Origin of the sequence: Pseudarthrobacter cellobiosi, assembly GCF_023913755.1 — a bacterium.
Classification (GTDB): Bacteria; Actinomycetota; Actinomycetes; order Actinomycetales; family Micrococcaceae; genus Arthrobacter; species Arthrobacter cellobiosi.
The window spans coordinates 1-57,671 of the sequence record NZ_JAMXBJ010000049.1; the positions used below are offsets into that span (position 1 = coordinate 1).

Here is a 57,671-nt window from a genome sequence, read left to right on the forward strand (position 1 = left end):
AAACCCCGCCGGCCGTTGGCTCCTGCCCAAAAACGATCCGCCACCATCTCGAAGGAAAACCCGTCCCAACGCTTGACAAAAAACATAGGGACACCCCCCTGTTCGTACCGTGCCCGTCGGGACAAGACCGTGGGATGCGAGGCGCCCGTTGCGGCCGCGATGGGCGTGTTTGCGGTCCCGTCGGCCGCCAGCAGCAGGATTCGCGCCCGCTGGACCAGCCTGGCACGCATCGACGTTGACCGGCGACCACCGGGTCAGGATCTCGAAATCACCATCACGCAGAATAAGTGCCGGGGCAGGAGGATGAGCGGAACGGGGCCTCTGATGCCTCCGCCGGCCAGCACCGGCTCCGGCCGTACATTACCGGGCGTTGCGGGAGTGGCCTCGCGTGTTACCGGCCATCAGGCCAGCCTGACAACGAAACGTGTGGAACCGCAGCGTTTATGATGCACCGGCCGGCATTGACGGAGCACCATCGCTGTTGCCCGTCGGGCGCAGGACCCCCATAAGCTGGTCGATCACCCCTGCGTCCTCGATGGTGGAGGGGATGACGTACTCTTCGCCGTCGGCGATCTGACGCATTGTCTTGCGCAGGATCTTCCCCGACCTCGTCTTGGGCAGCGCGTCCACAACGGTGACGTTCTTGAAGTCCGCCACGGGACCGATGTCCCGGCGGACCAGGGCGATCAGCTCCTGGGCGAGCACGGTGTCTGCCATCTGGACGCCTGATTTCAACACAACGTAGCCGCTGGCGTGTTGGCCTTTCAGTGGATCCGAGACGCCGATGACGGCGCATTCGGCCACAGCGGGGTGCTGGCCGATCACCTGTTCCATCGATCCGGTGGACAGCCGGTGTCCGGCGACGTTGATGATGTCGTCGGTCCGGCCCATGACGAAAAGATACCCGTCGTCGTCGCGGTAGCCGGAGTCGCCGGTGGCGTAGACGCCGTCGAAGGCCTGGAGATAGGAGGAGACGTAGCGGTCATCGTTCCGCCACAGTGTGGTGAGCGTGCCGGGCGGCAGTGGAAGTCCCAGGACGATGTTGCCTTCTTCTCCGCCTGCAACCTCCTCGCCGGCGCCGTCCACAATCCGGAGATCAAAGCCGGGCATGGGCACCGAGGGGGAACCGGCCTTGATGGGCAAAGGCTCCAGCCCCCGGGGGTTGGCGCAGATTGCCCAGCCCGTTTCCGTCTGCCACCAGTGGTCCACCACGGGGACACCCAGGGTTCCGGCCGCCCAATGGTAGGTGTCGGTGTCGAGCCGCTCCCCCGCGGCGAAGAGGGTCTTCAGGCTGGACGTATCGTAGCCCGCCAGCAGTTTCGCCTCGGGATCTGCCCTCCGGATGGCACGCAGCGCCGTGGGCGCCGTGAACAGGACATTGACCTTGTGGTCCTGGATGACCCGCCAGAACGCACCCGCATCCGGGGTGCCCACGGGCTTGCCCTCGTAGAGAACCGTGGTGGCGCCTGCAATGAGAGGCCCGTAGACGATGTAGGAGTGCCCCACTACCCACCCGACATCCGAGGCGGTCCACATGACGTCCCCCGGGCCGACGTCGTAGATGTTTTCCATGGACCAGGCGAGTGCAACGGCGTGACCGCCGTTGTCCCGGACAACTCCCTTGGGGGCTCCCGTGGTGCCGGAGGTGTAGAGAATGTAGAGGGGATCCGTGGCGCTGACGTCCACCGGCCCGGCGGGAATGGCCGTGGCCATCTCGGTGTCCCAGTCCAGCCAGCCACGGAAGTCGGCGGCGCTGGCCGCAAAACCCTCCCGGTCCTTGACCAGGACAGGGGTGTCCGGAACACCGGCAAGCTCCAGGGCTTCCGCGACCGCAGGCAGGTATTCCACGCGGCGGGACGGCTCGATGCCCCCGGACGCCGTGACCACTGCAACGGGAGCTGCGTCCCTGATGCGGGCGGCCAGCTCCTTGGGCGCAAAGCCGCCGAAGACCACGGAGTGGACTGCCCCCAGCCGTGCTGCCGCCAGCATGGCCACAACCGCCTCCGGGATCATGGGCATGTAGATCACCACGCGGTCCCCTTTGCCCACGCCCTGTTGGCGCAGCACACCTGCAAACCGGGCTACCAGCTCCGTGAGTTCCGCATACGTGTACCGACGCTGGGAGCCCAGCATGGCGGAGTCGTAGATCAGGGCTTCCTGCTCGCCGCGACCCGCCAACACATGGCGGTCCAGGGCGTTGAAGGAGGTGTTCAGGACGGCGTCCGGGAACCAGCCGTAGAGCGGCGCCCTGCCGGAGTCCAACGCCTTCTCCGGAGCCGTGGACCAGGTGACCCGGTTCGCCGCCTCCAGCCAGAATTCAGCCGGCTGCTTCAGGCTGCGTCCATAGGCATCCCGGTAAGTGGTGGTAACCATAAGTGCTTCCTTCTCCACGACGTTGTGATGTGGCCCCATGCTAGCTGTTCGCCCTGCCCCAGACAAGGGGGTTGTATACAAAAACAGCCGTATTTGCCAAATTACACCTCAAAAAATGGGTAATTCCCGAATCTGTGTATACACTGATCATGCCAAACCACCGAAGGGGGCAGCATGCGAGCCAGCGAAAAAGCCTACGTCTCCCTTCGCGAAGACATTATTGAATGGCGGCTGCTCCCCGGCACGGTCCTTGCCGAGGTGGAGCAGTCCGAACGGCTGGGCATCTCGCGCACGCCCCTTCGGGAGGCGCTGAGCCGGCTCACGGCGGAAGGGCTGACGACGGCGGCGGGCGGCCGCGGCGTCGTCGTCACCGATATCTCGCTGGAGGACATCGACGAACTCTTCGAGCTCCGCGAAACGCTCGAAGGTCGGGCGGCTGCCCTGGCGGCAGAACGGGGCGATCCCGCCACTTTCCTGCAGCTCCAGGACGAACTGCTGGGAGCGCCTGCCCTGATCAACGGCACGGACCCGGCCCGCCACGACTACTACCATTTGGTGGGACGCCTCGACGCGGCAATCGACGCAGCCATCACCAATTCCTACCTGGCCCAGGCCATGCGCAGCCTCCGCGTGCACCTCGTGCGGGTCCGCAGGCTCGCCGCCGATGACGCCGCCCGCCTGACGGCCGCCGCCGCCGAACACGCGGCCATTGCCGAAGCGATCGCCGCAGGCAACCCGCGCCTGGCGGAAGCCGCCACCACTGTCCACCTGCACCGCAGTCTTTCCCACGTCAAAGCTACCCACCCACAGCACTAAGAAGGAGCACCATGGTTAAGGAACACCACGTCCGCGTCTACAAGAGCGACGAGAACCTCGCCCGTGAAGACCAGCTCGCACACAAGATCGCCACCGTCGCCGCCGACCCCGTCGAGGTCACGCCCGAGGTCACCGAGATGGTCATCAACCGCATCATCGACAATGCCTCCGTGGCCATCGCTTCCCTGAACCGCGGCCCGATCGTGGCTGCCCGCGCCCCTACGTCCACGCCGACATCACCATCAAGGAGAAAGCCCTAGCCCTGACCACGCCTGCATCCGCGCGCCCCGGCCGGTACCACCCACCAGACAAGATCCTTGCGTTCCTCGAGAGCCTGTAACTATGCCGAGCCGCGGCCCCGCTGACTGGGCAGAATGGGCGGTGGCCTCGGCATAGTTGCGGGCTCGGCAAGGTCAATCTATGCGGATGTCGGCAAAGATCGACGAACTCGGTTACATGGAACTGGACAAACGCGGCGCTGAACTTCTCTTCCAGGTGCTCACCGAACGCGAAGAAAAAGCATCCGTGGCCATCGCCACCAACGAATCTTTCTCCGGCTGGACCAAAACCTTCACCGACCCACGTCTGTGCGCCGCGATTGTGGACCGGCTGACCTTCAAAGGGACCATCATCGAAACCGGCACCGACTCCTACCGGCTCGCGCACACGGTGGCCCAGCAAGCGGCTAGCTAAATCGCTAAGAACGCGACGATACGTCGGTGTCTCCAATCGGACTGCGGCCTGAGCCGTCCGGAAGTCGGGACTATTCCACTACGAGATTCTGATGTCCGTCCATTAGCTCTCGGACGATGTCGAGGTGGCCCGCGTGGACGGAAGTCTCAGCGAGCACGCGAAACAGGACCTCACGCCCATTGGACATCGGCGGTGCGTGGAAGACGCTGGTTGGAGGCCACCAGCGGGGAGGGGCATCTAAATCGATCTTCGCAAGGACCTCATCATTTCCAGTGATTTCACGCTTGTAGATGTTGATGGCCTCGGCTCCGGTCATCGGTTCGGACTTCCAACCGTTGTGAAGTTCGGCGATTGCCCTGTCATCACCACCGAGAACGGCCGATATCCAGAACATCTCGTCGTCGAAGGCCAGGTGGTTGAGCAGCTGCGTCATTGTCCAGCCGGATGGGACTAAAGGTCGACGCATCGCATCGTTCTCGAGGCCGTCGACTGTTCGAAGAACATGTCTTCGCTCACTCGCCAGCTGGGCAAGCAATTGGTTGTCGCTCATGTCGCGGGCTCATATCCGACAAGCCAGTGAAGTCCATGACGATCTATGACTTGGCCGTCGGAGGCGCCCCATGGCTTTGACGAGAGTGGATCGAGCACCGACCCGTCAATGGAGAGTTTCTCGAACCACTCATGGAGGACTGCCGGTTCGGCGGTTCCCAACAGCGAGAGCATGATGCCTTCGAGCCGGACCGTTGCCTGGCCTTCCGCTGCGTCCGATCCTGCCAGAGCAACGACGCCGTTGAGCACTCCATGAGCTACGGCTTCTGGTGGGCCGTCGCTCCTGCCGAAGGCCTCGTACGTGTGTAGGGACAGCTCACCGCCGAAGATATCCGCATAAAAGTTCAAGGCTTCCCGCGCCGTTCCCGGAAAGAAGACATAGATCTGGGGCCCGGCCATGCGCCCATTGGTCACTGTGGTCATGGCGGTGCTGTCCTTGACCCGGTCAATGGTGGCGCCCCAGCCCTCCCGGGTACCTCCCAGCATGAGCTTCCGCACCTCTTCGATGTCGAGTTGCTCGGAGAACTGAACTGTGAGGACGAGCTCCGTTTCCTTGCCCAAGTCGTTCAGCTGCACCGTGACTACAGGGGCAGTCATTTCGTTCTCGCCGTCGAGTTCGGGCCAGCCTCCGACTGCTCCCCAGCGGAAGACGAGTCGTTCGTCGGGAACGATCTCCAGGTAAATTCCCCCAGTGGGGTAGCTGAGGTCTTCATTGACGATCATTTGTTGCTTCCATGTTCCCCCAACGCGAAGGTCGACCTCGATGGGTGTGGCGGGTGTGGGCATGTCGGGGTTGTAGAACCAGGCAAGGTGTTCAGGGTCAGTCCAAGCTGTGAACACGGCATGCCGCGATGCAGCCAAAGTTCGGGTAAGGGTGAAGCTTCGATCTTGTGTCGGCAAGTCGGTCATCATCTATCCTCCAGTTCAGTGAGAGCATCGGGGCGATCGGGGTTTATGGCGAGCTGTGCGTCAAGGCGATCCAGCCGTGTGCTCAGGAAATCGCGGTATGGGCGCATCCATTCCTCAACCTTTTGTAGCGGCGCAGGTTGAAGCCGGCAGTTCCTCCACTGGGCCGATTTGGACTTAGTGATCAGCCCGGCCTGCTCGAGCACTTTCAGGTGGCGCGATACGGAGGGCACGCTAATCGAGTGCGGAACGGCTAGTTCGGTCACCGTCGCCTCGCCCTGCTGCAGTTGCGCCAGCAGAGCACGGCGGGTGGGATCCGCCAGCGCAAGGAAAATCGTACTCAGTTCATCCATTTGCGCCCCAGCCTAATTACGCATCAGCGCAAATACAAGACTGGGTGGTCGCTGATGCTGTCAATTTCGTTGGATTTGTGATCCCAATGCGAAGGACAGCCAATCTTTTCCCACGGCTAGTGGACCCAAATGGGCCTGCAATCCCAAGGTCAAGTGGACCCAAATCAGATTGACATTCTCACCATGTCTTTCCGGACATCACCCTCCCCCAAGAGCAGATCGTCTACAGCTTCTCAGGCATCCGTCCACTGCCCCGCCAGGACTCCGAGCACACCGGGTCTATTTCCCGCGGCTCCTACCGCATCGAACGCGACACGCGTAAGATCGCCGGAAAGCAAGTGCCAGTCCTGAGCCTGGTAGGTGACAAATGGACGACCTTCCGTGCTCTCTCAGAGCTCATGACTAATGACGTTCTGGCACTTCTCCAACGCCCCCGGACGGCATCTACTGCCCGGCTGCCGATTGGAGGCGGAAAAGATTACCCACGCACGGAAGTTGCACTTCAGTCCTGGATCACCTCACGGGTCTCCGGAAAATTCGATACCTTCCGCGTACGGGATTTGCTGGAGCGCTATGGCACCCGCGCTGACGAAGTCATGGCCTTCCTCGCAGCCGGGGAGGACCACCCGTTGCACTGCACGGCAGAACTAAGCAGCCGAGAGCTGGAGTTCATGGTCCAAAACGAGCAGGTCGGCCACCTGGTGGATGTGCTTATCCGCCGGACATCCCTGGCCTTCCGAGGGCTGGTCACCGTCGAGATGCTCGACGAAATCACCCAACACCTGTCTGTCCTTCTTGGATGGGACGACACCCGGGCGCTATGGGAAATCCAGCACACCCGGAATACCCTGCTGCGTTTCACCCCGTGACCGTAGCTGCGCAGGCCAACAGCAGCACCGGCCCCCGGCCCAAATAGCAGGCTTGGTCACTGCGCTACCGGGCAGCCGACCAACCCTGCTGATCACTAACGCCCTCGGAAAGCTTCAACGGCTAGGAACAACTATGCAGCAGTAAGTCATTGCCATCGACCGAGGCACCTCCAGCAGTCGCGCTATCGTCTTTGACCACACCGGCAGCATTGTTTCTAAGAGCCAAAAAGAGCACAAACAAATCCTTCCCCAGCCAGGATGGATCGAACACGACCCAGAGGAGATTTGGGATAACGTTCAGCATGTCATCGCGACAGCCCTCGAGAACGCGCGTCTGACCCCTAATGACATTGTTGCCATAGGCGTTACCAACCAGCGGGAAAGCGCTGTGGTCTGGGACAAAAGAACAGGAACACCGGTCTACAACGTCATCGTATGGCAGGACACCCGTACGCAAGACACCGTAGACGAACTCGCCGCTTTCGGGGGCACCGATCGATACAAGGACCGCGTCGGCCTGCCTCTCGCCACCTACTTCTCGGGGACCAAAATCAAGTGGATTTTGATCATGTCGAAGGCGCCCGGGACAAGGCTGAAGCGGGCGAACGTCTGTTCGGAACCATAGATAGCTGGCTGGTCTGGAACCTCACCGGTGGTGCCGCAAACAGCGGAGTCCACGTCACCGATGTTACCAACGCCTCCAGAACTCTATTCATGGACCTGGGCAGCCTCCAATGGGACATCAGGATCCTGGAGGAATTTGACGTCCCATCGAGCATGATGCCGGAAATTAGATCCACTTCAGAGATTTACGGAACGGTAGATTCAACTCAGCTCCTAGTGCTCGACGGCGGGCTGACGCTGGACGGGCAGGAGGTCCCGCCCGGGCCGCTGGGCTACCTGGGCGCGGGGCGTTCGGCGCTGGAGTTCCAGGCCCTGTCCGGCACACGGTTCCTCCTGATCGGCGGGGAGCCGTTCCAGGAGGAACTGCTGATGTGGTGAAACTTCATGGGCCGCACGCACGACGAAGTGGAGCAGGCCCGTGCGGACTGGGAAGCCCAAGCCGCACTGCCTGACGCTGCTGCCCGCGGAGCCCGCTACGGGCTGGTTGAAGGGCACGGCCCGGATGCGGGCGCCGAAGCCGGACGCATCCCCGCCCCCATCATGCCGGCCGTCAGGCTGGCACCCCGGAAGCGGTCAGTGGGCCCCTGACCCTTCCGAGACCAGCTTCAGGACGCCAAACACAGGGTCCTGGTCCAGGACACGGACATCGGTGACGCCGACGGCGGCCAGGTGGCTCCGGAAAGAGTCCTGCAGCGGAATCACGTTCATGCCCAGCCCGCTGCCGAGAATTACCGGGCCGTCGATTCCAAGCTTCCGCAGGGCCTGCGCGGCCAGGCCGGCAAGATCCTTGCCGGCCTGGTCCAGCAGCTCCTGACTGACCGTATGGCCCGCCGCTGCCGCGTCCACCACCAGGCGTGCCTGCTGGGCCCAGAACCGGCGGCCGGTGTCCGGGGAATGAAAGAGGGCAATCAGCCTGTTGGGGTGGTCCACTCCGCAGGCGGTAAGCAGCGCAGCGGTCAGCTGGTCCGCCGGGAGTCCCTGGTTCATCCGGCGCAGGCTGTGCCGGACCGCCTCCCGGCCCAGCCAGTAGCCGCTGCCTTCGTCCCCAAGCAGGTAGCCCCAGCCGCCGGCCCGGGCCTCGTCGCCGGCAGCGTTCCTTCCCCAGGCTGCGGAGCCGGTTCCTGCGATCACGGCCACGCCGGTGCTGGCGCCGCCCGCGGCCAGCAGCAGCCGTGAATCGTGGACCACCGTGACTTTGGCTCCCGGAACATGGGGTTCGATCAGCGCGGCAAGGGCTGCAGCGTCGTCGTCGGTATCTATGCCACCGGCCCCGGCGTACACCCGGGCCACCTGGCCGCCGCCGATCCGGGAGAAGAGATCTGCGAGGTTCAGTGCCGCCTGTTCGCGGCTGACGTTCTGGACGTTGGAGCTGCCGGCGGACTCGTCGGCCACGGCAACCCCGTCCTCAAACCTGACGCCGCGGGTCTTTGTACCGCCGATGTCCAGGCCGATGATGACCCCCGCGAGGGGACCCGGGGCGGCCGCGGACGTGGCGCCGCCCAGCGGGTGGTTTCCGGAAGTTGTGGTTTGGGGGTGTTCGCTGTCAGTCACGTCCCCCAGCCTACTGAAACGCTGGCGGCGAATCGCTGCCGGGCCGCGGGACGCCGTCGTGTCTCAACGCCGTGGCGCCCTATCCGCTCCCTGAACGGGCGGCCACCAGCCCCTCCAGTAACCGGGGACCCTCTTGCAGGACCATCTCCCGGAAGAAGCGGACAGGATCGGGCTCGGCGTCGGGGCCGGGTTTCCGCAGGCGCCAGCCCAGCCCGATTTCGCGGAACGCCAGGCCGGATTCCAAGGCAAGTTCAACCCAGCCCAGGTTGCCTGTTTCCGGGCTGATGTGGCGCCCCGGGGCATTGCCTCCGGGCGGCAGGATGCTGACGCCAAGGCCCGCGGCGACCAATCCGCGGGCGGTGTGGGTGTCCTGGCTTTCGAAGGCGATCCGCGGCCGGAAGCCTGCCTCGCGGAACAGCGCATCTGTCAGTGACCGCATGCCGTACCCCGGCTCCAGCGCCACGAAGGGGTCCCGGCGGATGTCCTGCATCCTGACGCTGTCCCGTCCGGCCAGCGGGTGGCCGTGGTGAACCACCAGTCGGAGCGGCTCACGGTAGAGCGGCGCCGAGGAGATGGTGCTGCTTGCCGCCGGAACAGGGGCGGTCAACGCCAGGTCCGCCTGGCCCGAGGCGAGCTCCGAGAGACAGGTGTCCCGCGCCCCTTGTCTGAGGATGAAGCCGGCCTCCGGGTGGCGGCTTCGGAAGGCACTGATGAGCAGGGGCAGGGTGGCCTCTCCGAACGTGTGCTGAAAGGAGAGTGACACTTTTCCCCGCACCACATCCGACTCGTGCCGGACCAGATCCAGTCCGGCCTGGAATTCGGTCAGGGCCGACTCGATGTACGGCAGCAGAGTCCGGGCGGCCGCTGTGAGGCGGATGCCCCGTCCGTCCCGGATCAGCAGTTCGGTTCCGACGACGGCGCTGGCCCGGGACAGTGCCCTGCTCACCGTGGACTGGGGTACTCCAAGGAGCTCGGCCGTTTCCGTGACGTGCTGGGTCCGGCCCAGTTCAGCCAGGATGGGGAACAGCGGCAGGAGCTTCACCAGTTGCTTGTGGTCGGCGTGCATTGGCTCAACTCTTCCAAACGTTGCATTCTTGATATGAATTGTAGCTAAAACATGCATTGGAAGCATATATTCCAGAGGCCTACCCTTGAGCTATGCCACAGGATGCCGCAGCCCCAGGAACCTTCAGTCCTCCGCAGGGTGACTGGGCGGGACATCCCAAAGGCTCCGCCGCCTACAACAAGATCCTGGCCGGCCTGGCCTTCGCGGGCGTGGCAACGTTCGCCCAGCTGTACTCCACCCAGGCGGTCTTGCCGCTCCTGGCTGCAGACCTGAAGGTGACCGCGGCAGAGGCCGCGTTGACCATTTCGCTGGCCACCGTGGGCCTGGCCATCACCGTCATTCCGTGGTCCTTCCTCGCGGACAGGATCGGCAGGGTCAAGGCCATGGCATGGGGAATCTCCGCCGCCACTATCCTGGGCTTGCTGGTACCGCTCGCCCCCACTTTCGGCGCCCTGCTTGCCTTGCGGCTGCTTGAGGGAATGGCACTGGGCGGGATCCCGGCCATCGCCATCGCCTACCTGAACGAGGAAGTGAACAGGGCCCATGCGGCCATGGCCGCAGGCAGCTACGTTGCCGGCACAACGCTGGGCGGGCTGGCCGGCCGGCTGGTGGCAGGCCCGGCAGGTGAGTTGTGGGGCTGGCGCACAGCCGCACTGGCGGTTTCCCTACTGGCAACAGGCGCCGCTGTGCTCTTCCTGGTCCTGGTCCCGAAGGCGAAAGGGTTCACCGCCGCCAAGGCCGCCGGGCTGCGCGGTGCCACGGCGACGCTCGGCGGGCATGTGCGCAATCCCCGGCTGCTGGCGCTCTACATCAAGGCCTTCCTGATGATGGGCGGGTTTGTGGCCGTCTACAACTACCTCGGCTTCCGGCTGTCCGCTGAGCCTTTCACGCTGCCTGCCACCCTGATTAGCCTGATCTTCCTGGCGTACCTTTCCGGAACGTTCTCTTCCCGCTGGGCCGGCGGGTTGACGGCCAGGTTTGGCCGCAGGAATGTGCTGCTAGCTGGCATCGTCCTGATGGTGGCCGGGCTGGCCCTGACGCTTACGCAGCTGCTCGCCCTGATCCTTGCCGGCCTGGTCATCTTCACCGGCGGCTTCTTCGCGGCCCACAGCATCGGTGCAGGCTGGACCGGAAGCATCGCCACCACCGGCCGCGCCCAGGCATCGTCGCTCTACAATCTGGCCTATTACCTGGGTTCGAGCGTCATCGGCTGGGCCGGCGGACTGGTGTTCCAATCCCTGGGCTGGACGGCGCTTGCCGTGGCAATCATGTCCCTGGCGTGCATCACGGCGGTGACAGTCGCCGTCGTACATCCCCGGGGGAACGACGAAACCGCACGGGCCGCCACACAAGGGCGGGCGGAAGCCGCGGGGCCGTAAAACTATCCGCCATTAAATGGCAAGTGTGTCTGGCGATTGTTCGGCAGGGATGGTTGCGTTCCGGGGTGATCAACAGGAATCCGGCGTCTAGGATGAACTGACGGACATTCAAGGAGATTCCATGAGCAGCAACCCAAAAAGCATCCGGTCGGCCAGCCACTTTGAGCCGCTGGATGCCATCGATGAACGGCTTCTGGCCGCCTTGGTGGACGATGCACGGATCTCCAACAAGCAGTTGGCAGAACTCGTGGGCATTGCCCCGTCCACCGCGCTCATGCGGACCCGCGCATTATCCGAACGTGGCATTGTTCAGGGATTTGAGGCGAAGCTCAGCCTCTCGGCCATCGGCAGGTCCGTCCAGGCGCTCGTAGCCGTCCGGTTGCGGGCCCACGACAGGGACCAGATCGACCGCTTTACAGCCCGCGTTCCGCACTTGCCCGCGGTCCTCTCCACCTTCCACACGTCAGGCTCCGTGGACTACCTGCTGCACATCGCCGTTGCCAGCACCGAGGACCTGCGTGACTGGGTCCTGGACAATCTCGCCACCGATCCCGTTGTGGGCCACACCGAGACCACCCTCGTCTTTGATCACATCCAAGGGAACCACGGCCCGCTGCCGGACTAGGCTGTCCGCTGCAGCGCTGTCCGAAGCGTGACGGCGGACAGCGCCAGTGCGGCGGCGCTGCACAACACTACGAAGCCCGTGACCGCCGTCGGCAGCCCGAACACCCCTGTGGCCCAGCCCAGTCCAATGACCGGCACAGCGCTGCCCAGGTACGTGATGACATAAACGGTGCTGATGACCTGGGCGTGCTGTGACGATTCCACCTTGGCGGCCACATCATTAAAGACCGTGCGGAAGGTGACCCCCTGGCCCAGCCCCGCGCAGACGCTGGCGGCGGCCAGCAGCAGCGGACTGCTCCAGGCGGCCGCTGCAGCCAGGAGCAGCACCGAGGCTCCCAGGACCGCCAGCCCCGCGGGCACCACAAAGCGTCCCCGCACGGACAGTACCTGGCTCAGCGCGGAGGCGGCGAGCGTCATCCCGGCCAGGGCGCCGATCAACGGCCGTGAATCGGTCTGAATGATCGGGGCGAAATAGGCCGGTGCCAGCGACAGGCAAAATCCAAAGACGGAGAAGCTGAGGAATCCGACGGCGGCCGCAAGCCAGAAAGCGCCCCGTGCCTCGGTGGACACCGAAGGCCGGCGGGGAGCCAGGACCAAGACGGGCCGACGGCCGACCGGAGGCTTGATGGCCGGCCGGGCCTGAAGCAGGTACAGCGGCACCAGCATTGCCGCCAGGACGAGCGAGTGAACATAGTACGGGGCGGTGGTGGGTCCGGGCAGCAGCGACAGCAGGCCGCCGATGACCGGACCGGCAGCCACGCCTCCCGCCGTCGCCAGCAGGGTGAAACGGGTGGCCCACTCCGGCCGGGTTGGAAGCAGTTCCCGCAGTGCGGCGGCGCTGGCACCCGTGGCCAGGGCAACGGCCACACCCTGAAGGGCCCGTCCGGCAGAGAGCGCCACCAGGTTTTCTGCCTGCGAGAAGACCCAACTGCCCGCCAGTCCGGCGAGTACAGCCAGGATGAGCGCCGCCCGCCGGCCGATGTGGTCCGACCAGTGGCCGGCCAGCATCAGCGTTGCCACCAGGGCCAGGACATAGCTGGCAAAGGCCGCCGTGACACCGAGTGGCGAGAGGCCCAGGTTTGCCTGGAGCAGCGGATACAGGGGCGTGGCCAGGTTCGCACCGACCAGCAGGGTGAAGATGACGGTACCGGCCATCACCAGCCGTGCGGTGGTGGATGCATCCCAGCCCTGACGCCCGGCGGTGGCCGGACGCATGCGGAGTTCATTGAAGACTGTCATTGGTGCTGCCTTGGCGTCGACCGGGGAGGGAGGGCCTTGTGGGAGGCCGCCCCGGGTGGGAATTGATACCTACAGAATGCTTCAGGGCTGACTGATCGGGCGTTAGTTCGTGGAACAATTGAGCAAAATACGCAATTCTTGGTGTCTCCAATAACTGAAAGTGACAGTTTGCCTACCCTTGATCCCACTGACCTGAAGATCCTGCTGGAACTCATCCGCGATCCCCGCGTCCAGATCGGCGAACTGGCCGAGATGCTGGGGATTGCGCGCAACACAGCGCAGACGCGTGTGCGGCGCCTGCTGCGTGCCGGGGTACTCCACGACGGCGGCCGCGAGATCGACCTCGAGGCGGTGGGGTACGATGTCGTCGCTTTCGTCACGATTGAAGTGACGCATCGGGAACTGGACGGAGTTGTGGGCGCCCTCCGGCTGCTCCCCCAGGTCCTGGAGGTCCATGAAATCTCCGGGCGGGGTGATGTCTGGTGCCGGGTGGTGGCCACCGATACGCACAATCTGCAGTCCGCCCTCCGCCAGATCCTCCGCATCAAGGGCGTCATCCGGACCGAAACAGTCCTGGCGCTTCACACCCACATTCCGTACCGGACCGAACCCCTGATCAGCCGCCTCGCACAGGCCGTGCCCGGCACCCCAACACGGCCCACGTAATTGTCCGGGCGCGGCGGCGGGCCCCCTCAAGGCAGTTAGGATTCGAGCATGGATTGGCTTTCACATATTTCACAGATCAACTGGCTCGCCGTGGCGCTGGCCTTCATCTCGAGCATGGCTATCGGCTTTGTCTGGTACATGCCGGCCGTGTTGGGCAAGCGGTGGATGGCCGCCATCGGAAAGACTGAAGAGGACCTCAAGAACATTGGCGGCGGCGCGGGGATCTGGGTTCCCATGATGATTGCGGCCGCCCTGACAGCCGTCCTGCTGGCGGTCCTGATCAGCAAACTGGGCCTCGACAACGCAGCGGCGGGCGGCGGGTTCGCCCTGGTGCTCGCGCTGGTGTTCCGCGCCGGCGGGCATGTCATCCATAACGGGTTCGCCGGCCGCCCCACGGCTGTCACCCTGATCGATTCCGGACACGACCTGCTCGCCATAACGGTGGCCGGCGCGATCATCGGGGCCATGTCCTGACGTGACCATCATCGACAATGCCGTTTACGTGGACGGCGTCCGCAGCGCGGAGCCGGAGAGCCTGGAGCAGACTTTCGAAACCCTCTCGGAGCACGGGGGCATGGCCTGGATCGGACTGTACCGGCCCACAGCGGCGGAAATGACCGCTGTGGCCACCGAATTCGGGCTGCATCCGCTGGCGGTGGAGGACGCCATTTCGGCGCACCAGCGTCCCAAGCTGGAGCGGTACGAGGACAGCCTTTTTACGGTGCTGCGCCCGGCGCGGTATCTGGATGCCACCGAGACAGTGGAGTTCGGCGAGCTGCACATCTTCACCGGCCGGAATTTTGTGGTTACCATCCGCCATGCCGAAATGGCCGGCGTTGCCCGGGTGAGGCGGCGTCTGGAGGGCCGCCCCGACCTGCTCCGGCACGGCCCGGAATCGATTCTGTACGCGCTGCTGGACCTGGTGGTGGACGACTACGCGCCGGTGGTGGCCGGGCTGGAAAACGACATTGACGAGATCGAGGACCAGCTCTTCAGCGGGGACACCAACGTCTCCCGCCGCATCTATGAACTGGCCCGCGAAGTCATCCAGTTCCAGCGCGCCATCCATCCCCTGCCGGATATGATGCAGCAGCTCAAGCGGGGCTTTGAAAAGTACGGCGTGGATTCTGAACTGCAGCACAGCCTGCGGGACGTCGAGGACCATGTGGAACGGGTCATCTCGCGCGCGGATTCCTTCCGTGACCTGTTGCAGAACGCCCTCACGCTGGACGGAACGCTGACCGCCAACCGGCAGAACCAGGCCAGCGCCGAACAGAACGAACAGGTCAAGAAGATCTCCTCATGGGCGGCGATTTTCTTTGCACCTTCCTTCGTGGCCGGGGTCTACGGGATGAACTTCGACCACATGCCCGAACTCCACTGGACCATCGGCTACCCGATGGCCATCGCACTGATGGCAGCCACCGCAACCCTGATGTATGCCATTTTCAAGAGGAAAGGCTGGCTGTAGTGCTTTAGGGCTGGCGCCGCTGCGGCAGCCTCAGGCGGCGCTGGGCCTCAGGCCACCTGCAGGTCAACACTCCCGTGGCCCGAGTCCGCGGCGCTGAATACCAGCCGGCGGTTGGCAATCTTGTCGGTGAAGAATCGGTCGTGACTGACCACCACTACTGCTCCCGGGAAATGCAGTAGGGCGCGTTCCATAACCTGGGTACTGGAGAGGTCTAAGTGGTTGGTGGGCTCATCCAACAGCAGCACCGAGGCGCCCGAGAGGAGGCATTGGGCCATGGCCACACGGGCGCGTTGGCCGCCTGAGAGGTTGCCGATCTTTTGCTTGAGATCAGCTTCGGAGAACTGGAACATGGCAAGGAACCTGTTCACCGACTTCTTCGTCGCAGTCAGGGCCAGGCTGTCAGGCATCGCGTTGACCGCGTGCGTGACCGTGTCGTCGTCGTCCAATTCCTCCAAGACCTGGTTGTAGGAGACCATTCCGGCGCCCTTGGCCCAGGCCACGCTGCCTGAATCGGCCGGCTCTTCGCCGGTGAGCGCCCGGAGCAGCGTGGTCTTGCCGCTGCCGTTGGACCCGACGACGGCGATGCGGTTTCCGCGCCCGATCTCGAAACTGAGGCCGCTGAACAGCGTCCGGCCGCCGTAGGCCTTGCTCAGGGATTCCACCCGACACAGGACATCCTTGACGTACAGACCGCCGTATATCTCCGTGATGATCTGGTCCACTGGCCGGGGTGCCCGGGACTTCTTGATCCTGGCCAGCTGGTTTGCCAGTCCCTTGCCGGCCGCCTTGGCCGCTTCCCGCCGGTCGGAGATACCTTCGGCCTCGAAGGCGAGCAGCTCGGACTCATGGACGAACTGGCTCTCCAGGCTCTTGAGCTTGAACTGCTTCGCCACCACGTATTCGGCGAAGTTGCCCGGGTATTCGTGGAGGTGGAAGTTCTCCACTTCGATGATCCGGCTGACAACGGAGTCCAGGAACTTCCGGTCGTGCGAGACGATGATCGCAGCGCCTTTGAAGGTCCGGAACCAGCCTTCGAGCCATTCGACGCCGGCCACATCAAGGTAGTTGGTGGGTTCATCAAGCAGGAGGACGTCCGGGGTTTCCAGCAGGATCTTCGCCAGGGCTGCCCGGTTCCGCCAGCCGCCGGAGAGCTCGTCGATGGCGCAGGTGCGGTGGTGGTCGCTGAAGCCGAGGGTGGTGAGTACTTTGTCGATGCTGCGCTGATAGTCCCAGCCATCCAGCCGGTCCATCGCCTCAAAGAGCTCGGACTGGCGGTGGATCAGTTCATCCAGCCGTGCTGCGTCCGAGGAATCGGCGGCGATGGCCGCATCGATGCCGGCCAGCTCGGCTTCGATCTCTTTCACGTGGGCGAAGAGCCCGTCCAGGACCTCCGCAATAGTGGATTCGCCGTTCAGCTCTGAGAACTGGGAGAAGTAGGCGGCCTTGGTTCCGAGCTCGACGGCGACGGTCCCGGAATCGGGAGCCACCTGGCCCTGGATCAGCTTCAGGATAGTGGACTTGCCCGACCCGTTCTTGCCGATCAGGCCAACCCTGTCCCCGGCTTCAAGCTTGAAAAAGGCTTCGCGGAGAACCTGGGTTTTGTCAAAGCTCACGTTGACGTCGTTCAGCCGGATCAAACTCATTGATGGTGTCCAATCCAGTGCTAACTAGCTGCGGGCCCGGGAAACACGGTTCTGGCCAGACAGATGATGTGTGGAGCTAAGGAGATTCGAACTCCTGACCTCTTCTCAGAGGACAGTCTATTTCATTGCTTGCCAAGGGTTTGTGCTGTGTTGATAATCCGCTGGATCTAGACGTTTTCTCGGACCCTCAGCTGTTCGAGTAGGCCTTCCGCTGCCAGAGCATGACGGAACAGATCCAGCGCCGGGCCGCTGTGCCAGCCCTTCGGAGCGGCCTTGCGGGAGGGCAGAGTCTTGACCCAGGTTCTTCTGAACGTCGTCGCTTCTCTGCACTTTTCAAGTGCGCGTGACTGGCATGCCGAGGTTTGTTGGGCCAAGCCGGGCGAGTCGTTGTGCGTCGGCCCGCTTGTCCTGGAGGAATCGGAGGGTGAGGTCGATGCCTTCGAGCTCTCCGACCCAACCTTGGTGATGCGCCCCATTCGCAGGCGAGAGCCTGAACCACGGCTCGCCCACAACTCTTTGGCACCGGGGCGGGGGGGCTGGGCCGCTTAGGTCGGTCGGGTTTGCGGTTAGCAGGTGTTAGTGCCGGTGAATGCCGTTCCCGTCCAGGTGCCTACGAGGGCTTGGATGGTGAAGGTGTAGGTTCCTCGGCGGGTGGAGGTTTGGGTGAGGGTGAGGGTGTCGCTGGTGATGGTCTGTGGAGTGGAGGTGGTGCCGTCCGGGGCGGTGATGATGACACGGTAGGAGTCGGCTTTGCTGACCTTTCCGTACCCGGTGAGGTTCAGGGTGTAGCTGCGCCCGTTGCCTGCACAGCTGTGGGTCCATGTGGCGGTGGCCGGGGCCGGGATGGCGTAGGTTCCGATGGACATCGGCGAGGTGGTGGCGGCTTTGAACGCGGCCTGGGCGATGGCGGGCGTGAGGACGAGCACCAGTGCGGCGATCGCTGTGGCCAAGGCGCGGGCGGCAAAGGTCGTCAGGGCGTGGGGCAGCCTTTGGGTATGTTGCTTCGAATGACGTGCCACTGCCTGACCCTTTCCGATTCAATTGCCGACGTGCCGCTTCTATTGTGTGGCTGAGACCTCAAGGTCATCGGTGGGCGGGATCCGGTGATTTCCTCAACCCGGTACCGGGCAGGTCCGTGTTTCTGGACCAGGTGTCGGGCTGGTCCGTGCCGGTGTGGCCGAGCAGTTTGGTGATCTCCTGGGTGAGGGCCGCCGTGTGGCTGTCCAGTGTCAGGCTGGTGTGTCGGGCCCCGGCCAGGTTGACGGCATTGAATTCGCACCCGATGCTGCGGCAGTGCCGTGCGATTTGGTGTGCTCCGACCATGGAGGCCGAGGAGGCCAGGCTCCGCACGGCGGTCAAGGCGGCTTCCGGGTCGTTGTCTGCGAGTGCGTGTTTGATTCTGGCCACGCGTGCCGGGAGCATCTGCAGGAATTGCGTGATGAATTGCAGGGCCGTGGCACGGGAGTCCAGTTCCTCGGCCAGGGCCTCGAGCCGGGTCCGGTCCAGGACCGGCTCAGTGCTGGTCATCACGGCCCCTGTTCCGGTCATCTGGGTCCGCTGCGGGGCTTGGGGTTTTGCGCCAGATGGAGGTGAGCAGGGCGATCACCAGCAGGGCCGGTGCCCCGTAGAGCAGCACGGTGCGGACGGTGGGTTGGCTTAGTGCCCGGATGGCGTCTCCCAGGTGGGGAATCACCGCGACGGTGGTGTGGACGTAGTCGTCGTTGAGGGTGGCGGTCCAGGGATCGGCGCCGTTGTTGGCGTCGCCCTTGGTCCGGACGGCGATCGTGCCGTCCGGGTTGGTGATCACGTCCGTGACGCGGTGGGTTTCGATCCTGTGGTCATCGACGGGGATGGCGTAGGTGATGATGTCCCCGGCCTTGACCTGAGCAGTGGGAGTTTTGATGCTGACGACGACGTCACCGGGATTGATCAGGGGGGACATGCTGCCGGTGAGCATGGTGGAGGTCTGGTATCCGCCGAACCGGGGTCCGACGGCCAGGAACAGGAACACGGCCGCGGTGATGATCAGCAGCGCCGTGGTGAGGACGCGCGCACCGGTGCCGGCGATCCGGCGCAGGACCCGCCGGCCCTGCGTCTGTCCCGGGGGCCGGGCCGGTGTCTGTTCTTCCGGCGTCTTTTCCGTGGTGGCCCGGTCGGCAGCAGTGCCGGGGGCCGGTCCGCGGCGGGCGGGGAGGGTGTCGAGGTTACTCACGGTGTCTGCTCCCAGGATCGGCGTCGGTGGTGGTCCGGCGGTTGTGTCTGTGGTTGTTTCGGAGGTGCCGTCTGCCCGCCCCGGTTTCCGGGACGGGCAGACGATGCATGGGGCTTACTTGTTGGTGGCGGAGCGCTGTGTGCCGGTGAAGGTGAAGTCCACGACGCTGCTCTTGCCCTGGAACGCGTTGCCAGCGGCGGCCGGAAGGGTCGCGGTCACCCGCAGGTTATCGGTGCTGCCGGCGGTGATGGTGGCCAGGTTGGTCAGGGGCAGGTCCGCTCCGATGACCGGCCGGGCGGCCAGGACCGTGGTGGTCGTGCCGGAGCAAGTGTAGGTATAGGCGGGTGCCGTGCCAGCTTCGGTCCACGCAACGGAGCACTTGTCGATGGCCACCTGCAGGCCGTTCAGGACGTCGGTGTCCAGGACGGAGGATGTGGTGGCCGCCGTTGTCAGGGTGACCGCGGCCAGGTCCTGGCTGCCGGAGTTTGTCAGGGCGGCGGCGCGCTGGACGGTGTCACCGGCGACGAGTCCGGTGGAGGCGACGGCGAGACGGTTCGCCGCGGTGCTGGCGGCGCCCAGGGCGATGTTGACCGTTCCGGAACTGACCGACGCCGTCGCTGCCGTGGTGGAGGTAAACGCGCCGTACGTGCCCAGGCCGGCCACGCTCGCTGCGGCGGCGACAAGGGCAGCGGAGGCCAGGAGCTTGCCGGAGGTGGACTTGAGGTTGAGACCCATGGTGTTTTTCCGTTCTTGTGGCCGGCCGTTCTATGGGCCGATCGAGGATTATTCGGACTGTCAAGCCCCCCGGCCTGACAACACCAACGATGCCCGTCAAGTCTCAAGGGAAGCCCCGGCAACCTCCAAAGACTGGGTCAAGACTCCCTCAAGACCAGCCGCCCAACAGCGGTGTCAGGCAAAACCGGCCTACTCCGGGGGCCTGTCGCCCTCCTCCCCGCCGAAATGATCCCGTAAACCGGTCCCCACCGGAACACCAGGCGATCCTTCCCTCCAATGCCCGCTTCTAGCCGCAAAACGTCGGGTTGGCCCCAAAACGGGGAAAGAGAAAGCCCTCCAACCCAACGTTTCCGCAGGTCAGAGGGCCTTCTTTGTGGAGCTAAGGAGATTCGAACTCCTGACCTCTTCGATGCGAACGAAGCGCTCTACCAACTGAGCTATAGCCCCGGAACAGTCCGCGTCCCCGGGAAGGAACCGCGGTACCGGTGACCTTAGGCTACAAATTTTCGTCCCGCATTGCGAATTGACACTCCGCGCCCGCACTGACGACCGGGGCTGGGGCTGCTTGGGCGAACCTGGTGACTTATCAGGCGCGGCGGCGCTGCAGGACGTCGTCGAGGTTGCTCAGCGCGCTCTGCGCCTTGGTGAGGGGCTTGGCGGCAGGCACGGCGGGCGCGGTTGTGGGAACCCCCTGTTTCAGGGACGGCTTGCCGACGGCTTTGGGCGCCTCGGGAAGATCAAGCGGCTGGGGAGCCGGGCGCTCGGCCTTGGCGGCCTCAACGTAGACCGGCTTCGGCACGTCCACCGGTTCCCAGGTTGTGTCGGCCGGCGCCAGCGACGCGGCGGCGGCGCTGGCATCTCCGGCGGCTACCGCGACGGCCAGTGCGGCTTCCCGGAGCTCCATCGCGGTCAGGGGCTTTGGCTTCTGCTTGGGCTGGTGGGCCTCGGCGTCAAAGAGCCGGCTTTCCGGCCAGGCGGCGGGACGGGCTGCAGTGTCCGTGGCGGCAGATCCCTGGCGCCGCACGGGGGCGCTCATCGCCGAGCGGAACGCGGCGTTCACTTTGGCTTTGCGGTCACGCACAGCCAAAAAGCGCAGCACGAAGACAGCCGCAACGGTGATGCCAAGACCGGCGACCGGCAGCAGCACGCTTCCGATTCCGAACGGCAGAAGAACACCCGAAACAAAGGCGGTCAGCAACGCCAGGACACCAACGAGGGCGATCCCTGTCCTGCCATAGCGGATCCGGAACGCGCCGCGCGTCGTCGCGTTGCCGAACGTTTCCGTGGCGGTTTCGGGGCTCTTCCTGATCTCCATGGCTTTCTCCTGCTGGGCGGCGATGTTCATTACCGTCCCGGCTCTCGGGTCCGATGATTCAATGGCTGGTACTTCCGCCAGGAAGTCGCCAGCGGCCTGGGCCTGGTGCCGGCGGTTCCGCAGAACGTAGGGCGCAACCCATACGATCCAGAGCACAACGGCAACCACAAGGATCACTGAGCTGCTTAGGGGGAAGTCCACAATCAAAACGGTATGAGCATTAGGGCAGCCGCCCCCGCATTAGCCACGGTGTGTCGCCGGCAACGTGGCAATTCATTGGATTTATGACCTTGGAAGTACCCATGGCCGGTTCAGGTCCGGCGGGTCAGGACCGGGACGCGAGCCACGGGGCGAGCAGCCCCTCCGGGACCTCGTCAGCGGTCAGCGCGAAGGACCGGTGGTCCGCCCACTCCCCGTTGATGTGAAGGAAGCGTGGACGGTATCCTTCGTCGCGGAAGCCCAGCTTCTCAACCACGCGCAGGCTGGGGCCATTCTCGGGCCGGATGTTGATCTCCATCCGGTGCAGGCCCATTGCTTGGAAACAATGGTCAGTGGCCATGGCCACCGCCGTGGGCGCGATGCCGTGACCGGCGCGCGCCTGGTCAACCCAGTACCCCAGCGTGGCCATCATGGCCGAACCCCACACAATCGAGGACACAGTCAGCTGGCCAACGATGACCGGGGCGGCCAACCTGGGCGTACGCTCAGTGATCAGGAACGGCAAGGCCGTCCCCTGGGCGGCCTGGATTTTCAAGGAGCGCACCATCTGCCGGTAGTCAGGCAGCGCACCGCCGGGTGCCGGGTTGGATGCTTCCCAGGGCGCTAGCCACTCGCTGTTGCGCCCACGGACCTGGGTCCATTCCTTCTTGTCCCGGTATCGAATGGGGCTCAGGATCAGGTCGCCGCATTCGAGTGTTACGGGCCAGATGGGTCCGGGGCGCACGGCAGTTATTTAGCGAGGCCGGCCGTGAAGCCCGGCAGCCATTCCCGCAGGCCTGGGCCGAGGTCGTCGCTGTCAATGGCGAGCTGGACGCAGGCCTTGAGGTAGCTGAGCTTGTCGCCAGTGTCGTAGCGGCGGCCGCGGAAGACCACGCCGTAAACTCCGTAGCCGTCACCGTCGCCGGCTGCCAGTTCCTGCAGGGCGTCGGTCAGCTGGATTTCCCCGCCCCGGCCGGGGCCCGTGTGCTCGAGTACGTCAAAAACTGCGGGGTGGAGGACGTAGCGGCCGATGACGGCCAGGTTTGAGGGCGCCTCGTCCACGCTGGGCTTTTCGACGAGCTTATTGATCCTGACGTAGCCTTCACCGTCGATCTCCTGCACGTCGGCACAACCGTAGGCACTGATCTGGGAGGGCTCCACCTCGATGAGGGCCACCACGGATCCGCCGGTCTTGGACTGGACTTCGATCATGGTGCTGAGGAGTTCGTCCCGGGCATCGATCAGGTCATCGCCGAGGAGGACGGCAAACGGTTCGTTGCCGACGTGCTGCTTTGCACGCAATACTGCGTGGCCCAGGCCGTTGGGGTCACCCTGGCGGACGTAGTGGATGTCACCGAGGTTGCTGGCTGCCTGGATGGACTCAAGTTTGGCCAGGTCGCCCTTGGCTTCCAGGGTGTCCTCCAACGAAGGAACCCTGTCGAAGTGGTCCTCCAGGGCACGCTTGTTGCGTCCCGTGATCATCAGGATGTCGTTGAGGCCAACGTTGACAGCCTCTTCAACCACGTACTGGATGGCCGGCTTGTCCACCACCGGGAGCATTTCCTTGGGCATGGCCTTTGTGGCCGGCAGGAACCTGGTGCCGAGGCCGGCAGCGGGAATAACGGCCTTGCGTACTGTCTGCTGAGTGGTAGTCACTGGACTAATCTAACGGAGGGGCCGACCATTCAGTAATTATTGGTGGCTCCTGGGCCAGCGCGGCGCAGACGCTGCAACGGCCACCCTGAACGGCAAAGAAGGAGCGGCATGTCCCAAGGCAGCAGCGAAGCCAAGGCGGACATCCGCGCACGCCATCGTGCGCGCCGCGCCGCGGCGGACCCCAGGCAACGCGACGCGGCAGGCGCCGCCCTGGCCGTCTACGGCGTTGCCTGGGCTGAACAGCTCACCGGGGGGACGCCGTCGACCTTTTGCGCGTACCTGGGCGTGGTACCAGAACCGCCCACGCTGCCCCTGATCAGCGAACTTCACATGCGTGGCCACACCGTCCTGCTCCCTGTCTGCGAGCCCGGCCGCAGGCTGAGCTGGACGTACTGGACCCCCGGCGTCGAGTTTGTCCGCAGCCGCTATGCCCCGGTGCTGGAACCTGCCGGACCGCGCCTTGACCTCGGCATCATGGCGTCCGTTACTGCCCTCTTCATCCCCGCCACGGCCGTGGACAGGGACGGCAACCGTATTGGCCAGGGCGGCGGCTACTACGACGTCCTGCTGGGCTCCCTGGCCGGGGACGGCCTTGAGATCCCTTTTGCGGCGGTCGTCTTCGATTCCGAACTGCTCCCGGCCGGAAGCATTCCGACCGAAGGCTTCGACCGGAGGGTTCCGGCGGCCCTGACACCCTCAGGTTTGATCCGGCTGCCGGACCCGGCCTGAAGGAGGGCTACTTTCCGGGGGTGATAGAATTGGCACTCAGGCCCTGCGACTGCTAATGGACGGTTTTCCGTTCAGCGCGGCACAGGACCTCTCGTTTGCCCCCGAGGAGGATCACCAGTGCCCACTTATGCTTACGCCTGCAAGGATTGCGGCCACGCCTTCGACGTTTTCCAGTCGTTTACCGACAGCACCCTGACTTCATGCCCGGAGTGCCAGGGCGCCTTGCGCAAGAAGTTCAACAGCGTGGGTGTGGTCTTCAAAGGCTCCGGTTTCTACCGGACCGACTCCCGGGATGCCAAGGGAAGCACCGTTTCGGCTGCCGCCCCCGCGGCCGCACCGGCGCCGGCACCTGCCACCGCCGCTGCCGCCAGCTGACCTCCGGCCCAAAAAGACGTACGACTCCGGCAGCGCGGTTGTCCACATAGGCACCACTGCTTCTGTCCGGTTTGGTTGCCGCTACGTAGCGTGGTTCCCATGCCCGCTACCCTCTTTCGTTCCAGCCGCGGATCCGCCCCGCCGGGACGCCCGGTCCGCCGCCCGCTCCCGTCAGCACGCACCCGGGGCGCGCGCGGCCACAGACTGTTGTCTTGGCTGGGCCGGAACCGGCGCCTCGCAATAGCGCTCCTGCTCTGCCTTGCTGCCGGGATCACGGTCCATCAGCTCACTCCCCCGCCCGCCGACACGGTCTCGGTGTTGGCGGCGGCGCGTGATCTCCCCGCAGGCACGGCCTTGACAGCCACGGACCTGACGGCAACGAAGATCCCGCCGGGGATGCTCACTGCCGGGTCCATGTCCGACACCAGTGACGCCGCGGGAAAGCAACTGGCAGCCCCGATGCGGAAGGGCCAACTGATGACGGACTCCCTGCTGCTGGGTCCCGGCCTCCTGACCGGAACGCCTCCGGGCTCCGCAGCCGTGCCCTTGAGGATGGCCGATCCTTCCTCCATCCAGCTGGTATCGCCCGGGCAACTGGTCAACGTGGTGCTGACCGGGGCGAACGGCTACGACCAGCAATCCCCCTCAGAGGTGCTGGCTTCATCCGTTCCCGTCCTGTGGACGTCAGGACAAGGCGGCAAGACGGGTCAGTGGTTGGGCACCGGCGAGACCGACGGGCTGATCGTCGTGGCAGCAGCCCCGGCGCAGGCTGCTAGGCTGGCGGGGGCCTCCACACAGGGCAAGCTGTTTTTTGTCCTGGTGGGACCCGAGGGCGGGGCCGGGTGACGCCGTTGCAGCCTGAAGGTCAGCCCCAGTGCGGCGGCTTGTTTTCCTTCAACCATGCGTCGTGATCGTTGTCGGGGCCATCGCCCCAGCGCTTCGGGTCATCCTCCGCAGCCTTGTTGGGCAGGATGCCCGCAGTCCCTGGCAGCTGGCGGTCCGGCACACCGGCCCTCCCGTTTCCTGCGTCATCTGCCTGGTCGTTACCGTGTGTGTCGGCCTGATCGGCGTTCCGTGGGGTCACAACAACCGCCTCCTCACTGGCCAGGCGTCCGGCCTGGTCTTCGTTCCTGTCGTTTCCTACGTTCCCCAGCGCGAGCGGGTCCATGTCCTCATCAAAGAATCCGCCCGAGGCCGTGCCCCGTCCAGGCGGCAGAACATTCTCAAGGCCCAGGTAACCCGCGATCCGGTCCGCGCAGGCGGACGGGTCCGTGAAGACTTCGATGGTCCACAGCGGCATGTACCGCCAGCCCATCCGTTCCAGCAGCTGCGGACGGAGCCGGCTCCGCTCACGGACACTCATGGTGCGGTACTGCTCCGTGCCATCCGATTCGATGGCCACCGGCCGCGGAATCTCGGCGTCGTCCTGACCCATGGTGCTGAGCGGGTCTGCTGCGGCCACTACGTCAATCACGCCGTCGTACTGGTGCCAGACGCGGGCGCCGCGGGCACGCAGCCGATCACCAAGATCGGCGACGAGGGGATCGGCTCCAAGCGCCTGCTCACTAGCGGCGGCACGCGAGGCCGGGGTGCCGAGGTCGGTTTTTCCCGCAATTTCGCGGTTGAGGAGCTCATAGAAGTCCACCGCGCCGTAGGACAGCCGCGTGTGATCGAGGTCTTCGGGCTGGAAACACGTCAGGACGTGGAGCGAACGCCGGGCACGTGTCATGGCCAAAGCGAATTTTTCCCGCCCGCCCTCAGCGGACAGGGGTCCGAAGTTGTGCAGCGCCCGGCCGTGCGGAGTGCGGCCGAACCCGGGTGAGAAGATCACGTGGTCACGGACCAGGCCCTGCGCCCGCTCAAGGTCAACCACCCGGAACGACTCGGACCCTGCGCTGAAGAAGCTGGCCAGCCCCGGGTGGTTCGGGAGCTGAAGACGAATGGACTCACCGATCCGGGCAGCATGGCGCAGGCTGGCGGTGACCACTGCCAGCGATGTGCGCGGCCGCGTCCGGGCGTGCTCAAAGACCAGCTGCACCACGCGGTTAACCTCGGCCACCACGGATTCGACGCCTTCGTGGTCGGCGCTGGGCAGCCCGGTGCCGTCGGGCAGGTACTCCACCAGGAGCGCCCTGTCCAGCCCCGTGGCCGACTGTCCCTCCGGGAGCCTGCGGAGGGCGCCATCGTAAGAGTTCTTGCTCAGCTGCAGGACCAGGTCCTCGTCAACCGCGCGGTAGACAAAATTCAACCGCCAGACAGGCAGGATCGCAGACAGCGCCGAATACGAGCTTTCGACGCGCTGGTGGGTGGCTTCACCGGCCGCCAGCCGCTCGACACCCACAGTGAAAGTCCGGGGGCTGGCAATCTTGGCATCACCGAAAGCTATGACCTGCCGGGCGCGGGCGATGGCGGGCAGGACGGCCTGCAGCGACGTCGCTTCGGCGTCCAGGATGACCACTGCGTCGAAGCGCTGTTCGGCCGGCAGGAGCCCGGTCATGAGGTAGGGGCTGACCGACCAGACCGGCACCAACATGGGGACCAGCTCGGCGGCCTGGGCCGTCAACGCAGCGAGTGTGACCCGGCCGTCCTTGAGCAGGCTCCTGAGGAGCTGGGCCTGGCGCGGGTGTTCCGCAAGCGCGGCCCGCCACCGTTCGGACAGGTCCCAGCGCAGGCGCGCCGCGCCGCTGGCAATATGGGCGTTGTCCGCGAGCCGGTATTCGGCCTCCAGCTGCCGGAGTGCGTCCCCGTCAGACATGGCCAGGTAATCGTCGCCGCTGATCATGGCTTCCAGCGCGGACTGCCACCAGGCCAGCTCAAGCTCGGCTGCGACGGACTCTGCGGGAACCTCCCGCTCCGCAAGATCGGCCAGGAGCTCCCCCAGGCCGTGCTCGCGCATGTTTTCGACGAGCAACGTGCGCTCGGGCAGCGTTTTCAGCGTGTGGGTGTCGGCCACGAGCCGCTTCAGCCGCTCCATGAGTTCCTCATAGCGGGCCGTTGCCAGCGAGCCGCTGGCCTGCGTGTGCCGGAGCGCTTCCCCCAACTGGGTCAGCTCCCGGTCCAGCGACCGGTACATCACGTTCATTTCGGCAAGGCCCGAGGGGACGGCCGGGTGGCGCTGCGAGGTGGCGTACCCGGCCCAGAGGGCACGCTGGTCCTGCACCAGCACCAGCGAACTGTGGAGATCGGTGATGTGGACGCCCGGGCGGACGTACTCCTTGGCGACGCGGCGCAGGCGGGAACGCTGCATGGAAGCCATGTCGACGTTGCGTTCCCGGCGCCAGACGGAGGACGCCGTGGCGGAGATGAGATCGTTGACCGGCCTGTCGAAGATGTCCGGTGTGAACTTATCGAGGCTTTCGCGGACAGCCATGAGGAGTTCGAGCTGCTCCCCCCACTCCGAGAAAGACGTGCCAAGCCGGATTTCGGCATGTTCGGCCACGCTGTTCATCCGGTCGCGCAGGACAGGCAGGTTCTTCGCCACCGACCGGGCGAGTTCCTGGGCCTCCTCGGTCTCCTTGCGGGTGAGCAACCGGGCGCCGTGCCACGGGCTGGTGGTGGAGGCGCGGCTGAAGCTGCCAAGCTCGGCAGCACGGCGAAGCCTGCCGGCGAGCTCGTTGCGGTCACGGATGCTGTCCAGCACACTGCGCTTGAGCCGCACGGTGGTAGCGGGGGCGGGGTGGATGGAGGTCAGCTCGGCCAGTGACTGCATGGCCTGATACGGCGAGCAGCCCCAGCGCTGGCGCACGTTATGCAGGGACGCCACGTGGTCCATCAGCGCATGCCGGTGCTCGGTGAGGGTCCGGTGGAGGTTCCCCAGCTGCGGTTCGAGTGATTTTTCGTTCCGTACGATGGCCCGCACCAGCTGGGCCTTGAGCTGCTGTGGTGTGGCTGTGCCGGAGAGCTGGAACAGGATGGATTCAAGGCCAAGCGATTCCAGTTGCGCCGATACTTCGTTCAGGCTGGCCCGGCGGTCACCCACCACCAGGACTGACCGCCCAGCGTCCACCAAGGCACCGATGGTGTTGATGGCCGTCTGCGTCTGCCCCGTGCCCGGCGGGCTGCTGACCACAAGGGAGTCTCCCGCGCGGGCGGCATCAATGACGTACTGCTGGTCCGGATCGGCGTCGAGGAGGAGGAGTTCGTCGTCCGGGTGGCGCGCGTCCACACTCGGGAAACGGGCGGGGTCCGGCGCGGGTACCTCTATGACTTCACCGCCGGCCGCCTTGGCCAGGGCGGCCACCAGCGGGTTGCCCTCATTGATCCAGGGATCGTCCAGGTTGCCGGAGAGGTCCGCAAAAGTGGACACCAGCAAATTGTGCTGGGCTTCAGCGCCATGGATGGGCCGGATGAGGGTTGCGAGCCTGTCCAGGACAGGCTGGGGATCGAAGCGTGCGGTGCTGTACGCGAGGCGTGTCACGGCGTTGACGTCAAAAACAATGCCATGGATGGTCTTAAGGTGCCGGACCAGGGCCGGGTTGATATTGGCCTGCTCGGTGAGCTGCAGTTCGTAGTCGTCCTCACCCGGGCGGACCGTGAGCGAGATTGCCGTGAGCATCACCGGCGCGGAAACCCGCTGGGGTTTGCCGCCAACAGCGGAGGTCCACACAACGGTGCCAGCGGAAAGGTAACCGGCATCTATGCCACGGTCATTTCCGAGTTCGAAGATTTTCGAGCGGATGTTCCGCGATGCCCGGGCCGCGACGACGTACTGCTGGTGGTCGCGGATGAGTGTGGACAACCGTGTGCGGCGGCCGGCCATGAGCTGGGCCAGACCTGACGGGTGCGCATGGGTCAGGTCAATGGAACCTTCGGGGGTCTTCGTGAAACGCAGCATGGTGTCTGCCCCGGTGACGGGTTTAAGCCCGGACAGCCATTTTCCGAGCTCCTCAGAACCCTCCGCGTGGCCTTGACCAACTGACACTACTGCCTTCTTTTCTGCGTTTGCACGTGACGCCCTGGACCATACCGGCATACTTTCGAGCGTAGCCGCAAAGGAGCCGGGATGAGAGACCGCAACACTGGATCAGGCCAAATTGCGGCGGATTTCAACGGAGGATAGCAATGGCCGGCCTCCGCTGACGGAGACCGGCCACTCACACTGCTATTCCCACTCGATGGTTCCGGGCGGCTTGCTGGTCACGTCCAGCACCACCCGGTTGACGCCTTCCACCTCGTTGGTGATCCGGTTCGAAATCCGGGCCAGGAGATCGTACGGCAGGCGGGACCAGTCCGCCGTCATGGCGTCCTCGGACGAAACGGGGCGGAGCACAATCGGGTGGCCGTAGGTGCGGCCGTCACCCATGACGCCCACACTGCGGACGTCGGCCAGCAGGACCACAGGCATCTGCCATACCTCGTTGTCCAGCCCGGCCGCGGTCAGTTCCGCACGAGCAATGGCGTCCGCCTTGCGGAGCAGGTCCAGGCGCTCCTGGGTGATATCGCCGACGATGCGGATTCCCAAGCCGGGGCCGGGGAACGGCTGGCGGCCGACGATTTCCTGCGGCAGGCCCAGCTGGGCGCCCACGGCGCGGACCTCGTCCTTGAACAGTGCCCGGAGCGGTTCCACCAGTTCGAACTGCAGGTCCTCGGGAAGGCCACCGACATTGTGGTGACTCTTGATGTTCGCAGCACCTTCCCCGCCGCCGGATTCGACGACGTCCGGGTACAGCGTGCCCTGGACCAGGAACTTGATCTTCTCGCCATGGGCCGCGGCCTCGGCGATGATGGCCAGCTCAGCCTCTTCGAACGCGCGGATGAACTCGCGGCCGATGATCTTGCGCTTGGTTTCCGGATCGCTGACGCCGGCCAGGGCGGACAGGAAGCGCTCCTGCTCGTTGGCTACATATAGCTTGACGCCCGTGGCAGCAACGAAGTCGCGTTCCACCTGCTCGGCTTCGCCTTCGCGCAGCAGGCCGTGGTCAACGAACACACAGGTCAGCTGGTCGCCGACGGCCCGCTGGACGAGCGCCGCTGCAACTGCAGAGTCAACGCCGCCGGAGAGCCCGCAGATAACGCGGGCGTCGCCGATCTGCTTACGGATCCGGTCCACCTGCTCCTCGAGGATGTTCCCCGTGGTCCAGTTGGGCTCCAGCTTTGCGCCCTTGAACAGGAAGTTTTCCAGCACCTGCTGGCCATAGGCCGAGTGCTTGACCTCGGGGTGCCACTGCACGCCGTAGAGGGCCTTCTCTTCGTTGGCGAAGGCAGCCACTTCAGCGCCGGCCGTCGTCGCCAGCACTTCGAAGCCTTCGGGGGCCTGGTGCACGGAGTCGCCGTGGCTCATCCAAGTGTTCTGGTGCTGCGGCATCCCCTCGAGGACAGAGCGGCCCTCGCCGAGGATGGTGGTCTGGGTGGAGCCGTACTCGCGCAGGCCGGTCTTGTCGACCTTCCCGCCCAGGGCGTTGGCCATGGCCTGGAAGCCGTAGCAGATGCCGAAGACCGGGATTCCGGCCTCAAAGAGGTCGGCGCCGACGGCGGGCGCCCCGTCCGCGTAAACACTGGAGGGGCCACCTGAAAGGATGATGGCGGCGGGGTCCTTGGCCAGGAGCTGCTCGGTGGTGAAGGTATGCGGAACCACTTCCGAATACACATTCGCTTCCCGGACGCGGCGGGCAATCAGCTGCGCGTACTGGGCACCGTAGTCAACAACCAGCACCGGCTTCTGGGAAGTCTGGGATGCAGTGGGAGTAGTCACCGTACTAGCCTACTTTGCGCGGTTGCCCCGCCGCACATTCAGGACCGTGGGTGTGACGCAGCGAACGTCCGACGGCGGGACTCCCCCACCGCTGCAGCGTTCAGTACCGCTGTGCGGCCTGCGGGTTCGCGGCCAGTTCGGCTTCCACCTCGGCGTGCAACTTCTTCTCCACCACGAAGGACAGGAACGGCACCACGCCGCCCAGGGCCAGGAGGATGAGCTTCATGAACGGCCACCGCATCAGCGTCCAGAGGCGGAAGTTGGAGATCAGGTACACCACGTACATCCAGCCGTGGACGATCAGCACGGCGACGGAGATGTTCGCGCCGCCCAACACGCCCTTGGGCTCGGCGTCGGCGAATCCCAGGCCGAACGGCTGGCCCGTGACGGCGCTGGTGCCACCGGCAAACAGGTACTGGCCAAAGGCGTATCGTGCGATGAGCTCGGCGCAAAGCAGCAGCAGCATGGCGCCGGTGAGGTACGCCAGCACCTTGTAGAACTTCAGGGCGGAACGGATCTGCCCTTCGGTACCGCCGAAGCGGCGCTTCTTGCCCTTGCCCTTGCCCTGCGCAGGATCCTGCTGGACGGCCGGTTTCGGTTCGATCATGGCTTTACCTTTTGTTGGAGCTGTTCAGAAGTTGCTGGGGTGGGGAGTGCATCATGGTGAGGATCGTCGTCGAGTTCCTCTTCGAGGTCCCGCCGGTAGTCGTCCTTGACCAGGCGCCACCAGATAAACAGGGCGAACCCGGCGAACACCACCCATTCGAGCGAGTAGAAGAGATTAAGCCAGTTGACCTGCTGCGCGGGCGGCTGGGGGCCGATTTCCAGGGGTTTCAAAGCACCGTCAACCGCTGCGGCGGATAAGTCGGACCCGGCCGCCAGTTCGGAAGCTGCGGCCACGAATCCCGGGTACATGCTGACGTCCCAGTAGTTGATGAGTTCGGCAACAGACACGGCGGAGGCCCGTCCGGGTTCCGGTGCGATGGAAGGCATCGGCGATTCTGACGGCAGCAGCCGTCCGGTCAGATTCACCATGCCCGACGGCGGTGCGCCGGCGTCGTCGGGATCCGCCACCCAGCCGCGGGCTACTGGAATCCAGGTCTCGGGTGAAGCAGCGACGCCGGTGACCAGGGGCGCTCCGGTCACGGCGAAGGCGGAAACCACCCAGTAGCCGTTCTCGCCATTCTTCAGGCGGCCTGGCACCAGGACCTGCTTGGCGGGATCGTAGGTTCCGTCAGCGGAGACCATCTGGTCTGACACTGAACCGGGAAAGTAGGCTCCGGGCTCGAGCGTTTCCGTCAGGACCCTGACCTCTTCGGTGGCGGGATTCACCGCTACCTCGGGCTGCGTGGACCGACCGAACTGCCACTGGCTGAGCAGGACAAACACCCCGGAGACTACGATCGCGAAGACCATGCCTGCGATCCACCGGGGCTTAAGGGCTGTTTTCCACACGTGTTAACCGTACTTCGTTCCTCTGTAGAACAACTAAACGACCAGGTACGTCCCGGCCTTGGAGTGGGGCAGCAGGGTCCCTACGTGGCGACGGAGTCGACACGAAAAGGCCTGCCCCACTCAATGGTCGAAGAACACCAGGCTGGAGTTGATGAGCTCGGCGATGACTTCGGCATCGTAGGCCCGCCGCAACGACTCCCGGAAGGACTCCTTGGACAGGGAGCGGGCCAAGGTGGCCAGGACTTCCAGGTGATCGGAAAACGAGCTTGCAGGGGTGGCGATCAGCAGGATGACGGTGGCCGGACCGTCGGCGGCACCGAAGTCCAGCGAGTGGCCGTACTTGGTGATTCCCACGGCGATGGAGGTCCGCGAGACGAATTCGCTGCGGGCGTGCGGGAGACCGATCCCGCCGGGCAGGCCGGTGGCGAGCTGGTGTTCGCGGGCATTGACGTGTTCCAGAAACCGCGGCAGGTCCGTGACCCGCCCGGAGGCGAAGAGGCGTTCTGCGAGTTGCGCCGCGGCGTCCGACTTGTCCGTTGCCTCCAACTCCAGAATCACCAATTCGGAGGTGGTGAGATCGGCATCGTACCGGTCAAGTGGTTCCGCCAAGGCGTGTCCCTTCAGTCAGGAGAATTGCTGGTGTGCGGTGTCGCCTCAGCGCAAAGGGACGATGTCCTCCACGCCCAGCCGTGCGGCGTCGGCGGATTCGTCATCAGGCTGCTGCTGGCTCAGCCGTTCAGCTTCAACGCGTGCAATGTAGTGCTTTATTTCGCTTTCGCGCTGTACATCGCTCCAGCCAAGGACTTCGCCCATAAGTTTAGCGACAACCGGCACCGCCGACACGCCACGGTCCCAGGCTTCGATGGAGATGCGCGTCCGCCGGGTCAGGACGTCATGGACATGTCGGGCGCCCTCATGGCTTGCGGCGTAGACGGCTTCGGCCTGCAGGTAGTCGTCAGCACCGGGCAACGGCTCAGCCAATTCAGGATTCCGGGCGATGATGTCCAGCACCTCCGGAGTCATGGACCCGTAACGGTTGAGCAGGTGCTCTACCCGGGCCACATGCACGCCGGACTCTTCAGCGGTGCGACTCCGGCGGTTCCAGGCCGCCTTGAAGCCGCTGGCGCCCAGCAGCGGAATAGTTTCGGTGCAGCTCGCAGGGACCCGCTCATCCATGGTGCGGGTGGCCTCGTCCACGGCGTCCTTGGCCATAACTCGGTAGGTGGTCCATTTGCCGCCTGCCACCACCACCAGGCCCGGTACCGGGTGGGCCACGATGTGTTCACGGGACAGTTTCGCCGTGGAATCGTTCTCCCCTGCCAGGAGCGGGCGCAGTCCGGCGTAGACGCCTTCAACGTCCTCCCTGGTCAGCGGGCGTTTCAGGACCCGGTTGACGTGCTCGAGGATGTAGTCGATGTCCTTGCTGGAGGCCGCCGGGTGGGCCTTGTCGAGGTTCCAGTCGGTGTCTGTGGTGCCGATGATCCAGTGCCGGCCCCACGGAATGACGAACAGCACGGACTTTTCCGTGCGCAGGATCAGCCCAACCGTGGACTGGAACCGGTCGCGGGGCACTACGAGGTGGATGCCCTTGGACGCCCGGACCTTCAGCTGCCCGCGGTCAGTGACCATGGCCTGGGTTTCATCGGTCCACACGCCGGTGGCGTTGATGACCTGTTTGGCTTTGATGTTGAATTGCGAACCGTCTTCGTGGTTGACCACTTTGGCCCCCACCACGCGTTCGCCTTCACGCAGGAAATCCACCACCGCCATCTGGTTCATCGCATGGGCGCCGTAGTGCACCGCCGTCCGGACGAGGTTTGCCACGTACTTGGCGTCATCCACCTGGCCGTCGTAGTAGCGGATGGAGCCCACAAAGGCGTCTTTTTTCAGGCTGGGGGCGGCCCTGAGGGTGCCCCGCCTGGTGAGGTGTTTGTGGAACGGCACGCCACGGCTGTGCCCGCCGGTAATGGACATGGCGTCGTACAGGGCGATCCCGGCGCCCACATAGGGCCGTTCGAAGAACGGTTTGGTCAGCGGATACAGGAACGGCACAGGCCGGGCCAGGTGCGGGGCCAGGACCGAAAGAATCAGGCCACGTTCGTGCAGCGCTTCCTTAACCAGCCCGAAATCCAGCATCTCCAGGTAGCGGAGGCCGCCGTGAATCAGCTTGGATGACCGGGACGACGTGCCGGCTGCCCAGTCGCTCGCCTCCACGATCCCCACACTCAGGCCGCGGGTCACGGCGTCCAGCGCCGCACCGGCACCGACGATGCCTCCGCCGACAATCAGGATGTCCAGCTCGTTGCCCGGCACGGACGTGGCCCGGAGCCTGGCGATCGATGCTTCCCTGGCCGCAGGCCCCAGGACCCCGCCTTCGTTTGGAACAGTGTTCACGGAACGCCTCCCTTGCCGCTGCTGCCGGTAGTAGATCCACACTACTTCTTTGCCGCACTGTTGGGCAGGGCGGGTTCAGCGAGGTAGGCGCTTCCGCTGACGTCACCGGCGCCGGCCGCTCGTCAGAGGCTGTCAGTTACCTGTGTACGGAGAAACCACGACGTCGACGCGCTGGAATTCCTTCAGGTCCGAATAGCCGGTGGTCGCCATCGAACGGCGGAGTGCGCCGATCAGGTTGGAAGTGCCGTTGGTGTGGTGGCCGGGTCCGAAAAGAACCTCTTCGAGCGGTCCGACGGTGCCGACGTTGGCGCGGTCACCGCGGGGAAGCTCCAGGTGGTGGGCCTCCTGGCCCCAGTGCCAGCCCTTGCCGGGTGCTTCTTCGGCCCGGGCGAGGGCGCTGCCCAGCATCACGGCGTCGGCGCCCATGGCAATTGCCTTGACGATGTCACCCGAGGTGCCCATGCCGCCGTCGGCAATTACATGGACGTACCGTCCGCCGGATTCATCCATGTAGTCACGGCGGGCGGCCGCGACGTCGGAGATGGCGGAGGCCATGGGCGAGTGGATGCCCAGGGCGCGCCGCGTGGTGGCGGTGGCACCGCCGCCGAAGCCGACCAGGACGCCGGCGGCTCCGGTGCGCATCAGGTGCAGGGCGGGCGTGTAGCCGGCCGCGCCGCCCACAATCACGGGGACGTCCAGTTCGTAGATGAACTGCTTGAGGTTCAGGGGTTCGTGGTCTTTCGAGACGTGCTCGGCTGACACAGTGGTCCCGCGGATCACAAAGATGTCGACGCCGGCAGCCACCACGGTCTTGTAGTGTTCCTGGGTGCGCTGCGGGGTCAGCGAGCCGGCCACCGTCACGCCGGCGGCGCGGATCTCCGCCAGGCGGGACGTGATCAGTTCCGGCTGGATGGGAGCGCGGTACAGCTCCTGCATACGGCCGGTCACCGCGGGGCTGTTGACCTCATCCTGGAGGGCACCGATCTCGTCAAGGATGGGCTGCGGGTCCTCGTAGCGGGTCCAGAGGCCCTCAAGGTCCAGCACGCCGAGCCCGCCCAGCCGGCCCAAGGCGATGGCCGTCTCCGGGGACATGGCCGAATCCATCGGAGCGGCAATCACGGGCATGTCGAACTTGTAGGCATCGATTTGCCAGGAAACGGATACGTCCTTGGGGTCGCGGGTACGACGGTTGGGGATAATCGCAATGTCATCCAGGGAGTAGGCACGACGCCCACGCTTGCCACGGCCAATCTCGATCTCGTAAGTCACGTGACCACTTTACTTGACCACACGGGATGCGGTGGGGCGCCTCCTCTTGGGTTCATCCTGAAACTGATAGTCCACACTTTATTGACATGTTTTGTCAACCATTTACAAGTTTTGAAAATACCTTTATGTTTACTCTCGGTTACCACCTGATCCACCACGTGACCACCCATCATTCCCCTTCATACGGGCCACACCTGTGCCCGTTCCGAGAAAGAAGCCCCTATGGGACGTTCATCAATCAGGCGCCACCGCATCCTGGCCCTGTCGCTCGCCGCAGCAGTCGGCACCCTGGCCTTCGCCAGTTCGCCGGTCTTCGCCACCCCCGGTGACGGCACTGCAGCCGGGCCGGCCGCTGTCCAAGGCACTGCGGTGCACGACGTGGCCGCCGGAGAGGCCTACACGAAGTTCATCGTCGAATTCAAGGAGACCACGGCGAACGCCACCCCAAACGGCCGCGCCAATGCCTGGGGCAAGGCAGCCAAGTCACAGGGCGTGAAGGTGCAGGAACTCCGCACCCTGGCCACCGGCGGAACGCTGATCGAGGCGGACAGGGCCCTTTCCGGGCAGGCTGCCGAAGACTTCATGGCCGAGATTGCGGCGTCCGGATCGGTCGACTACGTGGAACCTGACGCCCGCATGACGGTGGCTCTCACGCCCAACGACCCACGCTATGGCGAGCAGTGGGATTTCACTGGCACCAACGGCATGCGGGTCCCAGGGGCTTGGGACGTTGCCACCGGCACAGGTGTGACGGTGGCCGTGATCGACACCGGAATCACGGCCCATCCGGATCTCGACGCGAATGTGCTGCCGGGCTACGACTTCGTCTCCGACGCCACGGCAGCGCGTGACGGCAACGGACGGGACGCGAATGCGCAGGACCAGGGCGACTGGTACGCCGCCGGCGAGTGCGGCCAGTCGACAGCCGGCAACAGCTCTTGGCACGGCACGCACGTCGCCGGCACCGTTGCAGCCGTGACCGGCAATGCCACCGGCGTGGCGGGCGTCGCACCAAACGCCAAAGTGGTGCCGGTACGCGTCCTGGCCAAATGCGGCGGGTCACTGTCCGACATTGCCGATGCGATTATCTGGTCAGCCGGCGGCACCGTCTCGGGCATCCCGGCCAACGCCAATCCCGCCACGGTCATCAACATGAGCCTGGGCGGGTCCGGTGCCTGCGGCAGCACGTACCAGGCAGCCATCAACTCCGCAGTTTCGCGGGGAGCCACCGTGGTGGTGGCGGCCGGCAACAGCAACCAGGATGCTTCCGGATTCCGCCCGGCCAACTGCAACAGCGTTGTGAGCGTGGCCGCCAGCAACCCGAGCGGCAGCCTCTCCTACTACTCCAACTACGGCTCCACGGTTGACCTGACCGCACCCGGCGGCGACGTCCGTGTAGCAGGCGGCGGAATCCTCTCCACTATCAACACCGGTACCTCCACACCGGGCTCCGCCGGCTACGCCAGCTACCAGGGAACGTCCATGGCAGCTCCGCACGTGGCCGGGCTGGCCGCACTCATGAAGTCCAAATCGTCCACGCTTACCCCGGCCCAGGTGGAGTCCACGCTCAAGCAGGGAACCCGGCCAATGCCGGGCGGCTGCACCACGGGCTGCGGCACAGGGCTCTCGGACGCCACCAAGACCATGGGCCTACTGGGCGGGGCCACTCCCCCTCCGTCCGGCAACCTGCTGCTGAACCCGGGCTTCGAATCGGGCGCAGCCTCCTGGACCTCTGACCACGCCGACACGGTCGAGACCGGAACGAACGCCCGGACCGGTTCCGGCTTCGCCGGCCTCAACGGCTGGGGCCAGGCAACGTCCTACATGCTCGACCAGGCGTTTGCAGTCCCGTCCACGGTGGCCACCGCGTCGCTGTCCTTCTACCTGAAAGTGCAGTCGGACGAGACCACCTCCAGCGCGGCCTATGACACCCTGAGGGTTCAGGCGGTCAGCAACGGTGTGACCACCACGCTGGCCACTTACTCCAATCTCAACGAGTCCGCCGGCTATCTGCAGAAGCAGCTGGACCTCTCCGCCTACAAGGGCAAGAGCGTGACCCTGCGCTTCCTGGGTGTTGAGGACTCGTCGCTGGCGACGTACTTCTACCTCGACGACACAGCGGTGACCACCTCTTAGCCTCGGGGCCGCACGAATCCGGGACCGCCGGCCACGCCTTGCAGCGCGGCCGGCGGTTCCTGCGTGGAGTGGGTGACACTACGCCCTGTCGTCGTCAGACGCCCTCGGCCTCCTCCACCGTCAGCTGGGATTCGAACATCCTGAAGTAGCGGCCCCGCAGCGCCACCAGTTCCTTGTGAGTGCCCTGTTCCACAATCTGCCCGTCCTCGAGCATGTAGACAATGTCGGCCTTCTCAATGGTGGCAAGCCGGTGGCTGATGGCAATGATGGTGCTGCTGCGGTCCGTGAAAAGCCGGGTGAAGATCCGGTGCTCGGCCAGCGCGTCGATAGCGGACGTCGGCTCGTCCATCACCATGAAGGTGACGTTGCGGTAGAAATTCCGGGCCATCGCGAGCCGCTGCCACTGGCCGCCGGAGAGCCCGCTCCCCTTACGGCCGCGCGGATCCTCCATCCAGTTACTGACGTAGTTGTCCAGGCCGTTGGGCAGCTTGTTGATGAACTCCAACGCTTCGGCGTCGCTGGCTGCCTGGCGGATCCGTTCGTCGTCACGGGGCGAGTCCACGTCGCCAAAGCGGATGTTGTCGGCAGCTGTGGCAAATTCGTACTTGAGGAATTCCTGGCTCAGGACGGCCAGGTGGCGGTGCCAGGACTTAACGTCGACGGCGGCGAGGTCGACGCCGTCCAGCATTACCTGCCCGGAATCCGGGCGGTAGAGGCCGGCGAGGATCCGGATCAGCGTGGACTTCCCCGCCCCGTTCTCACCTACGACGGCGATGTGCTGGCCTTCGCGGATGGTAATACTGATGCCGCGGATCACCTCGGTGTCGCTGCCCGTGTAGGTGAAGCGGATGTCCCGCAGCTCCACGGTTTTGGGTGCCTGGAGCAGCGGCGGCGAATGGTCCGAATGCACCGGCATTGCCATGAACAGCTCGTAGTCCTTGAGGTTGGCGAGATCCTCGTCGATCGAGCTGAGGGAGGACACCAGGCTGTTGGCTGTGGAAAGTGCACGGCTGACGATCTGCTGGACATAGAGGAACTGGCCAACGGGCTGGGCACGGGCGATGATCTGGCCCACCACCCAGATCAGGGAGATCACCTCGGCGCCATACTGCAGGGCGTCGGCGGCGAGCTGCTTGGGGATGTAGCGCTTCTGGAAGTCCAGGCGGCGCCGCTCATCAGCATCGCGCAGCCGGGAACGGAGGTCCATCAGGTAGCCCACGATCCCATAGAGCCGCATTTCGGCGATGTGCTGAGGGCGGAGCAGGTTGGTTTCGATCATCCGCCGTTGCCGGCGGGAGTCCACCTGGGTGTTCCAGTGGGAGATCTGTTCGCGCGAGAGTTTGAACTGCAGGTAGACGCTGGGCACGATCGCCACTAGGACAATCAAGGCGATCCACCAGCTGACCAGAAGCAGGGCTCCCACGGCCAGGATCACGGAGACCAACTGGGTGAAGATGGCCGCGATCCGGTCCAGCACACGGGCATAGGAATCAGAAAACCGTTTGGCCCGGTCGTAGAGGTCCACGGTTTGCTTATCGTCGTAGCGCCAGAACTCCAGCGCCAGGAAGCGCTCGTACATCTGGTCGCCCACGATTGCGCCCACCTTGAAGCTCATGAGCTGCTGGATGTAGCGGTCCACGCTGCTGAAGCCGCCCCAGAATAGCCCAAGGGCAGCCGTGATGATGACGTACACAATGGCCTGTTGGCCTGCTGCGGAATCTCCGGCGTAGGCAGCCGCCAGCGCAGTGGTGGTCAGCGCTGCGAAGTACGTGGTCACCAAAGGCAGCGTCGCCGAAATGAGCGAACCGACTACTTTCATAACGACGGCGGCGGGCGAGGCCCGGAAGCTGACCCGCAGCACCTGCGCCACGGCCCGGGCGTAGGGCCTCAGTGCCAACCGCCGCTGAGGGTCCTTTTTTGGGTTCAGTTCGGCGGGATGGCGTGGTTGGGACATGGATTCAGCCTAGTTCCACCGGTGGGCCCACGGCGCCCGGGTTCCCTGGCCGCAGCGAAGCAAGGTCAGGGAGGCGCCGGGTGGGCCCACGCCGGCAGGGTTCCCTGGCCGTGGAGCCGCTGCGGCGAGGGCCCCAGCCCGAGCTTGCGAGGGCAGGGAACCGCTGCGGACTTGCGAGGCGAGGGTGCCGGTGGGGATTAGCGCGAACCGTAGTTCGGGGCCTCCACGGTCATCTGGATGTCGTGCGGGTGCGATTCCTTGAGGCCGGCCGGCGTGATGCGGACGAACTTGCCGCGGGCCTTGAGCTCCGGGATGGTGGGGGCGCCGGTGTAGAACATGGTCTGGCGGAGGCCGCCGACCAGTTGGTAAGCCACTGAGGCGAGCGGACCGCGGTAGGCGACGCGGCCTTCGATGCCCTCGGGGATGAGCTTGTCGTCGCCGGAGACGTCTGCCTGGAAGTAGCGGTCCTTGGAGTAGGACGTGTTCTTGCCGCGGGACTGCATGGCGCCCAGCGAGCCCATGCCGCGGTAGCTCTTGAACTGCTTGCCGTTCACGAAGATCAGCTCGCCCGGGGACTCATCGCAACCTGCGAGGAGGGAACCCAGCATCACGGTGTCGGCGCCGGCAACCAGCGCCTTGCCGATGTCGCCCGAGTACTGCAGGCCGCCGTCGGCGATCAACGGTACGCCGGCCGGGATGGCTGCCTTGGCGGACTCGTAAATGGCGGTGATCTGCGGGACACCCACGCCGGCCACCACGCGGGTGGTGCAGATGGAGCCGGGGCCCACGCCCACCTTGATGCCGTCGGCGCCGGCGTCGATCAGTGCCTGGGCGCCTTCGCGGGTGGCAGCCTGGCCGCCGATGATGTCCACGTGCGCTGCTACGGGATCGGACTTCAGGCGGCGGATCATGTCCAGCACGCCCTGGGAATGGCCGTTGGCCGTGTCAACGAACAGTGCGTCAACGCCGGCGTCGACCAGTGCCATGGCGCGTTCCCAGCCGTCACCGAAGAAGCCGATGGCGGCACCGACGCGGAGCCGGCCCTCATCGTCCTTGGTGGCCAGCGGGTACTGCTCGGCCTTGGTGAAGTCCTTGGTGGTGATGAGGCCCTTGAGCCGGCCCTGCTCGTCAACGAGCGGAAGCTTTTCGATCTTGTTTGTGGCCAGCTTGTGGGAGGCTTCCTCACGGCTGATGCCAACATGCCCGGTGATCAGCGGCATCTTGGTCATCACGTCGCTGACCAGCCGCAGCGGGAAGTCGGCTTCGGGCACAAAGCGGGTGTCGCGGTTGGTGACAATACCGAGGAGCCGCATGCCCTCGTCCACAACGGGGAGGCCGGAGACCCGGTACTGCGAGCAGATCTCGTCCAGTTCCGCCAGCGTTGCCTCAGGGCCAATGGTCAGCGGGTTGGTGATCATCCCGGACTCGCTGCGCTTTACGCGGTCCACCTGGTCGGCCTGGTCCTGGATGGACAGGTTGCGGTGGATGACGCCCAGGCCGCCCTGGCGTGCCATGGCAATCGCCATCCGGGATTCGGTGACCGTGTCCATGGCGGCGGACAGCAGCGGCGTGTGAACGGTGATCCGCTTGGAAATCCGCGAAGACGTGTCAGCCTCGGACGGGATAACGTCCGTGTGGCCCGGAAGGAGCAGGACGTCGTCGTAGGTCAGGCCGATGAAGCCGAAAGGATTGTGCTCGGGCTGGGTCATGAGTGCGCCTCTTACCTTGGTTATGGGTTCACGGGTAGGGGTTGCAGCTAATGACCAGCCCGTCATTACGGGACTGGTCCGTGCAGGGCCTTAGTACATGCGGGTGCCTCATGCGCGGTCACCGCGCAGAAAGCTTTGAGTAAATATTAGAACCTCGACGCGGATCCCCCTATTCCGGGAGTCCATTGTGAGCAACGGCACGGATGCCCACCCGATCCCTGACCTCGCAAGTCCGCACCGGCTCCACAGCCAGGGAACCCTGCGGGCGTGGGCCCTACTGCCGAGGAGTCAGTTCCAGCCCGTCACCGCCAGCATCCGCTCCTCAAACATGGGAATCATGCTTTCCACGTAGGTCCGGCTGAGGTGGTTGTCGTCCTTGTACACGTAAACGTTGCCCACCACGGCCGGGCAGATACCGCCGGCGCAGATGAAGTCGCTCAGGTCCATCAGGTGCAGCCCCTCCACCTTCCCGCGGTAGCTCTCCAACGGTGACGGCTCCACCAGGGATTCGTTCAGCGGCGGGTTGCACGCCGGGGCGTCCGCACTGTGGCGCTGGACGCACTCGGGCATGTTGATGGTGAAACGTGGGTTGTCCCGGATGCCGACGATCTCGATGCCGGCATCCGCGATGGGCTGGATGCCTTCGAGGTACGCCGGCACCTCGGTCTCGAACGGGGCTTCCTCATGGGTCAGGGTGGCTACGGTGAAGACGGCATCCGGCCGGTGTTCCAGCACGTACGCTGCGCTGGCCCGGTTGTAGGCGTTGCACTCGGCGTTCCGGGTCTCGGATTCGGCCCCGAACCGGCAGGCCGGCATCAGCAGGGTGACCAGCTCCCAGCCGCGGGCTTCCGCGATGGGTGCCAAGGCGGCCAGATACTGCTGGGCATGGGAATCGCCCAGCACAACGATCCGTTTGGTGGGTTCGCCTCCGGGGAGGGCCTGCCGACAACCTTCAAGGACAGGGTCCTCGGTGGCATTCGCTCCCGTACAGGCCTGGTGGATTCCGGCCCAGTCGTTGTCCAGGGCGGTGGGACCAGGAATGATCCTGCCCTGCGGTGCCGGTGCTCCGACGTTACCCGGGGTCAGCAGGGCGGCTCCCGGCGTCAGCTCGCGGGGCTGGGCGGCGGTGGCGGCTTCCTCCGCGGTGAGGCTCGTCTGCAAAACCGCCACGGGTCCGGCCAGCAGGGCGCAGCAGGCAACCACGACGACGGCGGTGCGCCAGGTGCGCACCTGCGGCCAGCGCCATTCCCGCAGGGGTTTTTCCACAAAGCGGGTGGTGAGGACGGCCAGGACCACCGAGGCGGCGATGATCGCGGCGCCCTGGATGAGGTTGGGTGCCTCAACGCCGGTAGCGGCCAGCGCAAGCACCAGGACGGGCCAGTGCCACAAATAGAGGGCGTAGGAGTTGTCCCCCAGGGAAACCAGCGGCTTCCAGCTCAGGAGGCGGTCCACACCAAACCGGCTCCCGCTCTGCCCGGCCACAATGATCGCCGCGGCAGCCAGCGTGGGCCACAGTGCCACGAATCCGGGGAACGCCCTGTCCACGGTCAGCAGCAGACCACAGGAGACCATGGCCGCCAGGCCGGCCCAGCCGAGCACCACACGCAGGTACTTCCCGGGCTTCAGGTGCGGCAGGCCAAGTGCCAGCAGCGAGCCCAGCGCGAATTCCCAGAGCCGCGTCCGGGTGTCGAAGTAGGCGTACGACTGATTGGTGGCCGTCTGGTCAATCGAAAACGCGAGCGAGGCAACCAGGATGCCGGCGAACGCGACTGCCACCACGGCCCGGTAGCTGGCGTTGAACCGGTGCCGGAGGAGCCGCCACACAACAGCGGAAGCGGCGAAGACGAGAGGCCACAGGATAAAGACCTGTCCTTGGATGGACAATGACCAGAAGTGCTGCAGGGGGCTCGCCGCGGCGTGGTCCTGGGCGTAGTAGTCCACGGCGGTGTCCGCCAGCAGCCAGTTCTGCCGGTACAGCAGCGCCGCCCAGGCCTGGTCCAGGATGACGGGCCAGCGGCCTTGCGGGAGGACCAACCACGTGCCTGCCAGGACCCCGAGGATCACCACGACGGCGGCCGGCAGCAGCCGCTTGAAGAGGTGCAGCCAGTGCCGGAGGAGATTGAGGGACGCGCCGGCCTCCACCTTCCGGACGAAGGACAGCGTCAGCAGGAAGGCCGAGATCAGGAGGAAGATATCCACCCCGCCCGACACCCGGCCAAGCCACACATGGTAGGTCACCACCATCAGGACGGCGAGCGCGCGTAGGCCTTGGACTTCGGGACGGAAGGTCGGTTTCCGGGCAGGCTTCCGCTCGCCGGTCTTTGCGTCCAGCGCAGTGCGCGGAGCAGCCTCGGCTGGTGCACTGGACACAGAGGACCTCTCCAAGCGGGTAAGCAAAGCATCAAGCCTACGGAGCCGCACGGCCGATGGCCAATCAGCGGCCACCTTCGAGCCCCGTCGGAGCGTGCCACAAACTATGCTGGCCACAGGCCAGCGAAGGGAGACCACGTGATTGTCCAGCTGCGGATCTGTGTGCCCAGTGAACTGTCGGCAGTGACGCTGGACGCTTGCAAGGAGCACACGGGAACCGCCGAGGTAGCGCTCTTTCCGGGAGCATCCGTGTCGCCGCCGGGCGACGTCATCGACGTCCAGGTTGCCAGGGAAGCGGTGGAGGAACTGCTTGAGAAACTCCACGTCCTGAAGGCGCAGGAGGTGGGATCCATTGCCATCTCCATGCCGGAACTCGTCCTGTCCCGGCGCGCGGACAAAGCGGAGGCGTCTGCCCCCGGAGACGGCGCAGACGCCTTGATCTGGGACGAGGTCACCCGTCAGACGGGCGAGGACTCCCGGCTCACGTGGAGCTACCTTGCCTTCCTGATACTGGCCACGCAGCTCGCCGCCATCGGCATCGTGACGAATTCCACCATTGCCATCGTGGGGGCGATGGCCGTGGGGCCGGAGTTCGGCCCCCTGGCAGCGCTGGCAGTGGCCTTGGCCCGGCGCCAGTGGGCACTCGGGCGGCGTGCTGCCCTGGCGCTTGGTGTGGGATTCCCGCTGGCCATGCTGCTGGCGGCCTTGACCACGTGGGTCTCCGCGGCACTGGGCCTCTTCGCGGACAACACCCTGGACACAGGGTCTGCGGTGGAGTTCATCTACCACCCGGGACCCTATTCCTTGATCGTGGCCGTGCTGGCCGGCACGGCGGGCATGCTGTCCGTCATCAGCCGGCGGTCGGCGGCACTCATCGGTGTCTTCATCTCCGTGACCACAGTTCCTGCTGCCGGGTTTGTGGCCGTGGCGCTCGTGCTCGGCGAGTTTGAGAAGGCAACGGGATCGGCCCTGCAGCTGGCGCTCAACCTGATGGGCATCGTGGCGGCGGCAGTTCTGGTGCTGGTCTTCTACCGGTTGGTTTCCCGGCGCTTGCCCGAAGCCGCCGCCCGGCGCCTCAGGTGGCAGCTGACGCGGACTCGCGGGTGACTGGAACCGGGATCCTGCCGGCCAGGTACCGGGCGTCACGGCTGGCACCCGGAAGGGTTGCCGACGCAGCCGCGTACATGAATTCCTGGCCCAGGAAGAACAGTCCAGGGGTATCCAGTGCCACGCCGCGCCGCTGCCTGGGCAGCGCGCCGCCGTCGAGCATTACCGGATCCATCCAGCCGAAGTCATCCCGGAACCCGGTGCACCAGATCACGTTTGAAACTTCCAGCCGGGTCCCGTCCGCGAGGACCGGCAGCCCGTTCTCCACCCCGGCAATCCGCGGCACGAGCCGGACGCCTGCGGCGGCCAGGTCCTTGGACTTCGTCCTGATCAGGGGCGCCGCGTGTGCTTTGAAGGACGGTGCCGCTTTGCGGCCGATCGGGTTGTTGAGGGTGAGGACGTGGAGCCCGACGAACCGCACCACCGGCAGGAAGTAACGGGCCGCCGTCCGGCCATGCTTCACGGGAATTTCACCGCCGGGCTTGCCGGCAAGGACAGTGGGATGGCTGCGGGACACTTCCAGGCCGATCTCTGCTCCGGAGTTCCCCAGTCCCACAACCAGGACCGGGCCCTCCTGCAGTTGCTCCAGGTTGCGGTACTCACTGGAATGCAACTGGACGACGGCGGGCTCCAGTTCCGCAGCGAAACCCGGTACCTTGGGCGCTTGGCTGCAGCCGGTGGCCACCACCACGTTGTGCGCCTCCCAGCGCCGGCCGTTGGATGCTGCGATGAAGCGGCCATCCTCCCGCCACAGGTGTTCGATCCGTGCCCCGTTGAGGACGGGCAGGTCGAATCGTGCGGCGTAGCCCTCAAGGTATCCAGCCACGTCGTCCTTAGTGGGGAAGGACAGCGGGTCAGCGGGGAACGGAATGCCGGGGAGTCCGTCGTACTTTGCCGGCGTAAAGACCCGTAGCGAATCCCACCGCTTGCGCCAGGCGTCACCGAGTCTTGGATTCGCGTCCAGGATCAGGAACGTCCGGTTTTGCTCTTTCAGGTAGTGGCCCAGGGCAAGGCCTGCTTGCCCGCCACCGATGATCAGGGTGTCCAGTGTGCCGGTCACGCCGTTGTTATTCATGGCTGCTCTCCTTTGTTTTCCATGGGGATGGTGATGGCTGAACCTTCCGTGGGCTGGCTGTCCGGCTGGCCCTGTCCGCCTTCCCGGTACCGGAGCCACCATGCCAGCATCAGCGCGGATGCCAGGAGATAGGCCAGGTGCAGGGCCCAGATGGGTCCGGCGGGGAGGTTGAAGACGTAGACGGAGTGGACTGCGTTGGCAATATTGGTCAGCAACAGGTTCCCGAGGCTGTAGGACGCCAGGTTCTTCGTCCGGACTGCCTTGACCAGCATCGGCAGCATTCCGGCGGCGAACAGCACCGTCGAAAGTGTGCCGGCAAGGACTGGAAGGTTCATGCTTTGAGGCTATGGCCGCGCCCCTGGTGTCCGCGTCGGCCAAATCATGCAACTTCAGTCACGGCGCAGCTGGGTATTTCTATGTAGGCCAGAGCGGTCCTATGTGGGCCGTCAGCCTGCGAGTCCGTGTTCGTAGGCGTAGCTAGTGGCGGCTGCCCGTGAAGACAGGCCCAGTTTTAGGAAGATGTTGCTGACATGCCGGGCTACGGTCTTTTCGCTCAAGTACAGTTCGGCGGCAATGGCCCGGTTGCCTTTTCCGGTTGCCACCAACTGGAGGATTTCAAGCTCGCGGCGCGTGAGGAGGCCCGCTGTGTCCGGCGTGGGCCCGCTGTCCAACATGCCTTCGTGCAGCAGCGCCGCCGCCCAGGTTGCCGCGGGCGCCGCGCCCAGGTCCAGGAGTGCAGCGTGGGCCGCCTCCAGGTACATCAGCGCCGAGGCCTCATCGCCAAGTGCGCGGCAGGCACTGCCGGCCAGCGCCTGGCAGCGCGCCGCTTCGTACGGAACACCAAGCTCCTGCCACAGCCTCCACGCCTCCCGGAGCGGTTTCAGGGCAGCGGAGGGGTCGCCGCCGGCCAGTCGGACCGCGCCGTCCGCCTGGCCGGCAACGGCCCGGACCATGGGCATAGGGCATTCACGGGCCAGGGTTTCCAGCTCCTGAACACCTCGCCGCGCGGCTTCCAGGTCGGAGGCGGCCAGCTCGATCTCCACCAGTGCCGGCAACATGTTCCGGCGGGTAGCGGCGTCTGCCGTGCCGGCCGCCCTGCGGACCATCAACTGCGCCTGCTGCGCGTCTCCGCGCGCCAATAAGAGGAGCGCAAGGCCAGGCTGCGGCTCGTAGCCGCTCCGGGCAGCCTGCCGGTAGGAAGCTTCGGCGTCGTCCAGTTTTCCACTCAGCCGTTCCACTTCTCCCTGCTGGTAGTAGCCTCCGTAAAGCGCCTGGGGATCACCCTTTACGGAAAGTCCCTGGGCAGCCGCAGCCGCCATCAGCGCCTCGGCCCAGGCCCCGTGGAGCATGAAGAGTTCGGCCCGGTGTGACTGGCACTGACCGCTGAACGTCACCATGTCAGGGCGTGCACTGCACCAGCGGTCCAGGGCAGCCGTCCATTCCAGAGCCCTCTCCAGGTCGAAGGCCAGGTGGCAGTTGCCAATGACAGCGCAGTAGATAATTCCTGACGGGATCGGGGAGAGTTCACCTGCCGTAACGGCCACCATGACCTCGTCGAACATCCTGAGGCCCTTGCCGGCCTGCCCAAGCATGAGAGTCGCCTGGCCTGTACCGAGGAGGCCCAGCGCGGACAGGTCTTTGTCCTGGAACCGCTGGCCGAAGTCCGCAACCTGGGAGAAAACCTGCAGTGCGCCCGCCGGATCACCGCCATAGAGCTTGCCGAGGCCCATCGGAACGAGCAAGAGGCCCTGCACAGCGTCCGGCTCGGCCAATTCATCCACGAGCCGCTGGCCGCGGGCAAACCACCCCCCGGCCCGAGCCGGCTCATCCAGGAACATCAGCTGCATCCCCATCCAACCGGCACACCGGGCGGCACCAACGACGTCGCCCACAACCAGGTATTCCTCATGGGCCCGGGTGAGGGTCTCCAGGCCTGTGGTCATCTTGCCGGTCAGGATCTCCGCGGTTGCGAGCCGTTCAAGGTCCGGGGCCGGCAGTCCGCCGCGCTGGTCGGCGTCGCGGAAGTTCTCGAAGGCATCGGTCCAGCGGTTCTCGCGGAACGCTGACCTGCCCTGGTCAAGGCCCGTCTCAGCTGACATCTGGCCTCCTTTCGGATACCGCCCACCCAGCCGGTCTGGCCCGCCGCACGCTGGGCGTGACGGCGGTTAAGCGCCACGGTACGCCCGCTGGAGATCCGGCACAAGCGGGCCGCAGATGCCTCGTGGCCCTGATCCTGGTGTCATCTCCGGCGCTTCGAGTGCGGCTGGCCCGAAGGATTCCCCTTCATACGGCTACGAACGCAGCAGTGCGCGCAGCGTCTGAATAGTGTCGGCCTCCGCCGCCGTCTTGTCGTCGCGGTAGCGCTTGACACGTGCGAACCGCAGCGCGATTCCGCCCGGATAGCGCGAGGAACGCTGCACGCCGTCGATCGCGATCTCGACCACGGTGACGGGCTCGACCCAGACGGTGCCCGCCGTGCGCCGCACCTCGAGCTCTTGGAATCTCTCGGTCTGCCAGCTCAGCAGCGCGTCCGTGAGGCCCTTGAATGTCTTGCCCACCATCACGTAGCCGCCCGGTTCGCCGAAATCGCCGGTCGGGTCAAGGGCTCCGAGGTGCAGGTTCGACAGCAGCCCAGTGCGCCGTCCTGACCCCCACTCGCAGGCGAGCACCACCAGGTCGTAGGTGAGCACAGGCTTCACCTTGATCCAGTTGGAACCACGCCGACCGGCCGCGTAGGCCGATCCGACCGCCTTCACAACCACGCCCTCATGGCCCGCGGCGAGCGCATCGCGCGACACTCTCTCAGCAACGGCCGCATCCGCCGTGATCTCCCCCGGGATCCGGTGCTCGGGGGCGATGCGCTTGAGCACGCCGATGCGCGCCGCCAGCGGCTCGTCGAGCAGGTCGCGCCCGTCGATGTGCAGCACGTCGAAGAACCACGGATGCAGCACCGTAGCGCGCGCCGCATCTGCCCCGAATCGTGCCATGGTCTCCTGGAACGGTCGCGGGCCGCCGTCCTCATCGAGGGCGAGGGTCTCGCCGTCGAGGATCACATCGCGCACCGGCAGTCCGCGCACCACCTGCACCACCTCGGGCAGCCGGTGGCTCACCTCGGCCAGGGTGCGTGTGTAGATGCGCACATCGTCGCCGACGCGATGCACCTGGATGCGGGCCCCGTCGAGCTTATATTCCACTGATGCCTCCCCCGTGACCTCCAGCGCCGCGCTGGCGCTGGCCGCCGTTGCGGCGAGCATGGGCTGCACGGGACGGCCGACGACGAGGCCGACGGCGTCCAGCTGGGCCGCCGTGCCCGTGATTGCCAGCAGGGCGGTCCCGCCGAGATCGCCGGAGAGCATCGCCGCACGGCGCACGGCGTCGACGGGCCGATCGGCGGCGCGGGCAACGGCATCGGTCAGCACCCCCTCAAGCGCACCGGTACGCAGTTCACCGAGCAGCACGCCGGCGATGAATGCCTGCTCGCGCTCGGTGGCTGCCGCCGTGAGCAACCGGAGGATCGCGGCGCGCTCCGCGGCCGATCCAGCGCCTGCGGTGACGAGCAGCCGATCCAGCGCAGCGTCGAGGTCGGCCACAGTCAGACTCGGCTCGGCAGCCGGCTCCCCCATGGCCGCTGTCATGCCGCGCCAGCCGATCCCTACGCGGCCCTGTCGCGGCTTGGCGATGAGCAAGCCGACCGCCGTCGCGATGTCCACGGGCTCGAGCCGGCACAGCAGGTCGGCCAGTGCGTCGACCTTCGCGAGCCGGGAGCGGGTCGACGCGACGGCATCCGTGGTTTTCACGAGCTCGTCGAGCAGCATGGCATCAGTCTGCCATTCCCGCCGACGCTGTACAGTGCCGCAACGCTGTCGGCCGCACGCTCAACCGTTCACTACTCGCGGCAGACGTGATCGACAGCCTCCATCTCTGGCTCTATCCAATCACCCTCCCGCAGGACGTGCCGGGCGCGTAGGGCGGAAAAGCCGGCCGCAGGATTTGTGGCACAAAAAACCGGCCCAGCGGAGGCTGGACCGGTTCTTTGCGCGGAGACCGTGCTGGGCCCACGCCGGTTCCCTGACCGTGGGCCCACATCGGCGAGGGACCCAAATCGAGCGAAGCGAGGTTTGGGAGCCGATGGGGACGAAGCGAGGTGAGGGAGACGGCGGGGACTAGTGGCTGTGGCCTGCGTGCTCGTCTTCGTTTGCGGGCTTCTCCACTACGAGGGTCTCGGTGGTGAGAACCAGCGCAGCGATGGAAGCCGCGTTGCGCAGGGCTGCGCGGGTGACCTTGACCGGGTCGATGACACCGGCGGCGATCAGGTCCTCGTACTCGCCCGACTTGGCGTTGAAGCCGTTGTTGGTTTCGAGCTCGGCAACCTTGGCGGTGACAACGTAGCCGTCGAAACCGGCGTTCTGGGCGATCCAGCGAAGCGGCTGAACCAGCGCGCGGCGGACGATGCCCACAGCAGCGGCGGCGTCGCCTTCGAGGGCCTTGACTGCAGGGTCCTCGTCGAGGGCCTTCAGTGCGTGGATCAGTGCGGAACCGCCACCGGCCACGATGCCTTCTTCGAGGGCGGCGCGGGTGGAGGACACTGCATCTTCGATGCGGTGCTTCTTTTCCTTCAGCTCAACCTCGGTGGCTGCGCCGACCTTGATGACACCGATGCCGCCGGCCAGCTTGGCCAGGCGCTCCTGGAGCTTTTCGCGGTCCCAGTCGGAGTCGGTGCGGGTCAGCTCGGCGCGCAGCTGGGAAACCCGGGCTGCGACGTCTTCTGCGGAACCGGCGCCGTCAACGATGGTGGTGTTGTCCTTGGTGACCGTGATGCGCCGGGCGGTACCCAGCACCTCAAGGCCAACCGAATCCAGGCTGAGGCCCAGTTCCGCGGAGACGACCTGCGCACCGGTGAGGGTGGCAATGTCCTGCAGCATGGCCTTGCGGCGGTCGCCGAAGCCCGGAGCCTTCACGGCAACAACGTTCAGGGTGCCGCGGATGCGGTTGACAATCAGCGTGGATAGGGCCTCGCCCTCAACGTCTTCGGCAATGATGAAGAGCGGCTTGGAGCTCTGCAGCGCCTTCTCCAGCAGCGGCAGGAAGTCCTGCACGGAGGAGATCTTGCCCTGGTTGATCAGGATAAGGGCGTCTTCGAGGACGGCTTCCTGGCGTTCGGAGTCGGTCACGAAGTACGGGGACAGGTAGCCCTTGTCGAACTGCATGCCTTCGGTGAGGACCAGCTCGGTCTGCGTGGTGGAGGACTCCTCGATGGTGATCACACCATCCTTGCCGACCTTGCCGAATGCCTCGGCGAGGAGCTCGCCGATTTCGTCGCTCTGGGCCGAGATTGCTGCCACGCTGGCAACCTGGGTGCCTTCAACCGGGCGTGCGTTCTCGAGCAGGCGGGCTGCAATGGCTTCTACGGAAACCTCGATGCCGCGCTTGATCTGGCCCGGAGCGGCGCCAGCCGCAACGTTGCGCAGGCCTTCCTTGACCAGGGCCTGGGCGAGCACGGTGGCCGTGGTGGTGCCGTCGCCGGCAACGTCGTTGGTCTTGGTGGCTACTTCCTTGGCCAGCTGCGCGCCAAGGTTCTCGTAGGGGTCATCAAGCTCAATTTCGCGGGCGATGGTGACGCCGTCGTTGGTGATGGTGGGTGCCCCCCACTTTTTGTCGAGTACGACGTTGCGGCCGCGGGGGCCGAGCGTCACCTTGACAGTGTTGGCGAGCTTATCGATGCCGGCTTCAAGCGACCGGCGTGCAGCGTCGTTAAACGCAAGCTGCTTTGCCATGGTTTTGTCCTTTCAAAGACAGAACCCCGCACTGTTGTTCAGTCAGGGACGGAACAGCAGTACGGGGATCCAAAGAGTTACTTTACGACGATCGCCAGAACGTCGCGGGCGGACAGCACGAGGTACTCGGTGCCACCGGTCTTGACTTCGGTTCCACCGTACTTGGAGTAGATAACAACGTCGCCAACGGCTACGTCGATCGGAACGCGGTTGCCGTTGTCGTCAAAGCGGCCGGGGCCTACTGCAACAACTTCGCCTTCCTGCGGCTTCTCCTGCGCGGAGTCCGGGATAACCAGGCCGGAAGCCGTGGTCTGCTCGGCTTCGAGCGGGCGGACAACAATACGATCCTCAAGAGGCTTAATAGAGACCGACACTCGGACCTCTCCTTCTACGTCAGCAAATTCATGGACAGTTGAGCTGCTTCGCCGTGGCTGGCAAACCGTCGTCGCGGTGCCGGCAGCAGCCTGGCTGGCAGCTCTTCATGTGTTAGCACCCTCCTAGGGAGAGTGCTAATGATGACTCTATGTATTGGTTAGCACTCGGTCAAGGCGAGTGCCAGAATTATGTCTCCGGCGAACAGCCATTACCGGCCGGTGAGGTCCTCGAGATCGACGTCCTCGTCGCCGTCGTCCCCTTCACTGACGGTGCCCCGCCGCAAGTACAGCACCACGGCGCCGCCCACGGCAGCCAGCAGCGAGACCACCAGCAGGATGATGCCGCCTACGCGCGCCCCGGCGTAGAGGCCGCGGATTTCCTGCGCCTCATCCGTGGCGTCCTGGATGTTCTTGCCGCCCACGGAATACACAGTGGCGTTGAACGTGTCCAGAAAGAAGATGATTACCAGCAGCGCGACGCAGACCACGGCCACTGCGGATCCTGCAATCAGCGCGGGGCGGGCGAACTTCACCAGGTCCGGGTTGCTGGCCTGGGGTAGTCCGGACGGCTGGGTGCCTGCGCTGTCTTCCATGCCCTCAACCCTAGCCGGATCTGGCCGCCGGGCCACCTCCATTAGGCTTGAACCCATGGCTCAAGCACCGCAGGACCAGATCGCCCCACTGCTCACGAGCGAAGGCTGGGAGCTCCTGGCGTCCTTGGGCCCGTACCGCGAGGACAAGGCCTTTGAGCTCAACGCGGCCCTCCGCAAGGCTGGACACTCCCCCGCGCTGGTCTCTGCCGTCCTCACCCAGTCCCGGCTGCGCACCAAGGCTGAGCTGAAGTTCGGGGAGTTCGCCCGGAGCATGCTCTTCACGCAGGCCGGGCTGGAACAGGCCACCCGTCTCACGGTTGCCGCCAGGCATGCCGAGCGCTTTGCGCAGGCCGGAGTCCGCCACGTGGCCGACCTCGGGTGCGGCCTTGCCGCGGACTCCCTGGCCCTGGCATCGATGGACATCACGGTCACGGCCGTGGAAATGGACGAAACCACGGCCGCCTGCGCCACGGTCAACCTCATCCCCTTCCCCAACGCCACGGTGGTGCATTCGGACGCCACCACCGTCCCTTTGGAGGGGGTCGACGGCGTCTGGCTGGATCCCGCACGCCGGGTCACCTCCACCTCGGGTACCAAGAGGATCTGGGATCCTGAGGCGTTTTCACCGCCGCTGTCCTTTGTGGAATCGCTCGCCGCCACCGGGCGCGCCGTTGGCGTCAAGATGGGCCCCGGCATGCCGCACGAATCAGTTCCCGCCGGCTGCGAGGCGCAGTGGGTATCGGTGGGCGGCGACGTCACCGAGGTGGCCCTGTGGTTCAACTCCGTGCGCCGGCCCGGAATCCGCCGCGCGGCGCTGCTGCTCGGACCGCAGGGTGCCGCCGAACTGACCAGCACTGAAGACTTCGACGGCGGTCCGGCCGCGCCGGTGGGTCCGGCAGAGGGTTACCTGTATGAGCCCGATGGTGCGGTGATCCGCGCAGGCCTGGTGGCCGACGTCGCGCTTCAACTGGGCGGGCACCTGCTGGACGAGCACATCGCCTACATCTGCGCTCCGGAGCTGGTGGACACGCCGTTCGCCCGCGCCTATAAGGTCCTGGAAGTGATGCCGTACAACGTCAAGGCGCTCAAGGCCTGGGTGAAGGAGAACGGCATCACGGTGCTGGACATCAAAAAGCGCGGCACCTCGGTAACCCCGGAGGAACTGCGCAAGCAGCTGTTCGCCGGAAGCAAGGTAGCCGGTAAGAAGGCCGGACAAAAAACAGCCACCCTGGTCCTGACCCGCATTGGGGAGGACCGGGTGGCCATCTCGGTGGAACCAGTCTGAAGCAGCGAAGCCTTCTGCGGCCGGGCCTTACTGGGCGCGCATAAAGTCCTCGGCGGCCCGGACTTGCTCGTCGGTGGGCCGGACGCCCGTGTAGAGCACAAACTGCTCGAGCGCCTGGATGGTGGCCACCTCGGCCCCCGTGATGACCTGTTTCCCGGCGGCGCGGGCCGCCTTGATCAGCGGCGTCTCCGCAGGCAGCGCCACGACGTCGAACACCACTTTGGCTGCGGCGATCGCATCTTCCGGGAAGGACAGCGAGTCCACTTCCGGGCCGCCTGCCATACCGATAGGCGTGACGTTGATGATCAGGTCCGCCGTGCCGCCGTCGAGCGTTGCCCGCCATTGGAACCCGTACTGCTCTGCGAGCGCCCTGCCGGTGTCTTCGTTCCGGGCGATGACGGTGACGTCCGTGAAGCCGGCGTCGCGCAGGGCCGCGACGGTGGCCTTGGCCATGCCGCCGGCGCCTTGGACCAGCACCGAGTAGTCCGTGGGCACGGCGTTGCTTGCGAGGAGCTGCTCGATGGCGGTGTAGTCGGTGTTGTAGGCCAACAGACGCCCGTCGGTGTTCACGATTGTGTTGACCGAATCGATGGCTTTGGCAGAGGGATCCAGCTCATCCACGAGCGCCATCACGTCCTCCTTGTAAGGCATGGACACCGCACAACCGCGGATGCCCAGGCCCCTGACGCCGGCGATCGCCTGGGCCAGGTCGGTGGGGGCAAAGGCCTTGTAGATCCAGTTCAGGCCCAGCTGCTCGTAGAGGTGGTTGTGGAACCGGGTCCCGTTGTTGCTGGGCCGGGCCGACAGCGAAATACACAAGGTCATGTCTTTGTTCAGAATGGGCACCTGTCCATTAAACCGCCGTTGACCGATTCGGCGATATGTTGCCGCCCAAGTTACGGGCAGCCCGTCCCGGCCGGATAGCTTCCGACGGCGGCGGGCAGCTTCCCCGGGGCAGCCGCCTTGCCTGCCAGCACGGCAACCAGGGCGTCAAAGGCACCCGGCGTCCGGCCGTACAGCGCGATTTTCACCGGCGCGCTGGAATCCTGCAGCGGCCAGGGCGCATCCAGTGCGACGGCGACATCGCCGCCGACCGGCCGGCCGGCGTAGCCGATGAGGCTGACCAGTGGGCCCGCCCCGGTGCCGAGCCCGGCCTTCGCTGCGGCCGCCTCGAACCGTGCCCTGTCCTGCGGTGATCCGCCGGCAATCCGGAGGCTTCCCTGGACGATTGGCGCGCTGCAGTGTCCGGACAGCACGGTGACTGCGGCCGCGGAGACCCGCGCCGAGATGTCAGCGCCGCTGCCGGGGGCGGTTCCCTCGGGCGCAGCTCCCGGCGGCGGGGCGATGCGGCCGCGCCAAGTCAGCATGGTGGCCACCCGGTTGGCCGCTTCGTCCAGGCGTGCCGCAGGCAGGGTTCCGGCGGCCACGGCGCCCACGATGGCTGCGTGGGCCTGCCCCACGTCCGTGGGCATCAGGAGCAGGTCCGCGCCCGCGGCGAGCGCCGCCGTTGCTGCGGAGCCACCCGGGTATTGCTTCTGGACGGCACCCATGTTGAGGGCATCGGTCACGGCCACACCCTTGAAGCCCATGCCACGCAGCGCAGCATAGGTGGGGCCGGACAACGACGCCGGGACGCCGGGTTCCAGGGCCGGTACGGCGATGTGCCCGGTCATGACCATGGGCATACCGGCGGCGATGGCCGCCCGGAACGGCTTCCAGTCCCGGGCTTCGAGTTCCGCGATGCCCGCGGGCTGCACCGGGAGGTCCTGGTGCGAGTCAACGGTGACGGAGCCGTGGCCGGGGAAATGCTTGACGGCGGGCAGGACGCCGGCCTCCTGCATACCTTGGGAAAACGCCACCGCCAGCGCTCCCGCTGCGTCCGGGTTGCCGGACATTGACCGGGCACCGATGGTGGGATCCGCTGGGCCGATGGTCACGTCCGCATCGGGGGCGAAGTCCACGGTGAAGCCCAGCGACGCGATCTCCGCGGCCAGGGCGCGGCCGGCGTCCTTGGCGAGTGGCGCATTGCCGGCAGCCCCGTAGCTCAGGGCCGTTGGCCATTCGGTCAGGGGCGCACCCAGCCGCGCCACAATCCCGCCCTCCTGGTCCACGCCGATGAGCCCGGGCCAGGGCCTGCCGTCAGCCGTGGCGGCTTGGGCCAGCCGGGCGTTGACAGCAGTCATGGCAGCCGGATCCGCTTGACCGCGCGCGTCAAGCGGGACGTTGTCGCCCATGATGATGGACCCGGCCAGATGGAGGCGCTCTATGGTGGCGGCCTGGGCTTCGGAGTCGGTCCCGGTGTACACGGGCATCAGCACCTGCCCGGCCTTCTCCTCGACCGACATCGCTGCCACTGTGGCGGCGGCAACACTCTGGTCCCGCTGTTCGGGGCCCCAGCCCAGCGGCCGCAGCCCGGGGTCAGGTGAGGGAGAAGCGGACGGTGGTGCCGTCGTCGGCCGCTCTGATTCCGGGGTTGAGGCGGACGCAGGGCCGGAGGTCGCCGGGGCGGTGGCGGGAACTGCCGTGCAGGCAGTCAGGGCGGCCACGGCAGCGGCCGCAATAAGGAGGGTGGTTTTGTGAATACTGTCACGGGTCCACAGGAACAAGGCCATCAAGACGATGCTACCCCTGCATTAGACTTGAATGCGGCGCGTGCCCAGGGATGTCTGAACAGTTAGGGGAACGCATGAAGATTGATTTCGCTTCATCGAAGCAATCAACTCTTGGTGTGGAATGGGAGCTGGCTCTGGTGGACGGCCAGACCGGCGAACTGGCATCAGTGGCCAACGAAGTACTCAGCGGCGTCGTTGCCAAGCACCCCGAACTCAACGAAGACGACGAACACCCGCACATCAAGCAGGAACTCCTGCTCAACACCGTGGAGCTCGTCACTGGCATCTGCGAGACTGCCGCCGAAGCCAAGGAAGACCTCAGCCGGTCCCTGGCCGCGGTGCGCGAAATCACCGATCCCATGGGCGTGGAGGTTTTCTGCGCCGGCAGCCACCCGTTCAGCCCGCCGCAGCTGCAGCCCGTGACGGACAAGGCCCGGTATGCCAAGCTGATCGACCGCACCCAGTGGTGGGGCCGGCAGATGGTCATCTACGGCGTGCACGTCCACGTGGGCCTGGACCGGCGCGAAAAGGCACTCCCCGTGCTGGACGGCCTGGTCAATTACTTCCCGCATTTCCAGGCGCTCTCGGCGTCGAGCCCGTTCTGGGGCGGCGAGGACACCGGCTACGCGTCGCACCGGGCCCTGATGTTCCAGCAGCTGCCGACGGCGGGCCTGCCCTTCCAGTTCCCGTCCTGGGACGAATACGAGTCCTACGTCCAGGACATGTTCACCACCGGCGTGATCGACACCCTGTCCGAGATCCGCTGGGACATCCGGCCCGTTCCCAACCTCGGCACCATCGAAATGCGCATCTGCGACGGCCTGGCCACGC

At 65.5% G+C, this 57,671-nt stretch carries 49 protein-coding genes, 1 tRNA gene and 5 pseudogenes (1 of these 55 running past the window's edge); 18 read left to right on the forward strand and 37 right to left on the reverse strand.

All coding sequences use genetic code 11. The features are described from left to right. Together NG696_RS15880 and NG696_RS15885 are read right to left on the reverse strand one after the other, a co-directional pair. A partial coding sequence (locus tag NG696_RS15880) for a helix-turn-helix domain-containing protein (protein WP_252576123.1) occupies positions 1-230 on the reverse strand: 230 nt, incomplete at its 3' end. Positions 231-441: 211 nt separating this feature from the next. Beyond that, a complete protein-coding gene (locus NG696_RS15885; protein ID WP_252576124.1) occupies positions 442-2,373 on the reverse strand; it encodes an AMP-binding protein in 1,932 nt (643 codons plus the stop codon). Positions 2,374-2,547: 174 nt separating this feature from the next. Here NG696_RS15885 and NG696_RS15890 point away from each other — a divergent pair. The 3 pseudogenes from NG696_RS15890 to NG696_RS15900 all read left to right on the forward strand — a co-directional run. Next, positions 2,548-3,208 (forward strand): annotated as a pseudogene (locus NG696_RS15890) (GntR family transcriptional regulator). Then, positions 3,201-3,419: pseudogene (locus NG696_RS15895) on the forward strand (MmgE/PrpD family protein); the annotation flags it as partial. The pseudogenes NG696_RS15890 and NG696_RS15895, both read left to right, overlap by 8 nt. A gap of 208 nt (positions 3,420-3,627) precedes the next feature. After that, positions 3,628-3,882 (forward strand): annotated as a pseudogene (locus NG696_RS15900) (ATP-binding protein); the annotation flags it as partial. 70 nt (positions 3,883-3,952) lie between these two features. Here the strand turns inward: NG696_RS15900 and NG696_RS15905 are convergent. The 4 genes and pseudogenes from NG696_RS15905 to NG696_RS15920 all read right to left on the reverse strand — a co-directional run bounded on the left by NG696_RS15905 (position 3,953) and on the right by NG696_RS15920 (position 5,690). Further along, positions 3,953-4,432, reverse strand: a complete 480-nt coding sequence (locus tag NG696_RS15905; protein ID WP_252576126.1) for a mycothiol transferase — start codon at positions 4,430-4,432, stop codon at positions 3,953-3,955. Then, positions 4,429-4,830: a VOC family protein gene (locus tag NG696_RS15910; protein WP_252567663.1), complete on the reverse strand. Its 402-nt coding sequence runs from the start codon at positions 4,828-4,830 to the stop codon at positions 4,429-4,431. Before NG696_RS15910 ends, NG696_RS15905 begins: the two co-directional genes overlap by 4 nt. A gap of 48 nt (positions 4,831-4,878) precedes the next feature. Continuing rightward, positions 4,879-5,343 (reverse strand): annotated as a pseudogene (locus NG696_RS15915) (SRPBCC family protein); the annotation flags it as partial. Next, a complete protein-coding gene (locus NG696_RS15920) occupies positions 5,340-5,690 on the reverse strand; it encodes an ArsR/SmtB family transcription factor (RefSeq protein ID WP_252567485.1) in 351 nt (116 codons plus the stop codon). The gene NG696_RS15920 and the pseudogene NG696_RS15915, both read right to left, overlap by 4 nt. Positions 5,691-6,088: 398 nt before the next feature. Between NG696_RS15920 and NG696_RS15925 the strand changes: the two genes are divergently transcribed. The 3 genes and pseudogenes from NG696_RS15925 (at position 6,089) to NG696_RS21140 (ending at position 7,771) form a co-directional block, all read left to right on the forward strand. After that, positions 6,089-6,559: a glycerol-3-phosphate dehydrogenase C-terminal domain-containing protein gene (locus NG696_RS15925; RefSeq protein WP_252567486.1), complete on the forward strand. Its 471-nt coding sequence runs from the start codon at positions 6,089-6,091 to the stop codon at positions 6,557-6,559. Between the two features lie 148 nt (positions 6,560-6,707). After that, positions 6,708-7,507: pseudogene (locus NG696_RS15930) on the forward strand (FGGY family carbohydrate kinase); the annotation flags it as partial. Positions 7,508-7,567: 60 nt separating this feature from the next. After that, positions 7,568-7,771 carry a hypothetical protein gene (locus tag NG696_RS21140; RefSeq protein WP_374211243.1) on the forward strand — a complete coding sequence of 68 codons (204 nt, stop codon included), beginning with the start codon at positions 7,568-7,570 and terminating at the stop codon, positions 7,769-7,771. On the opposite strand, the gene NG696_RS15940 is transcribed toward NG696_RS21140, so the two are convergent. Together NG696_RS15940 and NG696_RS15945 are read right to left on the reverse strand one after the other, a co-directional pair. Continuing rightward, entirely contained in the window at positions 7,757-8,686 is a 930-nt protein-coding gene (locus NG696_RS15940) for an N-acetylglucosamine kinase (protein ID WP_252567665.1), read from the reverse strand. The genes NG696_RS21140 and NG696_RS15940 overlap by 15 nt on opposite strands. A gap of 127 nt (positions 8,687-8,813) precedes the next feature. Then, a complete protein-coding gene (locus NG696_RS15945; protein ID WP_252567488.1) occupies positions 8,814-9,800 on the reverse strand; it encodes a LysR family transcriptional regulator in 987 nt (328 codons plus the stop codon). A gap of 92 nt (positions 9,801-9,892) precedes the next feature. On the opposite strand from NG696_RS15945, the gene NG696_RS15950 reads away from it, so the two are divergent. Together NG696_RS15950 and NG696_RS15955 are read left to right on the forward strand one after the other, a co-directional pair. Beyond that, positions 9,893-11,179, forward strand: a complete 1,287-nt coding sequence (locus NG696_RS15950) for an MFS transporter (protein WP_252576127.1) — start codon at positions 9,893-9,895, stop codon at positions 11,177-11,179. A 121-nt stretch (positions 11,180-11,300) separates the two neighbouring features. Beyond that, positions 11,301-11,804, forward strand: a complete 504-nt coding sequence (locus tag NG696_RS15955; RefSeq protein ID WP_252576128.1) for an Lrp/AsnC family transcriptional regulator — start codon at positions 11,301-11,303, stop codon at positions 11,802-11,804. Here NG696_RS15955 and NG696_RS15960 read toward each other — a convergent pair. Further along, positions 11,801-13,042, reverse strand: coding sequence for an MFS transporter (locus tag NG696_RS15960; protein WP_252567496.1), 1,242 nt, complete (start codon positions 13,040-13,042; stop codon positions 11,801-11,803). The genes NG696_RS15955 and NG696_RS15960 overlap by 4 nt on opposite strands. 168 nt (positions 13,043-13,210) lie before the next feature. Between NG696_RS15960 and NG696_RS15965 the strand changes: the two genes are divergently transcribed. The 3 genes from NG696_RS15965 to corA are packed head-to-tail and all read left to right on the forward strand — an operon-like array spanning position 13,211 to position 15,179. Then, positions 13,211-13,708, forward strand: a complete 498-nt coding sequence (locus NG696_RS15965) for an Lrp/AsnC family transcriptional regulator (protein WP_252567498.1) — start codon at positions 13,211-13,213, stop codon at positions 13,706-13,708. A 48-nt stretch (positions 13,709-13,756) separates the two neighbouring features. Beyond that, positions 13,757-14,182 carry a DUF1761 domain-containing protein gene (locus NG696_RS15970; RefSeq protein ID WP_252576129.1) on the forward strand — a complete coding sequence of 142 codons (426 nt, stop codon included), beginning with the start codon at positions 13,757-13,759 and terminating at the stop codon, positions 14,180-14,182. 1 nt (position 14,183) lies between these two features. Beyond that, complete coding sequence (corA, locus tag NG696_RS15975; RefSeq protein WP_252567503.1) at positions 14,184-15,179, forward strand: magnesium/cobalt transporter CorA; 996 nt, start codon at positions 14,184-14,186, stop codon at positions 15,177-15,179. 47 nt (positions 15,180-15,226) lie between these two features. On the opposite strand, the gene NG696_RS15980 is transcribed toward corA, so the two are convergent. From NG696_RS15980 to galU, 9 genes are all read right to left on the reverse strand, one after another. Next, the gene (locus tag NG696_RS15980) at positions 15,227-16,822 is read right to left on the reverse strand and encodes an ABC-F family ATP-binding cassette domain-containing protein (protein ID WP_252567505.1); all 1,596 of its coding nucleotides are present in this window, start codon (positions 16,820-16,822) and stop codon (positions 15,227-15,229) included. Between the two features lie 566 nt (positions 16,823-17,388). Next, complete coding sequence (locus NG696_RS15985; protein WP_252576130.1) at positions 17,389-17,841, reverse strand: hypothetical protein; 453 nt, start codon at positions 17,839-17,841, stop codon at positions 17,389-17,391. A 64-nt stretch (positions 17,842-17,905) separates the two neighbouring features. Next, positions 17,906-18,349: an Hpt domain-containing protein gene (locus tag NG696_RS15990; protein WP_252567507.1), complete on the reverse strand. Its 444-nt coding sequence runs from the start codon at positions 18,347-18,349 to the stop codon at positions 17,906-17,908. Next, positions 18,336-19,034, reverse strand: coding sequence for a signal peptidase I (locus tag NG696_RS15995; RefSeq protein ID WP_252567509.1), 699 nt, complete (start codon positions 19,032-19,034; stop codon positions 18,336-18,338). The genes NG696_RS15990 and NG696_RS15995 overlap by 14 nt, the downstream gene beginning before the upstream one ends. 114 nt (positions 19,035-19,148) lie before the next feature. Then, positions 19,149-19,769, reverse strand: coding sequence for a TasA family protein (locus NG696_RS16000; RefSeq protein WP_252576131.1), 621 nt, complete (start codon positions 19,767-19,769; stop codon positions 19,149-19,151). Positions 19,770-20,143: 374 nt separating this feature from the next. Next, positions 20,144-20,216: transfer RNA gene (locus NG696_RS16005), tRNA-Ala, on the reverse strand. Positions 20,217-20,355: 139 nt separating this feature from the next. Beyond that, positions 20,356-21,261, reverse strand: a complete 906-nt coding sequence (locus NG696_RS16010; protein WP_252576256.1) for a hypothetical protein — start codon at positions 21,259-21,261, stop codon at positions 20,356-20,358. Positions 21,262-21,409: 148 nt separating this feature from the next. Next, the gene (locus NG696_RS16015; RefSeq protein WP_252576132.1) at positions 21,410-22,027 is read right to left on the reverse strand and encodes a GNAT family N-acetyltransferase; all 618 of its coding nucleotides are present in this window, start codon (positions 22,025-22,027) and stop codon (positions 21,410-21,412) included. A gap of 5 nt (positions 22,028-22,032) precedes the next feature. Beyond that, complete coding sequence (galU, locus tag NG696_RS16020) at positions 22,033-22,938, reverse strand: UTP--glucose-1-phosphate uridylyltransferase GalU (RefSeq protein ID WP_252567515.1); 906 nt, start codon at positions 22,936-22,938, stop codon at positions 22,033-22,035. Positions 22,939-23,046: 108 nt separating this feature from the next. Between galU and NG696_RS16025 the strand changes: the two genes are divergently transcribed. From NG696_RS16025 to cpaB, 3 genes are all read left to right on the forward strand, one after another. Beyond that, positions 23,047-23,667 carry a 5-formyltetrahydrofolate cyclo-ligase gene (locus NG696_RS16025; RefSeq protein ID WP_252567517.1) on the forward strand — a complete coding sequence of 207 codons (621 nt, stop codon included), beginning with the start codon at positions 23,047-23,049 and terminating at the stop codon, positions 23,665-23,667. A gap of 117 nt (positions 23,668-23,784) precedes the next feature. After that, complete coding sequence (locus tag NG696_RS16030; protein WP_252576133.1) at positions 23,785-24,042, forward strand: FmdB family zinc ribbon protein; 258 nt, start codon at positions 23,785-23,787, stop codon at positions 24,040-24,042. A gap of 99 nt (positions 24,043-24,141) precedes the next feature. Then, positions 24,142-24,888 carry a Flp pilus assembly protein CpaB gene (cpaB, locus tag NG696_RS16035; protein WP_252576134.1) on the forward strand — a complete coding sequence of 249 codons (747 nt, stop codon included), beginning with the start codon at positions 24,142-24,144 and terminating at the stop codon, positions 24,886-24,888. 19 nt (positions 24,889-24,907) lie between these two features. Here cpaB and NG696_RS16040 read toward each other — a convergent pair whose 3' ends face one another. The 7 genes from NG696_RS16040 to NG696_RS16070 form a co-directional block, all read right to left on the reverse strand. Continuing rightward, on the reverse strand, positions 24,908-29,014 hold the full coding sequence (locus NG696_RS16040) for an AAA family ATPase (RefSeq protein ID WP_252576135.1): 4,107 nt from the start codon (positions 29,012-29,014) through the stop codon (positions 24,908-24,910). Between the two features lie 129 nt (positions 29,015-29,143). Then, positions 29,144-30,733 carry a glutamine-hydrolyzing GMP synthase gene (guaA, locus tag NG696_RS16045; protein ID WP_252576136.1) on the reverse strand — a complete coding sequence of 530 codons (1,590 nt, stop codon included), beginning with the start codon at positions 30,731-30,733 and terminating at the stop codon, positions 29,144-29,146. A 100-nt stretch (positions 30,734-30,833) separates the two neighbouring features. Then, the gene (locus NG696_RS16050) at positions 30,834-31,340 is read right to left on the reverse strand and encodes a DUF3817 domain-containing protein (protein WP_252576137.1); all 507 of its coding nucleotides are present in this window, start codon (positions 31,338-31,340) and stop codon (positions 30,834-30,836) included. Beyond that, positions 31,337-32,188, reverse strand: a complete 852-nt coding sequence (locus tag NG696_RS16055; RefSeq protein ID WP_252576138.1) for an SURF1 family protein — start codon at positions 32,186-32,188, stop codon at positions 31,337-31,339. The genes NG696_RS16050 and NG696_RS16055 overlap by 4 nt, the downstream gene beginning before the upstream one ends. Positions 32,189-32,308: 120 nt before the next feature. Next, positions 32,309-32,797, reverse strand: coding sequence for a PTS sugar transporter subunit IIA (locus tag NG696_RS16060; protein ID WP_058931803.1), 489 nt, complete (start codon positions 32,795-32,797; stop codon positions 32,309-32,311). Between the two features lie 45 nt (positions 32,798-32,842). Beyond that, a complete protein-coding gene (locus NG696_RS16065) occupies positions 32,843-34,582 on the reverse strand; it encodes a glycerol-3-phosphate dehydrogenase/oxidase (RefSeq protein ID WP_252567528.1) in 1,740 nt (579 codons plus the stop codon). A 132-nt stretch (positions 34,583-34,714) separates the two neighbouring features. After that, positions 34,715-35,851 (reverse strand): GuaB3 family IMP dehydrogenase-related protein, encoded by a 1,137-nt coding sequence (locus NG696_RS16070; protein WP_111908417.1) that lies wholly within the window; start codon positions 35,849-35,851, stop codon positions 34,715-34,717. 222 nt (positions 35,852-36,073) lie between these two features. On the opposite strand from NG696_RS16070, the gene NG696_RS16075 reads away from it, so the two are divergent. Then, positions 36,074-37,987 (forward strand): S8 family peptidase, encoded by a 1,914-nt coding sequence (locus tag NG696_RS16075; protein ID WP_252576139.1) that lies wholly within the window; start codon positions 36,074-36,076, stop codon positions 37,985-37,987. Between the two features lie 94 nt (positions 37,988-38,081). On the opposite strand, the gene NG696_RS16080 is transcribed toward NG696_RS16075, so the two are convergent. The 3 genes from NG696_RS16080 to NG696_RS16090 form a co-directional block, all read right to left on the reverse strand. Next, a complete protein-coding gene (locus NG696_RS16080) occupies positions 38,082-39,941 on the reverse strand; it encodes an ABC transporter ATP-binding protein (RefSeq protein ID WP_252576140.1) in 1,860 nt (619 codons plus the stop codon). 197 nt (positions 39,942-40,138) lie between these two features. Next, complete coding sequence (guaB, locus tag NG696_RS16085; protein WP_252576141.1) at positions 40,139-41,650, reverse strand: IMP dehydrogenase; 1,512 nt, start codon at positions 41,648-41,650, stop codon at positions 40,139-40,141. Between the two features lie 288 nt (positions 41,651-41,938). After that, complete coding sequence (locus tag NG696_RS16090; protein WP_252567669.1) at positions 41,939-43,981, reverse strand: acyltransferase family protein; 2,043 nt, start codon at positions 43,979-43,981, stop codon at positions 41,939-41,941. Between the two features lie 177 nt (positions 43,982-44,158). On the opposite strand from NG696_RS16090, the gene NG696_RS16095 reads away from it, so the two are divergent. Further along, positions 44,159-45,127 (forward strand): DUF389 domain-containing protein, encoded by a 969-nt coding sequence (locus tag NG696_RS16095; protein WP_252567536.1) that lies wholly within the window; start codon positions 44,159-44,161, stop codon positions 45,125-45,127. Here the strand turns inward: NG696_RS16095 and NG696_RS16100 are convergent. The 7 genes from NG696_RS16100 to NG696_RS16130 all read right to left on the reverse strand — a co-directional run bounded on the left by NG696_RS16100 (position 45,096) and on the right by NG696_RS16130 (position 52,943). Next, positions 45,096-46,202 (reverse strand): flavin-containing monooxygenase, encoded by a 1,107-nt coding sequence (locus NG696_RS16100; protein WP_252576142.1) that lies wholly within the window; start codon positions 46,200-46,202, stop codon positions 45,096-45,098. The genes NG696_RS16095 and NG696_RS16100 overlap by 32 nt on opposite strands. Beyond that, the gene (locus NG696_RS16105; protein WP_252567540.1) at positions 46,199-46,537 is read right to left on the reverse strand and encodes a hypothetical protein; all 339 of its coding nucleotides are present in this window, start codon (positions 46,535-46,537) and stop codon (positions 46,199-46,201) included. The genes NG696_RS16100 and NG696_RS16105 overlap by 4 nt, the downstream gene beginning before the upstream one ends. A 111-nt stretch (positions 46,538-46,648) precedes the next feature. Next, complete coding sequence (locus NG696_RS16110) at positions 46,649-48,301, reverse strand: response regulator transcription factor (RefSeq protein WP_252576143.1); 1,653 nt, start codon at positions 48,299-48,301, stop codon at positions 46,649-46,651. Between the two features lie 192 nt (positions 48,302-48,493). Continuing rightward, positions 48,494-50,017 (reverse strand): ATP-dependent DNA ligase, encoded by a 1,524-nt coding sequence (locus NG696_RS16115; RefSeq protein WP_252576144.1) that lies wholly within the window; start codon positions 50,015-50,017, stop codon positions 48,494-48,496. A 348-nt stretch (positions 50,018-50,365) separates the two neighbouring features. Continuing rightward, entirely contained in the window at positions 50,366-51,976 is a 1,611-nt protein-coding gene (gene groL / locus NG696_RS16120) for a chaperonin GroEL (RefSeq protein WP_252576145.1), read from the reverse strand. A gap of 77 nt (positions 51,977-52,053) precedes the next feature. Next, positions 52,054-52,350: a co-chaperone GroES gene (gene groES / locus NG696_RS16125; protein ID WP_018773735.1), complete on the reverse strand. Its 297-nt coding sequence runs from the start codon at positions 52,348-52,350 to the stop codon at positions 52,054-52,056. Positions 52,351-52,559: 209 nt separating this feature from the next. Further along, positions 52,560-52,943: a hypothetical protein gene (locus tag NG696_RS16130; RefSeq protein ID WP_252567548.1), complete on the reverse strand. Its 384-nt coding sequence runs from the start codon at positions 52,941-52,943 to the stop codon at positions 52,560-52,562. A 55-nt stretch (positions 52,944-52,998) separates the two neighbouring features. Between NG696_RS16130 and NG696_RS16135 the strand changes: the two genes are divergently transcribed. Then, positions 52,999-54,228, forward strand: coding sequence for a class I SAM-dependent methyltransferase (locus NG696_RS16135; RefSeq protein WP_252567550.1), 1,230 nt, complete (start codon positions 52,999-53,001; stop codon positions 54,226-54,228). A gap of 27 nt (positions 54,229-54,255) precedes the next feature. On the opposite strand, the gene NG696_RS16140 is transcribed toward NG696_RS16135, so the two are convergent. Together NG696_RS16140 and NG696_RS16145 are read right to left on the reverse strand one after the other, a co-directional pair. Then, on the reverse strand, positions 54,256-55,074 hold the full coding sequence (locus tag NG696_RS16140; RefSeq protein ID WP_308291981.1) for a shikimate 5-dehydrogenase: 819 nt from the start codon (positions 55,072-55,074) through the stop codon (positions 54,256-54,258). Between the two features lie 50 nt (positions 55,075-55,124). Then, on the reverse strand, positions 55,125-56,573 hold the full coding sequence (locus NG696_RS16145; RefSeq protein WP_252567673.1) for a glycoside hydrolase family 3 N-terminal domain-containing protein: 1,449 nt from the start codon (positions 56,571-56,573) through the stop codon (positions 55,125-55,127). A gap of 341 nt (positions 56,574-56,914) precedes the next feature. Here NG696_RS16145 and NG696_RS16150 point away from each other — a divergent pair, with 341 nt between their 5' ends. Beyond that, positions 56,915-57,671, forward strand: the 5' portion of a protein-coding gene (locus NG696_RS16150) for a glutamate--cysteine ligase (RefSeq protein WP_252567552.1). Its footprint extends 395 nt past the window's final position; only the first 757 of its 1,152 coding nucleotides appear in the window; its start codon is at positions 56,915-56,917; its stop codon lies off the right edge, out of view.

Bases quoted from the DNA above. Each gene is read 5' to 3' on its own strand.
- NG696_RS15885 (WP_252576124.1), bottom strand. From the start codon at position 2,373: ATGGTTACCACCACTTACCGGGATGCCTATGGACGCAGCCTGAAGCAG.
- NG696_RS15905 (WP_252576126.1), bottom strand. From the start codon at position 4,432: ATGAGCGACAACCAATTGCTTGCCCAGCTGGCGAGTGAGCGAAGACAT.
- NG696_RS15910 (WP_252567663.1), bottom strand. From the start codon at position 4,830: ATGGCCGGGCCCCAGATCTATGTCTTCTTTCCGGGAACGGCGCGGGAA.
- NG696_RS15920 (WP_252567485.1), bottom strand. From the start codon at position 5,690: ATGGATGAACTGAGTACGATTTTCCTTGCGCTGGCGGATCCCACCCGC.
- NG696_RS15925 (WP_252567486.1), top strand. From the start codon at position 6,089: ATGACTAATGACGTTCTGGCACTTCTCCAACGCCCCCGGACGGCATCT.
- NG696_RS21140 (WP_374211243.1), top strand. From the start codon at position 7,568: ATGGGCCGCACGCACGACGAAGTGGAGCAGGCCCGTGCGGACTGGGAA.
- NG696_RS15945 (WP_252567488.1), bottom strand. From the start codon at position 9,800: ATGCACGCCGACCACAAGCAACTGGTGAAGCTCCTGCCGCTGTTCCCC.
- NG696_RS15950 (WP_252576127.1), top strand. From the start codon at position 9,893: ATGCCACAGGATGCCGCAGCCCCAGGAACCTTCAGTCCTCCGCAGGGT.
- NG696_RS15955 (WP_252576128.1), top strand. From the start codon at position 11,301: ATGAGCAGCAACCCAAAAAGCATCCGGTCGGCCAGCCACTTTGAGCCG.
- NG696_RS15960 (WP_252567496.1), bottom strand. From the start codon at position 13,042: ATGACAGTCTTCAATGAACTCCGCATGCGTCCGGCCACCGCCGGGCGT.
- NG696_RS15970 (WP_252576129.1), top strand. From the start codon at position 13,757: ATGGATTGGCTTTCACATATTTCACAGATCAACTGGCTCGCCGTGGCG.
- NG696_RS15980 (WP_252567505.1), bottom strand. From the start codon at position 16,822: ATGAGTTTGATCCGGCTGAACGACGTCAACGTGAGCTTTGACAAAACC.
- NG696_RS15990 (WP_252567507.1), bottom strand. From the start codon at position 18,349: ATGACCAGCACTGAGCCGGTCCTGGACCGGACCCGGCTCGAGGCCCTG.
- NG696_RS16000 (WP_252576131.1), bottom strand. From the start codon at position 19,769: ATGGGTCTCAACCTCAAGTCCACCTCCGGCAAGCTCCTGGCCTCCGCT.
- NG696_RS16025 (WP_252567517.1), top strand. From the start codon at position 23,047: ATGTCCCAAGGCAGCAGCGAAGCCAAGGCGGACATCCGCGCACGCCAT.
- cpaB (WP_252576134.1), top strand. From the start codon at position 24,142: ATGCCCGCTACCCTCTTTCGTTCCAGCCGCGGATCCGCCCCGCCGGGA.
- NG696_RS16040 (WP_252576135.1), bottom strand. From the start codon at position 29,014: ATGCCGGTATGGTCCAGGGCGTCACGTGCAAACGCAGAAAAGAAGGCA.
- NG696_RS16050 (WP_252576137.1), bottom strand. From the start codon at position 31,340: ATGATCGAACCGAAACCGGCCGTCCAGCAGGATCCTGCGCAGGGCAAG.
- NG696_RS16075 (WP_252576139.1), top strand. From the start codon at position 36,074: ATGGGACGTTCATCAATCAGGCGCCACCGCATCCTGGCCCTGTCGCTC.
- NG696_RS16080 (WP_252576140.1), bottom strand. From the start codon at position 39,941: ATGTCCCAACCACGCCATCCCGCCGAACTGAACCCAAAAAAGGACCCT.
- guaB (WP_252576141.1), bottom strand. From the start codon at position 41,650: ATGACCCAGCCCGAGCACAATCCTTTCGGCTTCATCGGCCTGACCTAC.
- NG696_RS16100 (WP_252576142.1), bottom strand. From the start codon at position 46,202: ATGAATAACAACGGCGTGACCGGCACACTGGACACCCTGATCATCGGT.
- NG696_RS16105 (WP_252567540.1), bottom strand. From the start codon at position 46,537: ATGAACCTTCCAGTCCTTGCCGGCACACTTTCGACGGTGCTGTTCGCC.
- NG696_RS16110 (WP_252576143.1), bottom strand. From the start codon at position 48,301: ATGTCAGCTGAGACGGGCCTTGACCAGGGCAGGTCAGCGTTCCGCGAG.
- NG696_RS16115 (WP_252576144.1), bottom strand. From the start codon at position 50,017: ATGCTGCTCGACGAGCTCGTGAAAACCACGGATGCCGTCGCGTCGACC.
- groL (WP_252576145.1), bottom strand. From the start codon at position 51,976: ATGGCAAAGCAGCTTGCGTTTAACGACGCTGCACGCCGGTCGCTTGAA.
- NG696_RS16130 (WP_252567548.1), bottom strand. From the start codon at position 52,943: ATGGAAGACAGCGCAGGCACCCAGCCGTCCGGACTACCCCAGGCCAGC.
- NG696_RS16135 (WP_252567550.1), top strand. From the start codon at position 52,999: ATGGCTCAAGCACCGCAGGACCAGATCGCCCCACTGCTCACGAGCGAA.
- NG696_RS16145 (WP_252567673.1), bottom strand. From the start codon at position 56,573: ATGTCGGTCGAGGAGAAGGCCGGGCAGGTGCTGATGCCCGTGTACACC.